The organism is Aeromonas encheleia (assembly GCF_900637545.1).
GTDB classification, from domain to species: domain Bacteria; phylum Pseudomonadota; class Gammaproteobacteria; order Enterobacterales; family Aeromonadaceae; genus Aeromonas; species Aeromonas encheleia.
In genome coordinates, this window is the sequence record NZ_LR134376.1 from 4,118,510 (window position 1) to 4,160,000 (window position 41,491).

The 41,491-nt window shown below is 60.6% G+C and carries 47 protein-coding genes, 2 rRNA genes and 1 other RNA gene (2 of these 50 cut by a window edge); 24 read left to right on the forward strand and 26 right to left on the reverse strand.

Going from position 1 to position 41,491, the window contains the following annotated elements; all coding sequences use genetic code 11:
* The 3 genes from lfiM to rsmI all read right to left on the reverse strand — a co-directional run.
* Positions 1-273 carry the 5' end (the start) of a lateral flagellar motor switch protein LfiM gene (gene lfiM, locus EL255_RS19115; RefSeq protein ID WP_170176019.1) on the reverse strand. Its footprint begins 606 nt before the window's first position, so only the first 273 of its 879 coding nucleotides appear in the window; its start codon is at positions 271-273; its stop codon lies beyond the left edge, outside the window.
* A 226-nt stretch (positions 274-499) separates the two neighbouring features.
* Positions 500-885: RNase P RNA component class A (gene rnpB / locus EL255_RS19120), an RNA gene on the reverse strand.
* Between the two features lie 161 nt (positions 886-1,046).
* Positions 1,047-1,880: a 16S rRNA (cytidine(1402)-2'-O)-methyltransferase gene (gene rsmI / locus EL255_RS19125; protein ID WP_042653266.1), complete on the reverse strand. Its 834-nt coding sequence runs from the start codon at positions 1,878-1,880 to the stop codon at positions 1,047-1,049.
* Between the two features lie 199 nt (positions 1,881-2,079).
* Here rsmI and EL255_RS19130 point away from each other — a divergent pair, with 199 nt between their 5' ends.
* From EL255_RS19130 to dolP, 4 genes are read left to right on the forward strand one after another with little or no spacing between them, the layout of a single operon-like run.
* Positions 2,080-3,870 (forward strand): penicillin-binding protein activator, encoded by a 1,791-nt coding sequence (locus tag EL255_RS19130; protein ID WP_042653267.1) that lies wholly within the window; start codon positions 2,080-2,082, stop codon positions 3,868-3,870.
* A complete protein-coding gene (locus EL255_RS19135; RefSeq protein WP_126623415.1) occupies positions 3,788-4,183 on the forward strand; it encodes a YraN family protein in 396 nt (131 codons plus the stop codon). Before EL255_RS19130 ends, EL255_RS19135 begins: the two co-directional genes overlap by 83 nt.
* Before the next feature lie 9 nt (positions 4,184-4,192).
* Entirely contained in the window at positions 4,193-4,783 is a 591-nt protein-coding gene (locus EL255_RS19140) for a D-sedoheptulose-7-phosphate isomerase (protein ID WP_042653268.1), read from the forward strand.
* Between the two features lie 4 nt (positions 4,784-4,787).
* Positions 4,788-5,366, forward strand: coding sequence for a division/outer membrane stress-associated lipid-binding lipoprotein (gene dolP / locus EL255_RS19145; RefSeq protein WP_042653269.1), 579 nt, complete (start codon positions 4,788-4,790; stop codon positions 5,364-5,366).
* 47 nt (positions 5,367-5,413) lie between these two features.
* On the opposite strand, the gene EL255_RS19150 is transcribed toward dolP, so the two are convergent.
* The 8 genes from EL255_RS19150 to zapE form a co-directional block, all read right to left on the reverse strand.
* A complete protein-coding gene (locus tag EL255_RS19150; RefSeq protein WP_042653270.1) occupies positions 5,414-5,839 on the reverse strand; it encodes a ClpXP protease specificity-enhancing factor in 426 nt (141 codons plus the stop codon).
* Positions 5,836-6,465 carry a stringent starvation protein SspA gene (sspA, locus tag EL255_RS19155; protein WP_042653271.1) on the reverse strand — a complete coding sequence of 210 codons (630 nt, stop codon included), beginning with the start codon at positions 6,463-6,465 and terminating at the stop codon, positions 5,836-5,838. Before sspA ends, EL255_RS19150 begins: the two co-directional genes overlap by 4 nt.
* 87 nt (positions 6,466-6,552) lie before the next feature.
* A complete protein-coding gene (locus EL255_RS19160) occupies positions 6,553-7,287 on the reverse strand; it encodes a cytochrome c1 (RefSeq protein ID WP_042653272.1) in 735 nt (244 codons plus the stop codon).
* A complete protein-coding gene (locus tag EL255_RS19165; protein ID WP_042653273.1) occupies positions 7,284-8,501 on the reverse strand; it encodes a cytochrome b in 1,218 nt (405 codons plus the stop codon). Before EL255_RS19165 ends, EL255_RS19160 begins: the two co-directional genes overlap by 4 nt.
* Before the next feature lie 2 nt (positions 8,502-8,503).
* Positions 8,504-9,094 (reverse strand): ubiquinol-cytochrome c reductase iron-sulfur subunit, encoded by a 591-nt coding sequence (gene petA, locus EL255_RS19170; protein ID WP_042653274.1) that lies wholly within the window; start codon positions 9,092-9,094, stop codon positions 8,504-8,506.
* Positions 9,095-9,389: 295 nt separating this feature from the next.
* A complete protein-coding gene (gene rpsI / locus EL255_RS19175; RefSeq protein WP_042653275.1) occupies positions 9,390-9,782 on the reverse strand; it encodes a 30S ribosomal protein S9 in 393 nt (130 codons plus the stop codon).
* Between the two features lie 15 nt (positions 9,783-9,797).
* Positions 9,798-10,226: a 50S ribosomal protein L13 gene (gene rplM / locus EL255_RS19180; RefSeq protein ID WP_042653276.1), complete on the reverse strand. Its 429-nt coding sequence runs from the start codon at positions 10,224-10,226 to the stop codon at positions 9,798-9,800.
* 266 nt (positions 10,227-10,492) lie between these two features.
* A complete protein-coding gene (gene zapE / locus EL255_RS19185; protein WP_042653277.1) occupies positions 10,493-11,587 on the reverse strand; it encodes a cell division protein ZapE in 1,095 nt (364 codons plus the stop codon).
* Positions 11,588-11,727: 140 nt separating this feature from the next.
* On the opposite strand from zapE, the gene EL255_RS19190 reads away from it, so the two are divergent.
* From EL255_RS19190 to EL255_RS19250, 12 genes are all read left to right on the forward strand, one after another.
* Positions 11,728-12,108: a Z-ring associated ZapG family protein gene (locus EL255_RS19190; protein ID WP_042653278.1), complete on the forward strand. Its 381-nt coding sequence runs from the start codon at positions 11,728-11,730 to the stop codon at positions 12,106-12,108.
* 81 nt (positions 12,109-12,189) lie between these two features.
* Complete coding sequence (locus EL255_RS19195; protein WP_042653279.1) at positions 12,190-13,548, forward strand: Do family serine endopeptidase; 1,359 nt, start codon at positions 12,190-12,192, stop codon at positions 13,546-13,548.
* An 89-nt stretch (positions 13,549-13,637) separates the two neighbouring features.
* Positions 13,638-14,759, forward strand: coding sequence for an outer membrane-stress sensor serine endopeptidase DegS (gene degS, locus EL255_RS19200; protein WP_042653280.1), 1,122 nt, complete (start codon positions 13,638-13,640; stop codon positions 14,757-14,759).
* A 331-nt stretch (positions 14,760-15,090) separates the two neighbouring features.
* The gene (locus EL255_RS19210) at positions 15,091-15,468 is read left to right on the forward strand and encodes a PRD domain-containing protein (RefSeq protein ID WP_042653281.1); all 378 of its coding nucleotides are present in this window, start codon (positions 15,091-15,093) and stop codon (positions 15,466-15,468) included.
* The gene (locus EL255_RS19215; protein ID WP_042653282.1) at positions 15,469-15,834 is read left to right on the forward strand and encodes an SFCGS family glycine-rich protein; all 366 of its coding nucleotides are present in this window, start codon (positions 15,469-15,471) and stop codon (positions 15,832-15,834) included.
* Complete coding sequence (locus EL255_RS19220; RefSeq protein WP_033132301.1) at positions 15,834-16,130, forward strand: DUF4312 family protein; 297 nt, start codon at positions 15,834-15,836, stop codon at positions 16,128-16,130. The genes EL255_RS19215 and EL255_RS19220 overlap by 1 nt, the downstream gene beginning before the upstream one ends.
* A gap of 39 nt (positions 16,131-16,169) precedes the next feature.
* A complete protein-coding gene (locus EL255_RS19225) occupies positions 16,170-16,946 on the forward strand; it encodes a DUF4311 domain-containing protein (RefSeq protein ID WP_042653283.1) in 777 nt (258 codons plus the stop codon).
* Positions 16,947-16,957: 11 nt separating this feature from the next.
* A complete protein-coding gene (locus EL255_RS19230; RefSeq protein WP_042653284.1) occupies positions 16,958-17,608 on the forward strand; it encodes a DUF4310 family protein in 651 nt (216 codons plus the stop codon).
* 42 nt (positions 17,609-17,650) lie between these two features.
* Positions 17,651-18,790, forward strand: coding sequence for an amidohydrolase/deacetylase family metallohydrolase (locus EL255_RS19235; RefSeq protein ID WP_042653285.1), 1,140 nt, complete (start codon positions 17,651-17,653; stop codon positions 18,788-18,790).
* Positions 18,774-19,889 carry a DgaE family pyridoxal phosphate-dependent ammonia lyase gene (locus EL255_RS19240; RefSeq protein ID WP_042653286.1) on the forward strand — a complete coding sequence of 372 codons (1,116 nt, stop codon included), beginning with the start codon at positions 18,774-18,776 and terminating at the stop codon, positions 19,887-19,889. Before EL255_RS19235 ends, EL255_RS19240 begins: the two co-directional genes overlap by 17 nt.
* Positions 19,889-20,629: a 2-dehydro-3-deoxy-phosphogluconate aldolase gene (gene dagF, locus EL255_RS19245; RefSeq protein WP_042653287.1), complete on the forward strand. Its 741-nt coding sequence runs from the start codon at positions 19,889-19,891 to the stop codon at positions 20,627-20,629. Before EL255_RS19240 ends, dagF begins: the two co-directional genes overlap by 1 nt.
* Before the next feature lie 99 nt (positions 20,630-20,728).
* On the forward strand, positions 20,729-22,633 hold the full coding sequence (locus EL255_RS19250) for a BglG family transcription antiterminator (protein WP_042653288.1): 1,905 nt from the start codon (positions 20,729-20,731) through the stop codon (positions 22,631-22,633).
* 18 nt (positions 22,634-22,651) lie between these two features.
* On the opposite strand, the gene npr is transcribed toward EL255_RS19250, so the two are convergent.
* The 10 genes from npr to EL255_RS19300 all read right to left on the reverse strand — a co-directional run bounded on the left by npr (position 22,652) and on the right by EL255_RS19300 (position 29,461).
* Entirely contained in the window at positions 22,652-22,924 is a 273-nt protein-coding gene (gene npr / locus EL255_RS19255; RefSeq protein WP_042653289.1) for a PTS phosphocarrier protein NPr, read from the reverse strand.
* A gap of 20 nt (positions 22,925-22,944) precedes the next feature.
* Positions 22,945-23,811 carry an RNase adapter RapZ gene (gene rapZ / locus EL255_RS19260; protein WP_042653290.1) on the reverse strand — a complete coding sequence of 289 codons (867 nt, stop codon included), beginning with the start codon at positions 23,809-23,811 and terminating at the stop codon, positions 22,945-22,947.
* A 40-nt stretch (positions 23,812-23,851) separates the two neighbouring features.
* Entirely contained in the window at positions 23,852-24,298 is a 447-nt protein-coding gene (gene ptsN / locus EL255_RS19265) for a PTS IIA-like nitrogen regulatory protein PtsN (RefSeq protein WP_042653291.1), read from the reverse strand.
* A 2-nt stretch (positions 24,299-24,300) separates the two neighbouring features.
* Entirely contained in the window at positions 24,301-24,588 is a 288-nt protein-coding gene (hpf, locus tag EL255_RS19270; RefSeq protein ID WP_042653292.1) for a ribosome hibernation promoting factor, read from the reverse strand.
* Positions 24,589-24,608: 20 nt separating this feature from the next.
* Complete coding sequence (locus EL255_RS19275; protein ID WP_042653293.1) at positions 24,609-26,048, reverse strand: RNA polymerase factor sigma-54; 1,440 nt, start codon at positions 26,046-26,048, stop codon at positions 24,609-24,611.
* Between the two features lie 65 nt (positions 26,049-26,113).
* Complete coding sequence (lptB, locus tag EL255_RS19280) at positions 26,114-26,839, reverse strand: LPS export ABC transporter ATP-binding protein (RefSeq protein ID WP_042653294.1); 726 nt, start codon at positions 26,837-26,839, stop codon at positions 26,114-26,116.
* Positions 26,840-26,849: 10 nt separating this feature from the next.
* Positions 26,850-27,368, reverse strand: coding sequence for a lipopolysaccharide transport periplasmic protein LptA (lptA, locus tag EL255_RS19285; protein WP_042653295.1), 519 nt, complete (start codon positions 27,366-27,368; stop codon positions 26,850-26,852).
* Positions 27,355-27,915 carry an LPS export ABC transporter periplasmic protein LptC gene (lptC, locus tag EL255_RS19290; RefSeq protein ID WP_042653296.1) on the reverse strand — a complete coding sequence of 187 codons (561 nt, stop codon included), beginning with the start codon at positions 27,913-27,915 and terminating at the stop codon, positions 27,355-27,357. The genes lptA and lptC overlap by 14 nt, the downstream gene beginning before the upstream one ends.
* The gene (gene kdsC / locus EL255_RS19295; protein ID WP_042653297.1) at positions 27,912-28,466 is read right to left on the reverse strand and encodes a 3-deoxy-manno-octulosonate-8-phosphatase KdsC; all 555 of its coding nucleotides are present in this window, start codon (positions 28,464-28,466) and stop codon (positions 27,912-27,914) included. The genes lptC and kdsC overlap by 4 nt, the downstream gene beginning before the upstream one ends.
* Positions 28,466-29,461 (reverse strand): KpsF/GutQ family sugar-phosphate isomerase, encoded by a 996-nt coding sequence (locus tag EL255_RS19300; RefSeq protein ID WP_042653298.1) that lies wholly within the window; start codon positions 29,459-29,461, stop codon positions 28,466-28,468. Before EL255_RS19300 ends, kdsC begins: the two co-directional genes overlap by 1 nt.
* Positions 29,462-29,667: 206 nt before the next feature.
* Between EL255_RS19300 and mlaF the strand changes: the two genes are divergently transcribed.
* From mlaF to murA, 7 genes are read left to right on the forward strand one after another with little or no spacing between them, the layout of a single operon-like run.
* Positions 29,668-30,468: a phospholipid ABC transporter ATP-binding protein MlaF gene (gene mlaF, locus EL255_RS19305; RefSeq protein WP_042653299.1), complete on the forward strand. Its 801-nt coding sequence runs from the start codon at positions 29,668-29,670 to the stop codon at positions 30,466-30,468.
* Complete coding sequence (gene mlaE / locus EL255_RS19310) at positions 30,468-31,247, forward strand: lipid asymmetry maintenance ABC transporter permease subunit MlaE (protein WP_042653300.1); 780 nt, start codon at positions 30,468-30,470, stop codon at positions 31,245-31,247. The genes mlaF and mlaE overlap by 1 nt, the downstream gene beginning before the upstream one ends.
* Before the next feature lie 7 nt (positions 31,248-31,254).
* Entirely contained in the window at positions 31,255-31,746 is a 492-nt protein-coding gene (gene mlaD / locus EL255_RS19315) for an outer membrane lipid asymmetry maintenance protein MlaD (protein WP_042653301.1), read from the forward strand.
* A gap of 9 nt (positions 31,747-31,755) precedes the next feature.
* Positions 31,756-32,391 carry a phospholipid-binding protein MlaC gene (gene mlaC, locus EL255_RS19320; protein WP_042653302.1) on the forward strand — a complete coding sequence of 212 codons (636 nt, stop codon included), beginning with the start codon at positions 31,756-31,758 and terminating at the stop codon, positions 32,389-32,391.
* Positions 32,388-32,660, forward strand: a complete 273-nt coding sequence (locus EL255_RS19325; RefSeq protein WP_042653303.1) for an STAS domain-containing protein — start codon at positions 32,388-32,390, stop codon at positions 32,658-32,660. Before mlaC ends, EL255_RS19325 begins: the two co-directional genes overlap by 4 nt.
* A complete protein-coding gene (ibaG, locus tag EL255_RS19330) occupies positions 32,660-32,917 on the forward strand; it encodes a BolA family iron metabolism protein IbaG (RefSeq protein WP_005306001.1) in 258 nt (85 codons plus the stop codon). Before EL255_RS19325 ends, ibaG begins: the two co-directional genes overlap by 1 nt.
* Positions 32,918-32,933: 16 nt before the next feature.
* A complete protein-coding gene (gene murA / locus EL255_RS19335) occupies positions 32,934-34,190 on the forward strand; it encodes a UDP-N-acetylglucosamine 1-carboxyvinyltransferase (RefSeq protein ID WP_042653304.1) in 1,257 nt (418 codons plus the stop codon).
* Positions 34,191-34,270: 80 nt separating this feature from the next.
* On the opposite strand, the gene pmbA is transcribed toward murA, so the two are convergent.
* Positions 34,271-35,614 carry a metalloprotease PmbA gene (gene pmbA / locus EL255_RS19340; protein ID WP_042653305.1) on the reverse strand — a complete coding sequence of 448 codons (1,344 nt, stop codon included), beginning with the start codon at positions 35,612-35,614 and terminating at the stop codon, positions 34,271-34,273.
* Between the two features lie 111 nt (positions 35,615-35,725).
* Here pmbA and yjgA point away from each other — a divergent pair, with 111 nt between their 5' ends.
* Complete coding sequence (yjgA, locus tag EL255_RS19345; RefSeq protein ID WP_042653306.1) at positions 35,726-36,250, forward strand: ribosome biogenesis factor YjgA; 525 nt, start codon at positions 35,726-35,728, stop codon at positions 36,248-36,250.
* An 89-nt stretch (positions 36,251-36,339) separates the two neighbouring features.
* Here the strand turns inward: yjgA and EL255_RS19350 are convergent, their stop codons facing one another.
* The 4 genes from EL255_RS19350 to EL255_RS19365 all read right to left on the reverse strand — a co-directional run.
* On the reverse strand, positions 36,340-39,423 hold the full coding sequence (locus EL255_RS19350; protein ID WP_042653307.1) for a transglycosylase domain-containing protein: 3,084 nt from the start codon (positions 39,421-39,423) through the stop codon (positions 36,340-36,342).
* A 217-nt stretch (positions 39,424-39,640) separates the two neighbouring features.
* Positions 39,641-39,958 (reverse strand): PTS system regulator TmaR, encoded by a 318-nt coding sequence (gene tmaR / locus EL255_RS19355; RefSeq protein WP_033132275.1) that lies wholly within the window; start codon positions 39,956-39,958, stop codon positions 39,641-39,643.
* Between the two features lie 275 nt (positions 39,959-40,233).
* Positions 40,234-40,348: ribosomal RNA gene (gene rrf, locus EL255_RS19360) — 5S ribosomal RNA — on the reverse strand.
* Between the two features lie 124 nt (positions 40,349-40,472).
* Positions 40,473-41,491: ribosomal RNA gene (locus EL255_RS19365) — 23S ribosomal RNA — on the reverse strand (it continues 1,871 nt past the right edge of the window).

A 41,491-nucleotide genomic window follows, 5' to 3' on the forward strand; every position in this document is an offset into this window, starting at 1 on the left:
AGTGCGGGCCTCGACCCAAATCAGGCGTTCATCCCGATCCTGTGGCTGGGCGGAGGAAAAATCCTGGTAGGTCAGATCGCAGTCCGCTGCATTGAAGAGCTGAGCCATGCAACCCGATGCCTGTAATGAGAAGGAACCCAATTGGGAGTTGAGCTGCTTGAGTCGCGCCACATTGGCTCGCTCGACGCCCAGTAGATCATAATGGGGAAGGTCTCTGCCCCGCTCAGCGGAGAGCAGCCGAGAAGGTGTGAGCATTACGCCGCTTGATGACATTACAAATCCACCTTAGCCATTTTTATCTCGCCCTAGTGCCATAGAGACACTCATCAGGCCAGCCGCGTGATCGATACAAATAGTCCAGCCGACATAGAGCGACCGAAAAGGGCGAGAACTTTATTACAAATCCCCAAAAGGTGCTATGCGGCGCTCCGCAACCCAGAAATAAAAATCCCGGCACCTGAAAGGTGCCGGGATTTTAAGGTATTCACATACCTGAATAGGCCGGAGTCGGCCTGTAAGCCGGGTTCTGTTCCGGGTTGCCCCGGTAGCAATCATTCCTCTAGGCCAGCAATCGCTCACTGGCTCAAGCAACCTACCCGCCCCCAACGCGGGCCGCGCCAATAGGGGCCTATTTGGTCTTGCTTCGGGTGGAGTTTACCGTGCCACGAACTGTTGCCAGTCGCGCGGTGCGCTCTTACCGCACCCTTTCACCCTTACCTGATCCCTTGCGGGCCATCGGCGGTTTGCTCTCTGTTGCACTGGTCGTAGGCTCGCGCCTCCCAGGCGTTACCTGGCACCCTGCCCTATGAAGCCCGGACTTTCCTCCCCTCCGCCCGTCTGTCCCGAGGGACACAACGACGAAGCAGCGATTGCCCAGCCGACTCCGGGCGCGGATTATAGCCTTGTCCGCCACCCCGGGTAAACCGGCAATTGAGTTTCACCGCGATTAATAGTGCTAGAGGTCATCTTGGAAGAACATATTCCTCTTCATCCCACAATCAGGTATCCGCTGAACGGGCGAATCAGCGATGGTCGTTTTCCCCAACCTAGTGGTGCTCGAGACCATATTTGTAGAGTGCATTCTTCTTCACACCGTGGATCTCGGCGGTGAGCGCCGCCGCCTTCTTCAACGGCAATTCGGCCACCAGCAGCCCCAGGGTACGGAGCGCCTCGGCAGGCAACTCTTCGTCTAGCTTGCTGGCACCGGCCACCACCAGCACGATTTCGCCGCGGCAGCGGTTATCGTCCTGGCCAAGCCAGGTGAGCATCTCGGAGGCGGGCAGACCATGGATGGATTCGAAAGTCTTGGTCAGCTCGCGGCACACCACCACCTGACGCTCCCCCAGGATGCGAGCGATCGCTTCCACCGTATCCTGCACCCGACGCGGCGATTCGTAGAACACCAGGGAGCGGGTATCTTCGATGACGGCCTGCAGCCGATCGTCGCGCCCCTTGGCCTTGGCCGGCAGGAACCCTTCGAAGGCGAAGCGGTCGGTGGGCAGTCCGGCGGCAGAGAGCGCCGTGATGGCGGCGCAGGGGCCCGGCAGCGGCACCACCTTGACCCCGGCCTCGCGACAGCGGGTGACCAAGTGATAACCGGGGTCGCTGATGAGCGGGGTGCCCGCATCCGACACCAGGGCCACACTCTTGCCTTCCTTGATCCGGCCGATCAGCACATCGGCCTTCTGCTGCTCGTTGTGATCGTGCAGGGCGAAGGTCGGAACCGAGATCTGGTAGTGGCTGAGCAGGATACCGGTATGACGCGTATCCTCGGCGGCCACCAGATCGACGCTGCGTAAAATGTTCAATGCACGCTGGGTGATATCCGCCAAATTACCGATGGGAGTGGGGACTATATACAGGGTTGGGATGTCACTCATGGGATCTCCGAGTGTCCCGACAATTGTGTCGCCATATTGGCCCGTTTACACTATGGAGAACTTCAACACTGGTCGGGGAATGAACTTGAACCGGGTTACAAAGCAGCTAAGTGTATCACGACTCTTCGGCATCCTACTCGCGGCAGTACTGCTGACCGCCTGTGCGTCGGAGCCCAACCCATCTTCCGGACAGCCAGGCATGCCGTCGGCTTTCTCGGATCTGACCAAAAATGCCCAGTGGTATCTGGAGCAGGTGGATCCCGCCAAACCGGCCGAGGCCTTCAGCTGGCAGGTGATGGCGGCCCGCAGCTACCTGGCGCTGGGCCAGGCCAAACCGGCTGCCGCCCTGTATCAGCAACTGCAGAAACAGGCCAAGAGCCCGGAGCAGCAGGCGCAACTGCAACTGTTGCAGGCACATCTGTTGCTGGCGCAGGGCAACGCCAACCAGGCCTTGATCCTGCTGGAAGGCAAGCCCGAGGTGGCGCTCGATGCCGATACCCAGAAGGATTGGTATCGCCAGCGCGTGGTGCTGCAGCTGGACATCAACAACAAGTTTGGTGCCGCCAAGTCGCTGATCCTGCTGGAGCCCTACCTGGCCCAGAATGAGCTGGCGACCAACCACCAGCAGATCTGGTCCATGCTCAAGAGCATGACCCCCTCCACCCTGCAGGCGCTGGAAGAGGCTCCGGCCCCCGACGTGACCGCCGGCTGGCTGCGGCTGGCAGCGCTGGTGAACGAGTTCGGGGCCCAGCCCAGTCAGCTCGCCCGCCAGCTGGCGGGCTGGAAGCAGGCATTCCCGAACCACCCGGCCCAGACCGACATGCCGGCAGGGCTTGGGGATCTGGCCACCGGCGACGTCGGCTCGCTGCAGCAGGTCGCCGTCTTCCTGCCCCTCTCCGGTAATCTGGAGGCTCAGGGGGCGGCCATCCGCAACGGCATGCTGATGTCCTACAAGGAGAACCAGGGTCAATTCACCCTGAACTTCTACGACACCCAGAGCAAGGCGATGGGTGAACTCTACAAGCAGGCGATCCAGGAGGGGGCCAACATGATCATAGGCCCGCTGCTCAAGGACAGGGTCGCGGAGCTGCTCAAGGCCAACCCGACAGTACCGGTGCTGGCCCTCAATGAGCTGGACAAGCCGATCGTCAACGACAACACCTACTACTTCTCCCTCTCCGCCGCCGCTGACGCGTCTCAGGCTGCCCAGTACCTCTATGGTCAGGGCTACCGCAAGCCGCTGCTGATCGCGGCGCAAGGCCGGATTGGCTACAGCAGCATCAAGGCGTTCGAGCAGGCCTGGGCCGGCGTGAGCCAGGAGAAGCCCGTGGTCGCCACCTTCGGGGCGCGCAACGAGGTGCAGGGCATGGTCAAGAATGCTCTGAGCGGTCGATCCAGCGCTCGGGCAGGGGAAATCGTCCAGCTCTCCGATGCGGCCCCCCGCAGCATCGATGCGGTCTATGTGGTGGCCAACAGCCTGGAGACCCGGATGATCAAGCCCTACGTGGACATCTCGGTCGAGCCCATGGGCAGCCTGCCGATCTACAGCAGCTCCAGGGGTTACGACAGCGCGGCGACCGAGGTAGCGTCCGAACTCAACGGCATGCACATCTCCGACATGCCGCTGCTGCTGGGCGGCTACGAGAAACAGCGGGAACAGATTGCCCTGCTCTGGCCACAGACCCAGGGTGACCTGCTACGACTGTTCGCCCTCGGCTACGATGCGGTCAGCCTGGCTGACAACCTGCAGCAGATGCGCAGGGTCAATGCCATGCAGCAGCCTGGCATGAGCGGGCAGCTGAGCGTGGATCCCCAGGGCAACATAGTGCGCATGCTGGATTGGGCCGTCTACCAGAACGGCAAGCTGGTCAGCGATAGCGCCGTGCCCCAGCTCGAGGAGAGCTCCCATGAAGAGGCTACTGGCACAACTGCACCAGCAGTGGTTGAACCTGTTGCCGTCGGCGGCGACGAGCAAGGGACAGCACTTTGAGCGAGTAGCGGAACGCTGGTTGCAGGCCCAGGGCCTGCAACCCGTGACCCGCAACTACCGCTGCCGGGGTGGTGAAATAGATCTGATCATGCGCCAGGGGGACACCCTGGTGTTTGTCGAGGTCAGATATCGTGCTCACGCCAGCCATGGCGGAGCCGCCGGCTCGGTCACCCGGCGCAAACAGCACAAGATCGTGCTGGCCGCGCGCCACTATTTCAAGCAACATGCCATCAACGAGGCCAGCCAGGCCTGCCGATTCGATGTGATCGCGTTCGAGGGCGACCAGCCAGACTGGATCCAGGACGCATTTTAAGAGGACCCCATGACTGATCCCATCAAAGAGAATTACACCGAAAGCATCCAGACCAAGATAGCCGCCGCCGAGGCCCTGCCGGATGCCATCCATACCGCAGCCCAGATGCTGACCATCTGCCTGCTCAATGGCCACAAGGTGATGGCATGCGGCAATGGTCCTTCCGCCGCGCTGGCGCAGCTGTTCATCTCCGAGCTGGTGAACTGCTACGAGACCGAGCGCCCCTCCCTGCCCGGGATGGCGCTGACCCCCGACATGGCCACCATCAGCGCCATCGCCACCGATCACGGCTTCGAAGAGGTCTATGCCAAGCAGATCCGCGCCCTGGGTCAGCCCGGCGATATCCTGGTGGTCATCACCACCACCGGCAACAGCCGTAGCCTGATCAAGGCAGCGGAGGCGGCCCTCTCCCGCGATATGACGATCATCGTGCTCGGCGGCGGTGACGGTGGCGAGATCGCCGGTCTGCTCGGTCCCAACGATGTGGAGATCCGGGTGCCATCCGCCCGTCGTCCTCGCATTCTGGAAGTGAACCTGTTGACCCTGCACTGCCTCTGTGATCTCATCGACCAGACTCTTTTCCCTCAACAGGAAGATTGAAACCATGAACAAGCATTTTCTCGTACTCGGCCTGCTGGCTGGCTCTCTGTTGCTGCAAGGCTGCGCCGCCCTCGTGGTGGGTGGCGCGGCAGGCACCGCCAAGGCGACGGGCGATCGTCGCACCCTGGGTGCCCAGTGGGACGATCAAGCCATAGAGCTGAAAGCCTCCAACCTGCTGGCCGACAACAAGCAGCTTAATAGCGCCAGCAAGATCAGTGTCTACAGCAACAACGGCCGCGTGCTGATAGTCGGTCAGACACCTTCTGACGCCTACAAGCAGGAGGCGGGCAAGATAGTGGGGCGGATCGAAGGGGTACGCCACGTCTACAACGAGCTGCGTCTCGGCAAGCCGGTTAGCATAGGGGTACGTAGCAACGACTCCTGGATCACCTCCAAGGTGCGGGCCGACATGCTGGCGGCCAAGGACTTTGACAGCACCAAGGTCAAGGTGGTGACCGAGAATAGCGAGGTGTTCCTGATTGGCCTGGTGACCCGCAAGGAAGGGGATCAGGCGGTCGAGATCGCCCGCCACGTCAGCGGCGTGAAGCAGGTCATCAAGGCGTTCGAGTTTGCCCAGAACTGAGTGGCTAACAACCAGCAATAAAAAACGCAGCCAACTGGCTGCGTTTTTTATTTAATGACTTTCAGGGTCGGGCGTCCGCTTGGGCGCGGCGGTTCCGGCTCAGGCTCTGCCTGTGCCTCGGCCTGCTCCAGCCAGAGATCATAGCCAGGCTCCGGCGGGAACAGGGTTCCCACCCCGTTCTCCCGGGCATGGATGGCCAAAATGGCCGCCATAGGGATGTAGACCTGCTGCGACACGCCACCGAAGCGGGCGCTGAAGCTGACGGCCTCATTATCCATGTGGAACTGCCCCACGGCCCGTGGCGCTATGTTCAGGACGATCTGGCCATCCTGTACAAACTGCATCGGCACCATCACGTGAGGGACGTTGACGTTGACCACCAGGTGCGGTGTCAGTTCGTTATCCAGCAGCCAGTCGAAGAACGCCCGCAACAGATACGGGCGACTGGGGGTCATGGTAGGTTCCATACTCATACGCCAGCACGGATCTCGCGCTCGGCCTCGGTCAGGGAAGCCTGGAAGGATTCACGCTCGAACAGACGTATCATGTAGGCCTTCAGTTCCTTGGCGCCACGACCGGCGAAGTCGATGCCAAGGCTCGGCAGACGCCACAGCAGGGGTGCCATGTAGCAGTCGACCAGACCGAACTCTTCGCTCATGAAGTAGGGCATCTCGCCGAAAATCGGGGCGATGGCCAGCAGGTTGTCACGCAGTTCCGCACGGGCGGCATCGGCATCGGTACCCGCCATGATCTTGTCGGCCAGCGAATACCAGTCCAGCTCGATGCGGTGCATCATCAGACGGCTGTTGCCACGGGCCACCGGATAGACCGGCATCAGCGGCGGGTGCGGGAAGCGCTCGTCCAGATACTCCATGATGATGCGCGAGGTATACAACGCCAGCTCACGATCCACCAGGGTTGGCACAGTGTTGTACGGGTTCAGCTCGGCCAGCTCGTCCGGCAGGTTGCTCGGATCAACCTGGCAGATATCCACGCTAACACCCTTCTCCGCCAGGACAATGCGCACCTGATGGCTGAACATATCGTTGGCACCGGAAAACAGCGTCATTACCGAACGCTTATTGGCAGCTACAGCCATTGAACCCTCCCGTCATTAAAAAGCAGAAACGGCAATGAAGCATTTCGAACCTCATTGCCGTGCGTCATATTACTCTGATCTGGTCGCTTAGTGAACGTCGCGCCAGAATTCCTTCTTCAACAGCACAGTGAAGATGAAGAAGATAACGATGAAACCGAGCACCCAGAAGCCCATGCGTTCGCGCTCCTGCTGTACCGGCTCAGCCGAGTAGACCAAGAAGTTTACCAGATCCAGTACCGTCTGATCATACTCTTCGTTATTCATTTCACCGTTGCCGTCAGATTTGATGCTGACGACTCGCTGCACCGACTGTCCGTCGACCTCGTGGGAGCCGAATTCGGCACGGGGGGTACCCTGCAGCGGCTCCAGCACATGGGGCATGCCCACGGACGGGAAGACCGCATTGTTCACCCCGAACGGCCGGGTCTCATCCACGTAGAAGGCGCGCAGATAGGTGTAGATCCAGTTCGCCCCACGCACCCGCGCCACCAGGGTCAGATCCGGCGGTGGCGCCCCGAACCAGCGCGCAGCATCCTTCTCGGACATGGCGCTCTTCATCAGATCACCGATCTTGGCGTCGGTGAAGACCAGGTTCTCCCGCATCAGCTCTTCCGGAATACCGATATCGGTGGCCACCCGGTTGTAGCGCTGATATTGAGTGGAGTGGCAACCCGCACAGTAGTTCATGAAGGTGGTGGCCCCACGCTGCAGGGACGCCTTGTCGCTCAGGTTGTACTCGGCCTTGTCGAGCGGGAAACCGCTGCCTGACGCCAGCACCAGGCTGGGCAGCAGGGCCAGCACTGCAAAAATGATTCTTTTCATTTGAATGTCACCCTCTCCGGCAGCGGCTTGGTGTTTTCATTCTTGCTGTAGAAGAACAACAGGACGAAGAACCCGAAATACCCCAGTGAACAGATCTGTGCGAGCAGGGTCAGCGTCGGAGTCGATGGCAAGACGCCAAGCACACCCAGGATGACGAAGCAGACCACGAACTGGGCGATGTTCAGCTTGTGCAGGGTGCTGCGATAGCGCACCGAGCGCACCTTGCAGCGATCCAGCCAGGGCAGCAGGAACAGCACTACGATGGAGAGTCCCATCATGATGACCCCCAGCAGCTTGTCAGGCACCGCCCGCAAGATGGCGTAGAAGGGGGTGAAGTACCAGACCGGGGCTATGTGCTCCGGGGTCTTCAGACCATTCGCCACTTCGAAGTTCGGCTTCTCGAGGAAGTAACCCCACATGTCCGGCTTGAAGAAGATGATGGCGCAGAACAGGAACAGGAAGCCCGCCACCCCGATCATGTCCTTGACGGTGAAGTAAGGATGGAACGCCACCGCATCCAGCGGCCAGCCTTTCTCGTCCTTGTGCTTCTTGATGTCGATGCCGTCCGGGTTGTTGGAGCCCACCTCGTGCAGCGCCAGGATATGCATGGCCACCAGCATCACCAGCACCAGCGGCAGCGCGATGACATGCAGCGCGAAGAAGCGGTTCAGGGTCGCGCCAGAGATGACATAGTCACCGCGGATCCACAGGGTCAGATCGTCACCTATGACCGGGATGGCACCAAACAGCGAGATGATGACCTGGGCTCCCCAGAATGACATCTGTCCCCAGGGCAGCAGGTAGCCCATGAAGGCTTCCGCCATCAGCACCAGGAAGATCAGCATGCCGAAGATCCACAGCAGCTCGCGCGGCTTCTGGTAGGAGCCGTAGATCATGCCGCGGAACATGTGCAGATAGACCACCACGAAGAAGGCCGAGGCGCCGGTGGAGTGCATGTAGCGCAGCAACCAGCCGTAATCCACATCCCGCATGATGTATTCCACGGAGGCAAAGGCGCCCTCCGCCGACGGGTTGTAGTTCATGGTCAGCCAGATGCCTGTGATGATCTGGTTGACCAGCACCAACATGGCAAGCGAGCCGAAGAAATACCAGAAGTTCAGGTTCTTGGGGGCCGGGTACTTGGCCATGTGGTCGTTGTACATGGCGGTGAGCGGGAAACGATCGTCGATCCAGCCCATGAGTTTGGCAAACATGGTCAGGCCTCCTTGCCATCGGCACCCACCAGAATGGTGGTGTCGCTAAGATATTGATATGGCGGAATGACCAGATTCAGTGGCGCAGGCACGCCCTGGAACACTCGACCAGCCATGTCGAACTTGGAACCATGGCACGGGCAGAAGAAGCCGGAGGCCACCCCCTGCACCTGCTCGCCGAAGCTGTCAGGCAGGTAGGAAGGCGAACAACCCAGGTGCGTACAGATACCGACGGCGACGAAGATCTCCGGCTTGATGGATCTGTAGCCGTTGTGGGCGTAGTCCGGTTGTTGCGGCTCATCGGAGGCAGGATCGCGCAGCTTGTCCTCGTGCACAGCCAGGGCATCCAGCGTCTGCTTGGTGCGTTTCACCACCCAGACCGGCTTGCCGCGCCACTCGACGCGAATGAGCTGACCCGGCTCCAACTTACTGATATCCACTTCGACCGGGGCCCCTGCCGCTTTGGCTTTGGCGCTCGGGTTCCATGACTTTATAAACGGCACTGCGGTAAAAGCAGCTCCTACTCCACCAACGGCAACCGTTGACCAGGTAAGAAATCTGCGGCGACCGGTATCAACTGGCGCATTGCTCATCCAAAAACTCTCCCATGTGGACTCTGCTCATTCTTATAGTGTCCCCGTTCCCCTCTCTCCCGATGACAACTGCAACGGAAGCCGTATGGCAATTGACACAGAAAGACCATGGAAATTTTAAAGAAAAGATAACAATTTGACAAGAAAGAGAAGCGATGGGTGAAAACAATAAATACACAAATATTTGTCTTTTGTGACCTGTGGTTAGCATTGGCGTAGGGAATATTACCAATAAAAAAAGCCTGGCAGTTGCCAGGCTTTTTTGACACTCGTGAGAGTGCGTACCAAAAGCGAATTAACGCTTGGAGTACTGCGGACGCTTACGAGCTTTGTGCAGACCGACTTTCTTACGCTCAACCTTACGGGCATCACGAGTAACAAAGCCTGCTTTACGCAGTTCGCCGCGCAGGGTCTCATCGTACTGCATCAGAGCACGAGTGATACCGTGGCGGATCGCACCAGCTTGACCGGAGATGCCGCCACCGTTAACGGTGATGTACAGATCCAGTTTCTCAGTCATTTCAACCAGTTCCAGCGGCTGACGAACTACCATGCGGGCAGTCGGACGACCGAAGTACTGCTCCAGGGAGCGCTGGTTGATGATGATTTTGCCGCTACCCGCTTTCATAAAGACGCGAGCAGTGGAGCTTTTGCGACGGCCGGTACCGTAGTATTGATTTTCTGCCATGTTGCCAGTTCCCGATTAGATATCCAGTACTTGAGGTTGCTGAGCAGCATGAGCGTGCTCGGCGCCTGCGTAAACTTTCAGTTTACGGAACATGGCACGGCCCAGCGGGCCCTTCGGCAGCATACCTTTGACGGCAGCTTCGATAACCATTTCCGGTTTACGCTGAATCAGCTTGTCGAAGCTGATTGACTTGATACCACCCGGGAAACCGGAGTGAGAATGGTAGATTTTATCGGTAAATTTCTTACCGGTAACGTGTACCTTCTCAGCGTTTACAACGATGATGTAATCACCGGTGTCAACGTGCGGAGTGTACTCAGCTTTGTGCTTACCACGCAGACGAGCAGCGATCTCGGTTGCGATACGACCCAGAGTTTTACCTTCTGCGTCCACAATGTACCAGTCACGTTTTACGGTTTCTGGCTTGGCAACGAAAGTTTTCATTAAGTTAAACCCAATTACCTGTTACAGACCCAATTGCTTATGGGGGCTCTCCCACAAACAACAAACGATGGCCTACCTGTACCCCTTCGAATACAAGTAAAGCTTAAAGTGTTGCTGTCTTATCGACAGCTGTAACGTGGGCCGGGCGATTATAAGTGAAGTTGCCTTAAATATCACCTGCTAATTTCACTGCCATGAAGCTAGCAAATGTCGCCCGGCCCTACCTGCCGCAGATGCCCATCCGACTGGCAGGCGCGGTATTGTGACTAAGGAAGGTGCACTCTTGCAAGGTATTCGTGCGATTGCATTTCCTGAAGCCGCGAAAGACAACGCTTGAATTCGAAATTCAGCAGGCCATCCCCGTAGAGTGCTGACATGGGCACCGCCGCCGACAGTATGAGTTTGACGTGCCGCTCATAGAACTCGTCCACCATGGCGATGAAGCGGCGGGCCGCGTCATCCGTGCCGGTGCCCATGGGTTGGACATTGGCCAGCAGCACGGTATGAAACTCCCTGGCCAGTTCGATGTAGTCCCCCTGTGAGCGGGGGGTACAGCAAAGTTGCTCGAACTCCATATAAAGCACCCCTTCCCCCATCCCCAGCGTGCTCAGCTGGCGATGATTGACCTCCAGCATGGCCGCACTGACCTGTGCCTGACCGCTCAACTGCCCAAAATAGCGATCGAGGTTACATTTGGCCTGCTGATCCAGCGGGAAGTGATAAATCTCCGCCTGCTCCAGCGTGCGCAGGCGATAGTCGACGCCACCGTCCACGTTAAGTACCTCGCAATGACGCTCGATGAGCGCGATGGCGGGTAAAAAACGGGCGCGTTGCAGGCCATTGCGATAAAGCTCCTGCGGCGGGATGTTGGAGGTTGCCACCAGCACCACCCCGTGGCCGAACAGCGCCTGGAACAGGGTGCCCAGCAGCATGGCGTCGGTGATGTCGGAGACAAAGAACTCGTCGAAGCAGATGACATCCGTCTCGCCGGCCAGCTTGCTGGCGATGAGCAGGAGGGGGTCGGCCTGGCCGGTCAAGCCCTTCAGTTCGGCGTGGATCCGGTGCATGAAACGGTGGAAGTGGATGCGCAGTTTACGCTCACCCGGCAGGCTCTCGAAGAAAGTATCCATCAGCCAGGTCTTGCCTCGGCCCACTCCGCCCCACATATAGAGTCCCAGGACGGGAGTCGGTGGCTTGGGTTTTTGCAGCCATCCCAACAGGCCGCGGGATCTGGTCGGAGTCGGGCTGGCGCACAAATCCTGATAGAGTCGCTCCAGGTGGCTCACGGCCATCGCCTGAGCCGGGTCGGCCAAAAAGCCGGGGCGCTGCAAATCCTGCTGATATTTTTGCTGCGGGGTCATCCTGTAAACCGCCTCCAAGTCCCTGAATGAAGGACAAAATGGTATCACGCTCTCGGGGGGCACGGTATAGTGCCAACGAGGCATAGCGGTCAATCTGGCCGTCTCAACACTCATCGATTTAGCTGTAACAAGGAGCTTCTATGACTCTGTTAAACGGGATCCTGCTGGCGGTAGCCGCTCTGATCATCGGCGTTCTGGTCGGTCGTTTCACGGTCCGCAGCCGGGATGCCGGGCGCCTGGAACAGGAGCTGAAAAAGGCCCATAAGGAACTGGAAAGCTATCAGGGCCAGATCACGACCCACTTTGCCGACAGCGCCGCCCTGATGGAGCAGCTGGCCGAGCAATACCAGACCCTCTATCGCCACATGGCCGAGCAGAGCAAGTTCCTGGCCAAGGTCCAGGAGCCGCTGTTCCGTGAGTCCCAGATCGAAGAGGGCAGCGATGCCTCCAGCAACGAGGAGCCGGGCCTGCCGCCGCGCGACTATGCCGGCGCCTCCGGTCTGCTCAAACAACCCAGCTAGTCCCTAGTGGAACTAATTACGCCTTATCGTGGTCAGACCTTGACGATTGCCATGCAACTTTTTCTGGGAGCTGTTTCTCATATGCGTAAATCTCTTTCTGTGTTCAGTGTCTTAGCCCTCAGTGTCGGTATCGCCCTGTCTGCGGCGCCAGCGCAGGCTGCCCTGCCCTTGCTGTCGAACACTCAGGAAATGCCGAGCCTGGCCCCCGTGCTCGAGCAGGTGACCCCTGCCGTGGTCAACATCTCCGTCTCTGGCAAGAAGATCACGCGCCAGCGTCTGCCGGAACAATTCCGTTTCTTCTTCGGCCCCAACATGCCTGACGAGCAGGTGAGCGAGCAGCCCTTCCAGGCGCTGGGCTCAGGCGTCATCATCGATGCCAAGAAGGGCTATGTGATCACCAACGCCCACGTGGTTCACGATGCGGACGAGATCAAGGTCAATCTGAAGGACGGCCGTGAATACGCCGCCAAGAAGATTGGCGAAGACAAGCAGTCCGATATCGCGCTGCTGCAAATCAAGGCCGAGGATCTGGTGCAGATCAAGTTCGCCGACTCCGACGAGCTGCGGGTCGGTGACTATGCGCTGGCCATCGGCAACCCGTTCGGCCTGGGCCAGACAGTCACCTCGGGCATCGTCAGTGCCCTGGGCCGCAGCGGCCTCAACATCGAGAACCTGGAGAACTTCATCCAGACCGATGCGGCCATCAACTCCGGCAACTCGGGCGGCGCCCTGCTCAACCTGCGCGGTGAGCTGATCGGCATCAACACCGCCATCCTGGGGCCGAACGGCGGCAACATCGGCATCGGCTTTGCCATTCCGTCCAACATGGTGCGCGATCTGTCCGATCAGATCGTCAAGTACGGCGAAGTGCGCCGTGGCCAGTTGGGGATCACCGGCACCGAGCTGACCAACGAAATCGCCAAGACCTTCGGTTACAACAAGAAGGACGGCGCCTTCGTCAACCAGGTCATGCCTGACTCCGCCGCCGACAAGGCCGGCATCAAGGCCGGGGACATCATCATCAGCATCGATGGCAAGCCTATCCGCTCGTTCGGTGAGCTGCGTGCCAAGATTGCGACCATGGGGGCCGACAAGCAGGTTGCCCTTGGCCTGATCCGTGATGGCAAGGAGCAGAGCGTCAAGGTCACCCTGAAGAAGGCCGATGACAGCGAGATCCTCGCCAGCGCCCTGCACCCGGCACTGGAAGGCGCCAAGCTCAGCACCACCACAGAGCCGGTCACCGGCGTGGCTGTCTCCGATATCGATCCGCGCTCCCCTGCCGCCGCCTCCGGTCTGCAGAAGGGCGACATCATCATCGGGGTCAACCGCCTGCGTATCAACTCGCTGGGCGAGCTGACCAAGGTGTTGAAGAACAAGCCGGACGTGCTGGCGCTGAACATTCAACGCGGCGACTCCTCGCTCTATTTGGTGATCCGTTAAGTCCCTCACACCCGCGGCAACCGCCGCGGGTGATTTTTATCCACCGATAGTGTTATTCTCTGCGCGCAGCATGTACGGACGAGAATGACATGAAAATCCCACCTTTGATCAGTTACTTGGGCAAGTCCGTCGGCTTCGGCCTCACCGTCGCGGCGCTCCTGTTGCTGCTGTTTCCCAATTTTCGAGGTGGTGCCCCCCTGCCGGGCCTCATCACCAATGCCCGCGAGCTGAGCTTCTCCTACGCCGCCCATCGCGCCGGCCCTGCCGTCGTCAACATCTACACCCGCAGCTTCGCCGGCAATCGTGGCGAGAAGGCCGAACTCAGGCCACAGGGGCTGGGCTCAGGCGTCATCATGAACCAGCGCGGCCACGTGCTGACCAACTACCACGTCATCGCCGATGCGGACCAGATCATAGTCGCGCTGCAAGATGGCCGGGTATTCAGCGCCGAGCTGATCGGCACCGACAAGCTGACCGATCTGGCGGTGCTCTACATCGAATCCGATAACCTGCCGGTCATCCCGCAGGATCCGGAGCGGCTGCCGGATGTGGGGGACGTGGTGCTCGCCATCGGCAATCCCTACAACGTCGGCCAAACCATCACTCAGGGCATCATCAGCGCCACCGGCCGGATCGGCCTCTCCAGCATGGGACCGGACAGCAATGGCCGGCAGGATCTGCTGCAGACCGATGCCGCCATCAACGAGGGCAACTCGGGCGGCGCCCTGGTCAACGGCCGTGGCGACCTGGTGGGCATCAACACCGCCGCCTACCACCTCAACGGCAATCAGGAGAGCTACGGCATCAGCTTCGCCATCCCCTACAAGCTGGCCAAGCGCATCATGGACGAGCTGATCGCCAACGGCCGGGTCATTCGTGGCTACCTCGGCGTCTCCAGCGTCGAGATCAACCCCATAGTCGCGCGCATGATGAACCTCGGCGATCTGCAGGGCCTGGTGGTGGAGAGCCTGGATCCCAACGGTCCCGCCACCAAGGCAGGGCTCAAGCGGGGTGACGTGCTGCTCAAGATCAACGGGGAAGCCATCAGCGGCGTGCGGGCCGTGATGGACAGGATCGTCGAGAGCCGCCCCGGCACCAAGCTCCGCATCTCGGTGATCCGCAACGGCAAGCCGCTGGACGTCGAGGTCGTCATCGAGGAAGACGTGCGCTACCAGAACCTGCCGAGTACCAGCGCCGCCTCCGCCAGCTGAGGCGAGACCCGACCACCACAAGGGGCGCCATTGGAGCCCCTTGTCATTCCTCCCTCCCTGGTTCCCCCGCATGAGTTCTCCCCCACTCCGTGAGATGACTCACAGTTTCCGCCAACGATCCCACCCTGGTCACCGCCGCGAAAGTGCGGGCCCGATCACATAGAGTCGGCTCCGATAGCCCCCCTTTGCTCCCCTGGCACACGGAAAGGGTCCCTTTCGAGGAGTTCCGGCCTGGGATTTCCATTTCGAATCGGAAAAACACTGCCTCCTCTGCATTTCCCCCCGGGCTTAGAGTAAGGCTATTCCTTCTGCCAGCCTTGGAGAGCAGACATTGACTACCGACACCCATGACACCGCCCTGACCCCGGACAGCCCGCCGCTGCTGCGCAAGACCGAGCTGGTCCTGGCCCGCATCCACAGCCTGCTCGGCGAGCAGGGCATCATCCCCAACGAGGTGCAGAAGCAGATGCTCGCCTCCCACGTCAAAGCCATGGTGTGGCGCTCTCATAGCGGTGAATCCCTGCCGGAGGTCGACCTCAGCCTGTTCGAGGAGATCTCCCCCCTTTCCCTGCGACTGGCCGAACAGGTTGTCGCCTGGCTGGACAGGCTGGCCCATGAAGAGGCGCACCTCTTGTCCGTCCATTTCGAAGTTGCCAAAGAAAATGAACTCAGCTCAGCTGCTCGACCAGTAACCACAGGAGATATCTAAATGTCAGCCATCAAACTCGTGATTGGAGATCGTCTCGGCAAGGGTCAGAAAGTGGGCGCAGGGGCGGAAGCCGCCGGCGCCAGCGTGACCGTCATCCCCGGCATGGCCGCGGACATGAAGCTCGGTGATGTGATGAACAAGGAGCAGGCGGATCTCGGCATCTCCTTCTGCGGCAGCGGCGGCGCCGGCGCCATCACCGCCCAGACCAAGTACGGCTACAAATGCCGCTACGGCATGCGCTCCGTCGAGGAGGGCGTCACCGCCATCAATGACGGCTGCGTGGTGCTCGGCTTCGGCTTCATGGACAAGGAAGAGCTGGGCCAGAAGCTGGTCGAAGCCTTCGCCAAGAAACACGGTCGCGCCTGATGAAAGAGGACTTCACCACCCAGGTCATCGTCAACGGCAAGGGGACGACCCGCCAGCAGGCGTTCGCTTCCGCCCTCAGCCAGGTGCAGCACAGCCTGCTCAAGGACAACCCGCGGGTGATGCTGCGGATCGAGCCGGTCGAGGTACGGGTGCTCAAGGCCGAGGAATCGGTCCGGGTGGAGAAGTTCCTGTTCTTCTTCCTGCCGCGCCAGCGCCGCGAGTTCCGCGTCCAGCTGGAGATCACGGTCAAGGTCAGCAGCCTGGACGCCGACAAGGTGACGTTCACCCTGGTGTGATGCCTCGACGGGCACAACCCCACAAAAAGGACATGTTGGATGTTTCTAATCATTCTTTTCAAATCATTGATCATCGGCGGCCTGGTGGGCGTCGGGGTGGGAGCCGGCGCGGCGCGGATGTTCCACGCCCCGACCGTGCAGGGTATGGGCGCCTTCCGCACCCTGGGTGAGCTCAACTCCTGCGAAGGGGATCCCGCCTCCCACTTCTCCTTCGGCCTCGGCTTCTTCTTCAACGCCTGGGCCTCTACTGTGGCGGCCGGCGCCTTCACTCAGGACGTGGATCACCGCATCATCCCGCACTGGGCCACGGCCGCGCTGCTGGTCAAGAACCGGGATCTCGCCACCACTCTGCACGATCCCAAGAAGATGGCCATCGCCAGCGGCATCATAGGTGCCATCGTGGTCGCCTTCCTCAACAGCACCGCCGCCGCGGTTCCCGAGGCCCTGCAGGTCACCGCCGTCAAGGTACTGGTGCCGGCCGCCAACCTGCTGGTCAACACCGTCATGCCGGTGATCTTCTGGCTGGCCGCCATCGAGGCGGGCAAGAAGTCCGGCTTCTGGGCCACCATCTTCGGCGGTCTGGCGCAGCTCATCATGGGCAACGCCGTGCCGGGTCTGGTGCTCGGCATCCTGATCGGCAAAGGGGTGGAAGAGAGCGGCTGGAACCATGTCACTCGCGTGATGATGGGCGCCATAGTGCTGCTGTTCGTGCTGAGCGGATTCTTCCGCGGCTTCGATATGAAACTGATTGAATCCTTCCACATGGGCATTCCCCTGTGGCTGGAGAACGTCCATAACCTGCTTAGCGGCAAATAAGGGGCCACCACATGGATGAGAAACTGAGAAACAACTTCTGGTATGCCGACTGGTCCTTCCCCATCTTCGTCGGCCTACTCTCGGCCGGCGTCTTCGCCGGGACCCACATGTTCTACCTGTATGGAGTCGGGGCCTTCAACGAGGTGGCCTTCGTCTCCATGCTGAAAGCCGGGATAGACACCGGTGCCTATGGCGCGGTCGCGGCCTTCGGCGCCAGCTTCCTGTTCGCCCGCATCATCGAGGGCTCCCTGGTGGGGATCCTGGATATCGGCGGCGCCATTCAGACCGGGGTCGGACTGGGCGTCCCCGCCCTGTTGCTGGGAGCCGGCATCGTCTACCCGATAGAGAACTTCGGTGCCTCGCTGGTGACCGGGATGGCCATCGGGGTCGCCATCGGCGGCATCATCATCCTGGCGCGCAAATTCACCATCAACCAGAGCAACTCCACCTACGGGGCGGATGTGATGATGGGTGCGGGCAACAGCTCGGGTCGCTTCCTCGGCCCCCTGATCATCCTCTCAGCCATGGGCGCCTCCATCCCCATCGGGCTGGGCTCCCTGCTGGGTGCGCTGCTGTTCTACGTGTGGGGCAAGCCCATCACCGGCGGCGCCATCCTGGGTGCCATGCTGCTCGGGACCTTCTTCCCGATCGCCCTGGTCTAAGCACAGGCCGTCCTTGGGGGCGGCATTTCAGAGGTCATCAGCATGTATGACATGATCATCAGAGCGGGGCGCCAGGGAAACGGCGAGCTCATCGACATCGCCATTCAGGATGGCAAGATTGCGGCCCTCGGCCAGCTGCCAGCGACGGCCGAGGCGAAGCAAACCCTCACTCTGGCCGGTGCGGTCGGGGTGAGCGCGGGCTGGATCGACGGCCACACCCACTGCTATCCCGCCTCCCCCATCTATCAGGATGAACCTGACAAGGTCGGCGTAGAGTCCGGCGTCACCACCGTCATCGATGCCGGCAGCACGGGCGCCGACGACGTGGACGCGTTCCAGCGACTGGCGGCCGGTTGCAAGACCCGGGTGCACGCCCTGCTCAACATCTCCCGCATCGGCCTGCTGCGCCAGAACGAGCTGGCCGACAGCCGGGATCTGGATGTCGGGCTGGCATCTGCCGCCATCGCCCGCCACCCGCGGTTCATCGTCGGCCTCAAGGCCCGCATGAGCGGCAGCGTAGTGGGCGAGAACGGTCTGCAGCCGCTGCGCATGGCCAAGGCGCTGCAACAGGCCCACGGCCAGTTGCCGCTGATGGTGCATGTGGGCAACACCCCGCCCGAGCTGGACGAGATCGTCGCCCTGCTCGGCCAGGGGGATCTGCTGACCCACTGCTTCAACGGCAAGCCGAACCGTATCCTGACCCCGGCCGGCGAGCTGCGGGTCGCGGTGCGCGAGGCGATGCAACGGGGTCTGCGGCTCGACATCGGCCACGGTGGCGCCAGCTTCAGCTTCGAGGTGGCGGAGGCCGCCATCCGTCAGGGGATCCTGCCCCACACCATCAGCTCGGATATCTACTGCAAGAACCGCATCAAGGGGCCCGTGTACAGCCTGGCCCACGTGATGTCCAAGTTTCTCGCCATCGGCATGACGCTGGAGCAGGTGCTCGCCTGCGTCACCAGTCAGGCCGCCGAGGCGCTGCGCCTCCCTGGCAAGGGTCGGCTCGAGCTGGGGGCCGATGCCGATCTGACCCTGTTCGAACTGGCCAGCGGCCCGGCCCTGTTTATGGATACCGAGGCGCAATCCCGCCACGGCGATCTGCAACTGCTTCCCCTCGCCGCCCTGGTGGGCGGTGACCTGGTTCTCACTCAATATGGAAAATCCCACCATGCCTTCTGTGTATGAGAAATATCAGCTCAAACCGGTGATCAACGCCTCCGGGCGCATGACCCTCCTCGGCGTCTCCACCCCGGAGCAGGAGGTGGTCGACGCGGTCAACTTCGGCCTAGGCCACTACTTCGAGGTGAAGGATCTGGTCAACAAGACCGGCGCCTACCTCGCCGGCCTGCTCGGCGTGGAGGATGCGGTGGTGGTCTCCTGCGCCAGTGCCGGCATCGCCCAGTCGGTGGCTGCCGTCATAGTGCGCGGCGATGCCTACCGGCTGGAGCAGCTGCACGCCCATGCCCACGGGGTGCCGAGCGAGATAGTGCTGCCCAAGGGCCACAACGTGAACTTCGGCGCCCCGGTGGGCACCATGGTCAACCTGGGGGGCGGCAAGGTGGTGGAGGCAGGCTATGCCAACGAATGCTCCCCCGCCCAGCTGGCCGCCGCCATCAACCCCAATACCGCCGCCATCCTCTACATCAAGTCTCACCACTGCGTGCAGAAGAGCATTCTGTCGGTGGCCCAGGCCGCCGAGGTGGCCAGGGCCCACCAGCTGCCGCTCATCGTCGATGCGGCCGCGGAAGAAGACTTGCAGCTCTACTACAACCAGGGGGCGGATCTGGTCATCTACAGCGGCGCCAAGGCCATCGAGGGGCCCACCAGCGGCCTGGTGCTCGGCAAACGCCAGTATGTGGAGTGGGTCAAGCAGCAGGCCAACGGCATAGGCCGCGCCATGAAGGTAGGCAAGGAGGGGATCCTCGGCCTGACCCACGCCATCGAGCGCTATCTGGTCAAGGAGAAGGAGAGTGGCGCCGCCATGGTGGCCAAGATGACCCCCTTCATCGAGCGCCTCAACCAGTTGCCCGGCGTCAGGGCCCAGGTGGTGTGGGACAGTGCCGGGCGCGACATCGCCCGCACCGACATCGCCTTCGACCATGCCCGGCTCGGCATCACCACCCTGCAGCTGGTGGATCGCCTGCAACAGGGCAATCCGGCCATCTACTGCCGCGGCTACAAGGCCAACGAGGGCCACATCGAGATCGACGTGCGCAGCGTCAGCCCGGCCCAGCTCGACCAGATCCATGCCGCCATCGCCCAGTTAACCCAGGAGACCCGCTGATGTCCCTTACTCCCAACTACTACCTTGACCGTGTCTGCCTCAACGTGCTGGCCGGCTCCAAGCAAAATGCCGTCGATATCTATGAGGCCGCCGAGGGCCACGTGCTGGTCGGCGTGCTCTCCAAGAACTACCCGGATGTGCCCTCCGCCGTCGCCGACATGGGTGAGTACGCGAAGCTTATCGACAACGCCCTCTCCATCGGCCTGGGCGCAGGCGATCCCCGCCAGTCCGCCATGGTGGCCGAGCTGGCCCGCCAGCTGCAGCCCCAGCACGTCAACCAGGTGTTCACCGGGGTCGGTGCCAGCCGGGCGCTGCTCGGTCAGCCTCACACCCTGGTCAATGGCCTCATCTCCCCCACCGGCACCCCCGGTATGGTGAAGATCTCCACCGGCCCGCTGAGCGCCGGCCAGGCCGATGGCATAGTCCCCATCGATACCGCCATCGCCCTGCTCAAGGACATGGGGGGCAGCTCGGTCAAGTTCTTCCCCATGGGCGGCCTCGCCTGCCGTGACGAGTACCAGGTGGTGGCCGAGGCCTGTGCCCGCCACGGTTTCTGGCTGGAGCCTACCGGCGGCATCGATCTCGACAACTTCGAGGAAATCGTCCGCATCGCGCTGGCGGCCGGGGTCGAGAAGGTGATCCCCCACGTCTACAGTTCCATCATCGACGGCGAGAGCGGCCAGACCCGCCCCGAGGATGTGCGCACCCTGCTCGCCATGATGAAGCGACTGCTGGCGTGATATGACTGGCACCGGCCCACTTCCCGGCCGGTGCCTGGCTTGTGCATGTCCCGCTTGTTAACATCGATCCTCATCCCGCGACAGGAGTCTCGCTTCCCCATGACCAAGCTGCCCCACCCCAGACTCCACCAGCTGCTGACCCTGCTCCATGCCGAACCGCTGCCACAGGAAGAGCTCGCCCATCGCCTCAATGTTTCCACCCGCACGGTACGCACCGACGTGGCGACCCTCAACGAGCTGATTGCCACCCACGGTGGCCATCTGATCCACCAGCGCGGCTGCGGCTACCAGCTCAAGATCTACAATCAGGGGCTGTTTGATGAGTTGCTGGCGGCGCAGGAGCAGGAGAGCAGCCTGCCCCGCACCAGCCGTGAGCGGGTGCTGCATCTGCAGCTGCTGCTGCTCACCGCCGAACAGGGGATCAAGCTCGATGAGCTGGCGGATACCTGGTATCTGAGCCGGGCCGCGCTGCAGGGGGACATGGCGGAAGTGCGGGAGCGGCTTGCCCATTTCGGGCTCAGCATCGACAGCAAGCCGCGACTCGGCATGCGCATCCAGGGGGAGGAGACGGCGATCCGGGCCTGCCTTACCCAGTTGCTCTATCGGGAACAGATCCGCAACCACCCGTTGCAAGGCTTGCTGCCGAACCTCTGCCCCAGCAAGACGCGGGAGGTCATCGGTAATCGCATTCATGCGCAGCTCGGACATCATCAGCTGCGGCTGGCGGACGAAAGCCTGCAACAGCTCACCATCTACTGCGCCGTCGCCCTGCTGCGGCAGGCGGCAGGCCACGAACTGCTGGCGTTCAGCAGCGAGGACCTCACCGCCCCCCTGGCGGCAGTGGCCCGCGACATCTATGCCGAGCTGCCGACCCTGACACCGCCGGGCGAGCAGGAGATCATCTGCCTCGCCATCCAGATCCAGGCCCGTCTCATCGCCGATACCCCGCAGCTCAGCCCGACCATGGCAGCCGAGAGCGCCCAGCTGGTCGCGCACCTGCTGGACTACATCCACCAGCACTATCCCTATGATCTGCGCCACGACAGCCAGCTGCACTCCGATCTGCTGACCCACATCAGCGCCATGCTGCTGCGGATCAAATACCAGATCGGCAGCCACAATCCGCTGGCGGAACACATCAGGCAATATTATCCCCTCGCCTACGACATCACCCTGGCCGCCATCTCGGAGTGGATCAAGCAGACCCCCTATCACCTGACCCATCACGAGATAGGCTATCTGGTGATCCACATCGGGGTCGGGCTGGAGCGTCACTACGACATCGGCTACAGCCGTCCACCCCAGGCGCTGCTGCTGTGCGACGCGGGCAATGCCACCTTCCGGGTGCTGGAGGCGCGCATCAAGCGGGAATACCCCCAGCTGCAGCTGAGCAGCCTGGAGTCGGTGCGGGACTACGAGAGCCTGCCACGGATAGCGCAGGACTTTGTCATCAGCACGGTCAAGGTGAGCGAGAAGAATGCCCCCGTGGTGCAGGTGGCGCCCTTCCCGACCCAGTACCAGCTGGAGCAGCTCGGCAAGCTGGTGCTGATCGATCGCACCCGCCCCTACCTGCTCGACAAGTACTTCGATGCCGAACACTTCATGGTGGTGGATGAACCGCTCAGCCAGGCCAGTCTGTTTGCCCGGATCTGCGATCGGCTGGAGCGGGAGGATCTGGTGGAGGAGGCGTTCAGGGGCTCCCTGCACGAGCGGGAGCGGATCGTCTCCACCATGCTGGGGGATGGCATAGCCCTGCCCCACTCCCTCGGCCTGCTGGCGCGCCGCACCCTGGTCTACACGGTACTGGCGCCTCAGGGCATCGAGTGGGGCAATGGCGAGACCGCCACCCTCATCTTCGCGCTGGCCATCGCCAAGGCCGACTATGAGGAAGCGATGGGACTCTACGATCTGTTCCTGGCGCTGATGAACGAAAAAGCCAGCAAGAATCTGCTGGCTTGTCGGGATTTCGCCAGCTTCAAGGCGCTGGCACGCACCGGATCATGACGGGAGAGGAGGCGAGCCTCACTCCTCGTTGAAGCCCGAGGTGAACAGCGCCACCACGGCGGCCAGGGCCTCTTCTTCTTCCGGCCCCTCCACCTGCACCTCAACCTGCTTGCCTTGGGCGGAGTCCAGCATCAGCAGGCCGATCACGCTGTCCGCATCGGCCTCGACGCCGTCCTCGTTGCGCAGCAGCACATGGGCATCGAAACCCTGCACCAGCTCGAACAGCATCATGGCAGGTCTGGCGTGCATTCCCAGCTTGTTTTTGACTTCTACCGAGGCGGAAACAGTCATCTGAGCGTCCTATTGATCTGTCAGGCTTGGGTTGAGCGCTTGTCGAGGGTGCGGTGGCGGATCTGCACGTTCTTGCCGAGCAGGCGGAACGCGCTGGCCAGCCGCTCGGCGATGAACACGGATCTGTGCTGACCGCCGGTACAGCCGATGCCGACCGTCACATAGCTGCGATTGTTGCGCTCAAGGTGCGGCAACCAGGTCCCCAGCATGTTCTCGATCTGCTGGATGAACAGCATCACGTCCGGCTGGCCGGACAGGTAGTTGGCCACGGGCTCATCCTGACCGGTGAAGGGCTTGAGCTCGGGGATCCAGTGCGGATTGGGCAGGAAGCGGGCATCAAACACGAAGTCGGCATCCTTGGGGATACCGTACTTGAAGCCGAACGACTCGAACACCAGCACCAGCTCGTTCTCTTTCTTGCCGAGCACCCGGGTCTTGATGAGCTCGCTGAGGTCATGGATGCTGAGACTTGTGGTGTCGATGCGCAGATCGGCGGTGGAGGAGAGCGGCGCCAGCAGGTGGGTCTCCTCACGGATCGCCTCATCCAGCGACAGCTTGTTGCGAGACAGGGGGTGCAGCCGGCGGCTCTCGCCGTAGCGCTTGAGCAGGGTATTGTTGTCGGCATCGAAGAAGAAGCTGGAAAACTCCACCCGCCCCTCGTTGCGCACCTGGGCCAGCAAGTTTTCCAGCCGGTCGGGCTGAGTGGGCAGGTTGCGCACGTCTATGCTGACCGCCAGCTTGTCATACTGGCTCTCGACCGAGACGATCAGCTGGGGCAGCAGATTGACCGGCAGGTTATCCACACAGTAATACCCCAGATCCTCCAGTACCCTCAGGGCCACCGTCTTACCGGAGCCCGAGCGACCGCTTACCACTATTAACTGCATCTTGTCCCCTCACGCCAACATGGCTGTATCATGCCCGGCATCAGGCCGAGGTCATGATCTGGTAGAGTTCTTCGTCGCTGGTCGCCTGGCGCAACTGGCGGCAGACGGCCTTGTCACCCAGCTTGGATGCCATCAGGGAAAGGGTCTTGAGGTGCTGCTTGCACTCGCTTTCCGGCACCAGCAAGGCAAAGAGCAGGTCAACCGGTTGGTTGTCGATAGAATCGAATGGGATGGGTTCGGAGAAGGTCATCAGCACGGCGGTCGGGACGAACGCATCGTCGATCCGGCCGTGAGGAATGGCAATACCGGCACCGATCCCGGTACTGCCCATTTTTTCCCGCGCCAGCAGACTCTCAAACAGCACCTGACGGGAGGCGCCCAGGCGCTCTGCGGCCAGTTCACTGATGATCTCGAGGGCGCGTTTCTTGCTGGTACAAGGGACCGCACTCTTGGTGCAGTCCCGACTCAGTATGTGTTCAAGTTGCATAGTTATTTTTGATTTAACTTATCTTTGTGCTTGATGATCTGCCGATCCAGTTTATCCAGCAGGGTATCAATCGCAGCATACATGTCGGCATGCTCCGAATTGGCGAACACCTCTCCCCCGCTGACGTGCAGCTTGGCTTCGGCAATCTGGTTCAGTTTTTCGACGCTCAACACCACATGCACGTTGTTGATATGTTCAAAGTGACGCTCGAGTTTGGCAAATTTGCTATTCACATAATCACGCAGAGCTTCGGTAATCTCGACATGGTGTCCGGTCAGGTTAATTTGCATAACGTCTTCCTTTTGTTTGCCTAAACCAGGCGCTTACGCTGATTGGATGGCGGGATCAACAAGGATTCACGGTACTTTGCGATCGTGCGTCTCGCCACCATAATACCCTGTTCGGCCAGCAAATCCGCGATCTTGCTATCACTAAGCGGTTTGGCAGGGTTCTCTGCCGTCACCAACTTTTTGATCAGGGCGCGAATTGCGGTCGATGAGCACTCTCCTCCTCCCTCCGTATTGACGTGACTGGAGAAAAAAAACTTCAGTTCAAAGATGCCACGGGGCGTGTGCATGTACTTCTGGGTCGTCACCCGTGAGATCGTCGACTCGTGCATCTCCACCGCCTCGGCGATGTCGTTGAGCACCATGGGCTTCATGGCCTCTTCACCGTACTCGAAGAAGCCCTGCTGCTGTTCGACGATGCAGCTGGCGACCTTGAGCAGGGTGTCGTTACGACTCTCCAGACTCTTGATGAACCACTTGGCTTCCTGCAGGTGAGAGCGGATGAACTGGGAGTCCTGACTGGTCTTGGCCTGTCTGGCCATGGCCGCGTAGGTCTCATTGACCCTAATGCGCGGCGCCGAATCCGGATTCAGTTCCACCACCCACTTGTAGCCCTTCTTGACCACGGACACATCCGGGATCACATATTGAGACTCGTTCTGGATGATGCCATTGCCTGGCCTTGGCTCCAGCTGCTGGATGAGATCCAGCACCTCCTTGAGGTCGCTCTCCTTGAGTTTGGTCTTGCGCGCCAGGGTCCGGTAATCGCGGTTGCCGAGCAAGTCCATGTGCTCATTGATCACCTCCCTCGCCTCATTGAGCCAGGGCAGATCGGGCGCATACTGGCCGAGCTGGATCAGCAGACACTCCTGTACCGAACGGGCGGCAATGCCGATCGGATCGAAATGCTGCACCCGCTTGAGCACGGCTTCGACTTCATCCAGTTCGACTTCTACCTCATCGCTGCTGACTGCAGCCTGAATATCCTCGAGAGAAACGGTCAAATAGCCGGATTCGTCGATGGCGTCGATGATGGCGAGGGCAATGGCGGCATCCAGATCGCTGAAGGGGGTCAGTCGCATCTGCCACAGCAGATAGTCCTGCAGGCTCTCGGTGGTTTCCCCCTGGTAGACGCTGTCCTCCCCATCGTGGATAGGGCCGGCGCTCTGGGCCGTTCCGGCCGAATAGACATCGTCCCAGGTGGTATCCACCGGCAGCTCATCTGGCATCTTGTCCTGAGCCATGGCATCGCTGGAATCGAGTTGACTGGCGTCGACCGCCTCTTCCGGGTTGGTCTCCTGCGTCTCGCTCTCCTCTTGCTCCAGCAAGGGGTTGTTGTCGAGCGCTTGCTGAATTTCCTGCTGGAGTTCCAGCGTGGAGAGCTGGAGCAGACGAATCGCTTGTTGTAATTGTGGCGTCATGGTCAGGGACTGACCGAGACGCAACTGTAATGTCGGCTTCATCTACGTCGGGATATCCTTATGTTCAGCGAGGCAGCCACCTAACAAAAATGAGGGATGCCCCCTTACTATAGACTGAATTGATCGCCCAAATAGACGCGCTTGACCTGCTCATCGGCGAGGATATCGGCCGGAGCGCCCTCGGCAATCATCTTGCCATGGCTGACGATATAGGCTTTTTCACACACATCCAGCGTCTCTCGGACGTTGTGATCGGTGATCAGCACACCGAGGCCCCGCTCTTTCAGGTGCTGGATGATCTTCTTGATGTCTATGACGGAAATAGGATCAACACCTGCAAAGGGTTCATCCAGCAGGATGAATCTCGGCTCTGCCGCCAGGGCGCGGGCGATCTCGACCCGGCGCCGCTCCCCCCCCGACAGGCTCTGCCCCAGGCTGTCGCGGATGTGGGTGATGTTGAACTCTTCCAGCAGCTGCTCGACCTTGTCTTCCCGCTCTTCGCGGCTCAAGCCCTTGCGAGTCTGCATGACCCCCATCAGGTTGTCGAACACCGACAGACGGCGGAAGATCGAGGCCTCCTGCGGCAGATAGCCGATGCCGTTACGGGCTCGGATATGCATGGGCTGCAGGCTGATGTCCTGATCGTCGATGGTGATGAGGCCGGCGTCCCGCTGCACCAGACCCACGATCATGTAGAAGGAGGTGGTCTTGCCGGCACCATTGGGGCCGAGCAGCCCCACGATCTGGCCGGTGCCCACTTCCAGACTCACGTCGCTGACCACCATGCGGCGCTTGTAGCTCTTCTGCAGGCCGACTGCTTTTAACACTGCCATGGCTCGTTTCCTACTTCTTCTGATCGGCGGGCTTGTCGAAGTTTTCTACCTGCTCTGGCAGGAACACCGTCTTGACGCGCTGAGTGGGGCCCTTGCTCTCGGCGATCATCTTCTGCTTGACGATGTCGTAGCGGATGAGGTCGCCGGTGACCTGACTGTCTTCCTGTTTGAGCTGGCCGTTGCCGGTGATGGTGACCAACCGGTTCTTCAGCTCGTAGCGGATGCTGTTGCCGTGGGCATTGACCGGCTTGCCGTTGTCCAGGATCTGGAAGAAGGTGGCCGGGTTGCCATAGGCGGTCATCACCTCGGCGCCTTTATCGCCGGAGCGGATCACCACCACCTTGTCGGCCTTAATCTTGATGGTGCCCTGAGTGATGATCACATCATCGCTGAAGGTGATGCGATTGTCCTGCATCTCGGCCACTTGCTTGACCGCGTCCACATAGACCTTCTCGGCAAAGTCAGACTCTTTGGCATTCGCCGCACCGCACAACAGCAGGGCGGCGAGGGCCAGATTAACGTTTTTCATTGAAATAAGTGGCATGGCCTTTATCCAGTAATTCGAAATATTTACGATCCAGGTGACCCCTCAGGCCAACCCCCTCGGTCTGGAATTCCTGACCCACTATGCGGATGTGCTGATTGCTTCTCACGTCCTGAGTCACCAGGTCCAGCTCCAGATAGGGGGTATCCAGGGTGGAGATGAAGGACGCAGGCAGCAGGCCGTCCAGATGCACCTTGTCGCGCAGGATCACGTTGTCGTCGGTGTTGAGCACCCCGGTCTCGGCCGTGACCTTCCACTCGGCCTCGCCCTGCTCATCGAACATGTAGACCACCGGCTTCTCGAAGGTCGCCTGCTCGAGGATCTGGAAATACTCGGCAAACTCCGACTCCAGCCGCTCGGTCCGCTTGCCCTGTTCGTTGAAGCGGGTCGTGATCAGATTCTTGGCGGTGAAGTCAGGTTGATAATTCTCCACCTTGGTGACCGGCTCGGGGGCCAGCTCGATCTCGCCAAACTGCCAGGCCCCCAGCGCCACCAGAAACAGCAGGGCAAACAGCAGCGTCTGTCTGTTCATCGTGAGGCCTCGGGCTGGTAGTCGCCCAGCCCTTGCGCCTGCAGGATGAGGTCGCACACCTCGCGTACCGCGCCGACGCCCCCTCCCAGCCGGGTCACCAGATCCGCCTTTGCCAGCACCAGCGGATGGGCATCCGCCACCGCGATGCCGAGGCCGCAGGCCTGCATCACCGGCAGATCTATGGTGTCATCCCCCATGTAGGCCGCCTGCGACGCCTCTAGACCGAGCTTGGTCAACAATGCCTCGAAGTGGGGCAGCTTCTGATCCGCCCCTTGCACCAGGTGCTGCACTCCCAGGCCGCGCATCCGATCGCTGACGATGCGGGAGTTGCGCCCGGTGATGATGGCGATCTCCAGCCCGGCATTGAGCAGGGCACGCATGCCTGCCCCGTCGCGGGTGCAGAATGTCTTCAGTTCTTCGCCGTTATTGCCCATGTAGATGAAGCCATTGGAAAGCACCCCATCCACATCGCACACCAGCAGGCGGATCTGCGCCGCCTTGTCGTACTGGCCGCGCGTCACCGGACCATAGAGGGTCGGTACGTCTTGCATCAAATCACCCCGGCTTTCAGCAGGTCGTGCATGTTGAAGGCACCCAGTGGCCGCCTTGCTTCATCCACCACCAGCAATCCGTTAATCTTCCTGGTTTCCATCAGTTTGACGGCCTCGGCCGCCATCATCTCAGGCCCTACGGTAACACAGTTGGCCGTCATTACCTTGGCGATCGGGGTGTGATGGATGTCCACCTGCAGATCCAGGATCCGGCGCAGGTCACCATCGGTGAACAGGCCGGCCAGCAGCCCCTGCGTGTCCACGACTGCCGTCATGCCCAGGCCTTTGCGGCTCACTTCCAACAGCGCCTGGCTGATGGTGGCATCTATCCCTACCTGGGGCAACAGCTCGCCGCGATGCATCAGATCGCCCACCCGCAGCAGCAGTCGCTTGCCGAGCGAACCGCCCGGGTGAGAGAGCGCGAAGTCATCGGCGGTGAAGCCACGGGCCTCCAGCAGGGCCACGGCCAGCGCATCCCCCATCACCAGGGTCGCAGTGGTGCTGGAGGTCGGTGCCAGACCGAGCGGGCAGGCCTCCTTGTCGACCTTGATGCACAGATGCACATTGGCCTCCTTGGCCATGGTCGAGGCAGGGTTGCCGGTCATGCAGATGAGCGGGATGCCCCGGCGCTTGAGCACCGGCAGCAGGGCCAGGATCTCGTCGCTCTCGCCGGAGTTGGAGATGGCGATGATGAGGTCGCCGGCGGAGATCATCCCCAGATCCCCGTGGCTGGCCTCGCCAGGGTGCAGGAAGAAGGCTGGCGTGCCGGTGCTGGCCAGGGTCGCGGCGATCTTGTTGCCGACATGGCCAGACTTGCCCATGCCGGTGACCACTATCTTGCCGGCGCAGCGCAGCACCATCTCGCAGGCCCGAACGAAGGTCTCGTCGAGGTACTGGTAGAGGCCATCAATCGCTTGCTTTTCAATGTCCAGCACCGCACGGGCACTGCGACGAAAATCGAACAGTTCAGACACTTTTTCAGGCTTTACAGACATAAAGACACAGCTCCGGGCCGAAATTTGCTGCGGGATTATAAAAAAGTCTGCCGAGATAAGCGAATCGGATGCGGGACCTCATCCTGCTGATGCAAGTTGTTACATAAAACTGTCGTGCATTTGGGGGGGAAGCACGCTCAATAGTTGTTCCTTGCTGTTGCTTAGACCTAGACTAGCCCATAAAATTCGCTCTTCTTTTATACCGGATGGACAATTGTTTGAACAATGACCTGATCACCATCTCCGAGCTGACCTTCAGTCACGGGGATCGGTTGCTGTACGACAGGATCAACCTGACCATTCCCCGTGGCAAGGTCACCGCAGTCATGGGGCCAAGCGGGATCGGCAAGACCACCTTGCTGCGCCTGATCGGTGGCCAGCTGAAACCTGAATCGGGTCATATCCTGTTTGATGGAGAAGACATTCCCACCCTCTCCCGCTCCCGCCTGTATGAAGTCCGCAAACGGATGAGCATGCTGTTCCAGAGCGGTGCCCTGTTCACCGGCATGACCGTCTTCGACAACGTGGCCTTCCCGCTGCGGGAGCACTCCGGCCTGCCGGAGGAGCTGATCCACACCATCGTCATGATGAAGCTGCAGGCCGTCGGGCTGCGTGGCGCGGCCAGACTGATGCCGTCCGAGCTCTCCGGCGGCATGGCCAGGCGCGCCGCGCTGGCCAGATCCATCGCGCTGGATCCGGATCTCATCATGTATGACGAGCCCTTCGTCGGTCAGGATCCCATCACCATGGCGGTGCTGGTGAAGCTCATCAAGGAACTCAACAGTGCCCTTGGTATTACCTCCGTCATCGTCACCCACGATGTGAAGGAGGTGCTGAGCATCGCCGATTACGCCTACATCATCGCCAACCGCAAGGTGGTGGCGCACGGCACCCCGGATCAGCTGCGCGAGGAGCACAATCCGGAAGTCGAACAATTCCTGCAAGGATTGCCAGACGGTCCTGTTCCGTTTCATTTTCCGGCAGGCGATCTGCTACAGGATCTGTGATGTTGATAAGCCAAGTAAGCAAGTTGGGTCGGGTTGGGGTGCGTTTCATCAACGCCATCGGCCGCGCCACCATCATGCTGTTTCACGCGCTGGCGGGCCGCCCCCAGCCACGCAAGCACTTCCCCCTGCTGATGCAGCAGCTCTATGTGGTAGGGGTACAATCGGTCGCCATCATCCTGGTGTCGGGTCTGTTCATCGGCATGGTGCTCTCCCTGCAGGGCTATAACGTGCTGAAGGATTTCGGTGCCGAGCAGAGCCTGGGGCCGCTGGTCTCCCTCTCCCTGCTGCGGGAGCTGGGACCGGTCGTCACCGCCCTGCTGTTTGCCGGCCGGGCGGGCTCCGCCCTGACCGCCGAAATCGGGCTGATGAAGGCCACCGAGCAGCTCTCCAGCCTGGAGATGATGGCGGTGGATCCGCTGCGCCGGGTGGTGGCCCCCCGTTTCTGGGCCGGGGTCATCAGCATGCCGCTGCTGGCCTTCATGTTCAGCCTGATCGGCATCTTCGGTGGCAAGCTGGTCGGCGTCGATTGGCTGGGGGTGGACGAGGGCAGCTTCTGGTCTGCCATGCAGGCCTCCGTCGATTGGCAGGATGACATCATGCAAGGGGCCATCAAGAGTCTGATCTTCGCCCTGGTGGTCACCTGGATTGCGCTCTTTAATGGCTATGATGCCAAGCCGACCTCGGCCGGGATCAGTCAGGCGACGACCCGGACCGTGGTCCACTCGTCCCTGGCCGTGCTCGGTCTGGATTTTATACTCACCGCAATCATGTTTGGATAAGGTAAAGATGAAGTTCAGCAAAGTAGAATTCCTGGTCGGCGCCTTCATGCTGGCCGGCATCGCGGCCATTCTGGTATTGGCATTGCAAGTTGCCGGTTTGAGCTTCAAACCGGAAGGAGAAACCTATACCCTGCGCGCCCATTTCGATAATATCGGCGGCCTGAAAGTCCGCTCACCGGTCAAGGTCGGTGGTGTGGTCGTCGGTCGGGTCAGTGACATCGCCCTGGATGCCAAGAGCCTGGTGCCAGTGGTCTCCTTGCAGATGCAAAAGAGCGCCGGCGAGTTTTCCGAGACCAGCACCCTCTCCATCCTGACCTCGGGTCTGCTCGGCGAGCAGTATGTCGGCCTGGCGCCCGGCTTCACCGACGAGGAGATGGGCACCAACATGCTCAAGGATGGTGACATGATCGAAGACACTAAATCGGCCATAGTACTGGAGGATCTGATTGGCAAGTTCCTCTACAGTCAGTCTGCCGACAACAAAGCTGCCAGCAAGTAAGGAGTAACCATGTTCAAGAAAATTGCCCTGCTGCTGGGTCTGATGACCAGCATGCTGTTTGCCGTGACTGCCCAGGCAGGAGCCAGCGCCGCGGATCCCTATGCCCTGGTGGATCAGGCTGCCCAGCAGACCTTCGCCCGCCTCAAGGCAGATCAGTCCCAGGTGAAGAGCAACCCGGACCACCTGCGGGTGATCATCCGCGAAGAGCTGTTGCCTTACGTGGACAACCGCTTCGCCGCCTACAAGGTGCTTGGCAACCAGATCAAGGAGACCACTCCCGCCCAGCGTGATGCCTTCGTCGAGGTGTTCACCGAGTACATGGTGAGCTCCTATGCCGATGCCCTTGCCCACTTCGACAAGCAGACCGTCCAGGTCCAGCCGGGCAAGACACCGACCGACAGCAACATCACCGCCGTCAACGTCAGCGTGAAAGAGACCGGCAAGCCGGACATCTTCCTCGAGTTCAAGCTGCGCAAGAACAACAAGACCGGCGAGTGGAAGGCCTTCGACATGGTCGCCGAAGGGATCAGCCTGCTCTCCGCCAAGCAGAGCGAGCTCGGTGGCCTCATTCGCCAGAATGGCATCGATGCGGTGATCGCCCAGTTGCGCGAACACAACGCCAAGCCGCTGGTCCTCAAGTCATGACCCTGACGGGTGAGCTGCAGGCACCACAGGTCAACGCCTTGTGGCAGCGCCGGGAGGAGTGGTGGCAAGATGATGCGCTCGAGCTGAGCGGCGTCACCACCCTGGACTCCGCCGGGCTGGCCCTGCTGGTCAAGTGGGCCAAGGCCACCCTCGCAAGAGGCGCCACACCACAACTGGTGGGCGCCTCCCGTGATTTCCATACCTTGGCCAACCTGTACGGGGTGGCCAATTTGTTTCAATCAACCCCGCCCAACACTGAGGACGCATAATGCAAGTCTCTGAAATTGAAGCGATACTCCTTGAGGCCTTGCCATTGTCCGAAGTCCATGTCAAAGGCGACGGCAGTCACTATCAGGTGATAGCCGTCGGCGACATGTTTGACGGTATGAGCCGGGTCAAGAAACAGCAGGCCATCTACGCTCCGCTGATGGACAAGATCGCCAGCAACGCCATCCACGCACTCTCCATCAAGGCGTTTACCGATGCCGAATGGAAGCGCGAACGTAAATTCCTATTGCCCTCCTGATTTGGTATCTAAGTAAATGGACAAATTCAAGATCGATGGTCGTTGCACGCTCAACGGCGAAGTGACCATCTCCGGCGCCAAGAACGCCGCCCTGCCAATCCTGTTCGCCACCCTGCTGTGTGATGAGGAGATCCAACTCTCCAACGTGCCGCGCCTCAAGGACGTGGGCACCACCCTCAAGCTGCTGGAGATGCTGGGTGCCAGCACCAAGGTCAACGGCAATGTGACCGTGTTGACCGGTGCGGTGAACAACCATGTAGCCCCCTACGACCTGGTGAAGACCATGCGCGCCTCCATCCTGGCGCTGGGCCCGCTGGCGGCCCGCTTCGGTGCGGCCGACGTCTCCCTGCCCGGCGGTTGCGCCATCGGGGCCCGTCCGGTCAACCTGCACGTGCACGGCCTGGAGCTGATGGGTGCCAAGATCGCCATCGAGGATGGTTACATCAAGGCCCGGGTCGATGGTCGTCTCAAGGGTGCCCACATCCTGATGGACATGATCTCCGTCACCGGTACCGAGAACCTGATGATGGCCGCCACCCTGGCGGACGGCCGCACCGTGATCGAGAACGCCGCCCGTGAGCCGGAAGTGGTCGATCTGGCCAACTTCCTCAACACCCTCGGCGCCGACATCAAAGGCGCGGGCACCGATACCCTGACCATCGACGGGGTCGAGCGTCTGCACGGCGGCAGCTACAGCGTGCAACCTGACCGTATCGAAACCGGTACCTTCCTGGTGGGTGCAGCTGTCACCGGCGGCAAGATCACCTGCCGCAAGACAGACCCCTCCCTGCTGGAAGCGGTACTGGTCAAGCTGGAAGAGGCCGGCGCCCTGATCGAGAAGGGTGCTGACTGGATCAGCCTGGACATGACGGGTCGTACCCTCAAGCCGGTCACCATCAAGACGGCCCCCTACCCGGCCTTCCCGACCGACATGCAGGCCCAGTTCACCGTGCTGAACGCGGTCGCTAAAGGCACCGGCATGGTCACCGAGACCATCTTCGAGAACCGCTTCATGCACGTGCCTGAACTGGTGCGGATGGGCGCGGACATCGAGCTGCAGGGCAACGTCGCCATCTGCCGTGACACCGAGCAACTCAAGGGTGCCCAGGTGATGGCGACCGATCTGCGCGCCTCCGCCAGCCTGGTTCTCGCCGGCTTCGTGGCCGAGGGCACCACCATAGTCGAGCGTATCTATCACATCGACCGTGGCTATGAAGACATCGAGCACAAGCTGCAGGGTCTGGGTGGTCGCATCGAACGCATCAAGGGCTGATTTATCAGTCCACTAAAAAGGCCCCCTCGCCAACGCGAGGGGGCCTTTTTCATGCCGCCAGTTCAGGAAAGCGAGGGGGATCAGTGACCCGCCAGCTTCATCTGCTCGACCAGTACCGAGCCGGTCTTGAGGCTGGAGCGTTCGTCCTCGTCCGTCCCGACCGCCACCAGGGTGCGGAACATGTCCGCGAGGTTGCCGGCGATGGTGATCTCCTCCACCGGGTAGGCGATCTCGCCGTTCTCCACCCAGAAGCCGGCGGCGCCACGGGAGTAGTCGCCGTTGACTATATTGACCCCCTGCCCCATCAGCTCGGTCACCAGCAAGCCGGTGCCCATCTCCCTGAGCATGCCCTGGAAGTCCTGGCCGGTGTTCGAGACCTGCCAGTTGTGGATGCCACCGGCATGGCCGGTGCTGGTCAGCCCCAGCTTGCGCGCCGAGTAGGAGGTGAGCAGCCAACTCATCAGGCGACCGTCACGGATGATATCCATGTCGCGGGTACGCACCCCCTCACCGTCGAACGGGCTGCTGGCCAGCCCGCCCCGCAGGTGGGGGAACTCCTGGATGCGGAGCCAGTCTGGCAGGATCTGCTCGCCCAGCTTGTCCAGCAGGAAGCTCGACTTGCGATAAAGGTTGCCGCCGCTGATGGCCATCACCAGATGGCCCCACAGGCCGGCGGCGGTGTCCGGGTGAAACAGCACCGGGGCGTGGCGGGTGGAGATCTTGCGGGCACCGAGACGGGATACGGTGCGCTCCACCGCCTCGTCGGCGATGCGCTGCGGGCTCCAGAGTCCGGCCAGATCCCGGCTGGAGGAATAGCCATAGTCCCGCTGCATGTCGCCATCCTGCTCACCGATCAGCACACAGCTCAGCGAGTTGCGTGACGCCGCATAGCCTTTGACGAAGCCGTGGCTGTTGCCGTAGACCTTGACCCCCAGATGACTGGAGAAGCTGCCGCCGTCGGAATGCTTGATGCGGGCATCGCGACCCAGCGCCAGCCGTTCGCACTCGATGGCCAGCTCGATGCCACGCTGGGGATCCAGCTCTATGGGATGGCACAGCTGCAGATCGGGGGCATCCCAGGCCAGCAGCTCGGCATCCGCCAGGCCGGCACAGTCATCCGGTGAGGTGTGGCGGGCGATCTCCATGGCCGCCTCGACGGCGGCACGGATGGCTGACTTGCTCAGATCCGTGGTCGAAGACGACCCCTTGCAGCCATCGCGGTAGACGGCGATGCCGAGCGCCCCATCCTTGTTGAACTCGATGCTTTCCAGCTCACAGCCCCGGGTGTTCACCGACAGCCCGGTCTGCTTGCTGATGGAAACTTCGGCCAGCGAGGCGCCCAGTCCCTTGGCTATCTCCAGTGCCTCGGCGACGACGGCCTCGAGATGGGCTTGATCCTGGCGGATTTGGTCTTGCTGGTCCATAACTCACATCTGTATGAAGGAAGGAAAGGGGCTAAGCATATCAGACCCCTGCGCCCAGCGGGAGAAGCTGGTAACATATCCCCTAACGTGAATGACAGGAATCAGAGACCGATGAGTCAGTATCAAGACGACAACGAATTGGACGATTGGGGTCCCAGCAAGAGCCAGCTCAAGCGCGACGCCGAAGCACTGCAAAAGCTGGGGGCAGAGATCGTCTCCCTGAGCCACAGCGAGCTGGAAAAAATCCCGTTGGATGAAGAGCTGGCCGATGCCATCGAACTGGGCCGCAAACTCAAGCCCAAGAAGGACGAATCCTTCCGCCGCCACCTGCAGTTTATCGGCCGCCTGATGCGCAGCCGGGATATTGAGCCGATCGAACAGGCTCTCTCCATCTTCAAGAACCGCCACTCGACCGTGAATGCCCGTCTGCATCGTCTGGAGCAGTGGCGCGAGCGGCTGATCAACGAAGGGGACAGCGCCCTCAACGAGCTGATGGCCCAGTTCCACGAGCTGGATCGCCAGAAGCTGCGCCAGTTGATCCGCAGTGCCAACAAGGAGCGGGAGCTGAACAAGCCGCCGGTGGCCTTTCGCGAGATGTACCAGTATCTGCGCGGTGAGATCGAAGACCAGCTGTAAGTCATGGCGCACGTCCGGGGCAGAATGCCGCCGAGCGAAAACGAAACGGGGCCAATCTGGCCCCGTTTTTTATGCCATGTGTTCACGCATCAACTACCCGACATGCACTGGGTATGAGTCCCCGGCTGCAGATAGGGCATCAGCAAGGGGGCCATCCCCTTGAGCACCTGTACCGGTAGCGCCGAGGTGAAGCGGAACTTGTCGGATTGGCTGCCCGGCACATAGGCGGTCAGGGTGCCGAAGTGATCGGCGCCGATGTAGAAGACGAAGGTCGCTGTCCGGTTGCGGGCCAGCGAGCTGGTCACGTTGCCATAACGGCCGACCGTCTCCAGCCGGTTGTCCCCGGTCCCCGTCTTGCCCCCCATCGGCAAGATGGTGCCATCCGGCAGGGCGAAGGCCCCGGCGATGCGCCGCGCCGTGCCCCCCTCCACCACCTTGGACAGGGCATTGCGCAAGGCATCCGTCACCTCGACCGGCAGCACCCGAGTGCCCTGGACGTTGGCCGGTTCGAACACGGTGGCAAAGGGCGTGTCCTTGGCAAACGAGAGATACTCGATGCGCTGGGTCGGGGCACGTATACCCCCGTTCTGGATGATCCCCATCAACTCGGCCAGTGCCGCCGGTCTGTCCCCCGAGCTGCCGAGTGCCGTCGCCAACGACGGCACCAGGTGATCGAACGGATAACCCAGCCGCGCCCAGCGCTGATGGATGTCGAGGAAGGCTTCGACCTCCAGCATGGTACGGATGCGGCTATCCCGGGCGCTGCGATGGCGGGTCTTGAACAGCCAGCTGTACACTTCCTGGCGCTCATCACGGCTGGCAGCGACCGCATCGGCGAAGGTCGCCTTGTCGAACTCCTTGAGGTAGGAGAGCAACCACAGCTCCAGCGGGTGCACCCGCGCTATATAGCCCTGATCCGGTAGCGAATACTTACCAGGTCCATAGCTGGTGTAGAGCTGCTCGATCCGCTTGTCACTCAGTTTGTCCCGTGGTAAACGCTTGGCCAGGAAGGCGGCGAAGTCCAGCTGCGACGCCTCCGGCATCAGGTAGCGATGCACGGCCGCGAGCCGGACCGCACTGGGCTTGAGGCCATCGAGGAAGGTATCAAGCCGCTCATCCGGGGTCTTGCCCTGGTACTTGCGCCAGAAGCGCAGCAGGTAGGTCTGGCCCTCCTTGTCGGCAAACTTGGCGAGGTACTCGGTACGGCGCGGATCCTTGTCATCCTTGAGCAACTGGGCCCGGTTCCCCTCCTTGTAGAGGCTGTAGCGCACTATGTCCCGCATCAGCCGCACGAAGGGCAGGTTGATGGACTCGCGCAGCGCGTCACGGATCGGCGGGATGCGACCGTTGTCTTCCTTGCGGAAGTTGTTGAAGGTGTGCATGCCGCCACCGGTGAAGAAGCCCTCATAGGGGCTGGCGGAGTATTTGCGATCCAGCGCCGCCTCCAGCATCACCGGCAGGCTCTTGTCCTTGGCGACCATCAGGTAGGAAATAGCCCAGCGGCTGATGTTATCCTGGTTGGACACCTCTATCTTACGCAGGCTGTCGGCCGGCATGCCCGCATAGCTGTCGTGCAGCTCGGTGACGATCTCCAGGTAGGTGGTCAGCACCCGCAGCTTGGCGGTGGAGCCCAGCTCCAGCTTGCTGCCTTCGTTGATGTCGAACGGCTGATCCGTGTTGTCGGTCTGCACCCGCACCTTCACCCCTTCCGGAGTTTTCTCGAACAGGGTGAAGCTGTACTTCACGTCTCCCGTCTTTTCCGGCGAGAGCAGGCGCTCACCAAACAGGCCGACCTGAGCGGCAACGGCGGGGTCAGCCAGCTGCTGCAGGTAACGAGAAATGTCATTTTGCAGCGGCATGTTGAGCGTGGTGTCTGCCGTCAGATCCATGCGATCCAGATCATACAGCTGGACCCCGAGCTGGCGGCTGAGGCGAGTACGCGCCACCTGCAAGCCTTTGTTGTTATTGACCCGGGTGATCGCCGGTGACTGCAGGAAGTCGCGGAAGCCGAGCTTGGCCTTGAGCGCAGACTCCATCAGCGGAGGCGCAATCATCCCCTCCTGGACGAACAGACGCAGATAGCTGTCGGTCAGGGTCGACAGCGCCTCCCGCCCCTGAGCCAGATAGTAAGAGGGGCGGCGGTGAGCGATCATCAGGGAGACGACCTGCCGCAGGGCCAGGCCCTGCTCCGCCAGCGTGGCGTCCTGGTTGCGGGCGGGATCCAGCAGACGATTCACCTCATCCACATTGGCTCCGAACCAGACCCAGAGACCGTCACCCAGGCCATGCACCTCGCCATAGCCGGGGGCCGCAGAGAGTGGCACCGAGTTGAGGTAGGCCCAGGCGACCAGCTTGCGTGCCTCCAGGGTCTCAGGCCCCAGTCGATAGGCCCGTACACTGGCCGAGGCCATCTGGCGGATCTTCTCAGTCGGCGACAGGGTCAGGCCATCGGGGGAGTGGCGATACTTCTCGACCTGGGTGGCCAGCGTGCTGCCACCGGCGGATTGATCCTGCATGTCCAGCGCCTTGCCCACCTGAGACAGCGCCGCCTTGGCGAAACGCGGCCAGTCTACCGCCGGGTTGGCCAGCGGCTGTTCGTTGCTCAGCAGATCCCGGTTCTCGATGAACAGCAGCGACTGTATGACCAGAGGAGGGATGGAGTTGAAATCCGGGTAGTAGTGGGTCGGATACTTGTACTGATAGAAAGGCTCGGCGCGGCAGTCATGCAGGGTTAGCCCGGCTTGTACCTTCTCGGTGTATGGCACGAAGAAGCCATGGCTGGCGTAGTTATACAGTGCATCGGAAAAATGCACCTGCTCACTCACCTGATAGCCGCGCTGGATCAGCCGCTCCTGGATCATCGGCAACATTACATAGCCGAGCCGCTTGTCGAAGGGACCGTCATCGGGAAAGCGGATCTGCTTGCTGAGGCCGGGCTCGAGCTGATAGGTCAGCTTGGCCGCATAGTTGGAAATTTCCTGCGACTGCAGACGAGAGGTCTTCATCTCATAGCCAAGCAGGGCGATCGCGGCAGCCAGGCAAAGCAAAAAGATAAAGCAGAACAACCACCGCCACCAGGGACGACGCTTGTGCTTGTGTTGCCCGTCCGCATGCGGTACGGATGAATCCTTAGATGCCACTTTGTTCAAATCCGTCTGTTTTGATGCGCCCATATCAGCCCCACCATGGTTGCGCAATTTATTGTGTTTCACTCAAGCTTAGTCGTTTCAAGTCAATGGCTTGAAAACTATTGACCGCTTTGGTGCGATGTTAACAGGGCGATTATGAAAATGGGAGCCGATTGTTGCAGGGCGGAGAGTGATCCGAGCTGATGGACAGAAGTGAAACACCGGCCAGAGGCCGGTGTTTCAAAATCGCGAGGCGGCAATCTTACTTGCTGGAGCTCATGCCTTTCAGCTTGGTGCTCAGTTCCTTGCGTTCCTTGGAAAGCTCGGCGTTCTTGATGATGTGATCATCAACCCGCTCCTCGTAATCGGCGCGCATGTTGGCGATGATGGCCTGGACTTCATCGATGCTCATACCCGGCTTGATGTAGTCGCTCAGGTTGTCGAGCAGCAGCACCCGCTTCTGGTTGTCACGGATCTTCTTCTCGTTGTCGACGATCTCGCGCTTGAGCTTGTTCTGGCGACGGGACATGCGCACATATTCCAATACGTCGCTGAAGGTAGACTTGTTTACTTGTTCCATATCGATACCACTGATTGAAGGTTAATGAAAACAGGTCGGATTACCCCGTACCAGAGAGGAGCTGAAGGCATGGTACAGGCAAACCCTAGAGTGCCCTTTACTCTACCGAGTTATGATGCAGATACAACCCCAATCGCAAGCTGGCGTGGGTTCTGACAGCCGGGAAGGGGCAGCAATATGGCTAGGAATGAGAATGCGATGGGTAACGCTGGAGGCGACAGGAATTTCAGGCAATAAAAAAGCCCGCTCGATTGAGCGGGCTTCTTCAATTGGGAGCCTGGCAGTGTCCTACTCTCGCATGGCGAATGCCACACTACCATCGGCGCTACCGCGTTTCACTTCTGAGTTCGGCATGGGATCAGGTGGTTCCACGGCGCTATGGCCGCCAGGCAAAAACTTCAATCTCGGAAAGCTGACGTGAATAACGACTAAGCGCTTAGCTTGGTCACTATCACTGAATTAAGTAAGTAGTTCTTCATCTGCTACAAGGCCCAGAACACTTCTTGGGTGTTGTATGGTTAAGCCTCACGGGTAATTAGTATGGGTTAGCTCAACACGTCGCCGCGCTTACACACCCCACCTATCAACGTTGTGGTCTCCAACGGCCCTTTAGGACCCTCAAGGGGTCAGGGATGACTCATCTCAGGGCTCGCTTCCCGCTTAGATGCTTTCAGCGGTTATCGATTCCGAACTTAGCTACCGGGCAGTGCCACTGGCGTGACAACCCGAACACCAGAGGTTCGTTCACTCCGGTCCTCTCGTACTAGGAGCAACTCCCTTCAATCATCCAACGCCCACGGCAGATAGGGACCGAACTGTCTCACGACGTTCTGAACCCAGCTCGCGTACCACTTTAAATGGCGAACAGCCATACCCTTGGGACCGACTTCAGCCCCAGGATGTGATGAGCCGACATCGAGGTGCCAAACACCGCCGTCGATATGAACTCTTGGGCGGTATCAGCCTGTTATCCCCGGAGTACCTTTTATCCGTTGAGCGATGGCCCTTCCATTCAGAACCACCGGATCACTATGACCTACTTTCGTACCTGCTCGACCTGTCCGTCTCGCAGTTAAGCTGGCTTATGCCATTGCACTAACCTCCTGATGTCCGACCAGGATTAGCCAACCTTCGTGCTCCTCCGTTACTCTTTGGGAGGAGACCGCCCCAGTCAAACTACCCACCAGGCACTGTCCGCGAGCCCGATTCAGGGCCCTGCGTTAGAACATCAAACATACAAGGGTGGTATTTCAAGGACGGCTCCAGCGCAACTGGCGTCACGCCTTCAAAGCCTCCCACCTATCCTACACATGTAGGTTCAATGTTCAGTGCCAAGCTGTAGTAAAGGTTCACGGGGTCTTTCCGTCTAGCCGCGGGTACACCGCATCTTCACGGCGAATTCGATTTCACTGAGTCTCGGGTGGAGACAGCATGGCCATGGTTACACCATTCGTGCAGGTCGGAACTTACCCGACAAGGAATTTCGCTACCTTAGGACCGTTATAGTTACGGCCGCCGTTTACCGGGGCTTCG

Bases quoted from the DNA above. Each gene is read 5' to 3' on its own strand.
- mlaF (WP_042653299.1), top strand. From the start codon at position 29,668: ATGGACAATTGTTTGAACAATGACCTGATCACCATCTCCGAGCTGACC.
- lptA (WP_042653295.1), bottom strand. From the start codon at position 27,368: ATGAAAAACGTTAATCTGGCCCTCGCCGCCCTGCTGTTGTGCGGTGCG.
- murA (WP_042653304.1), top strand. From the start codon at position 32,934: ATGGACAAATTCAAGATCGATGGTCGTTGCACGCTCAACGGCGAAGTG.
- mlaC (WP_042653302.1), top strand. From the start codon at position 31,756: ATGTTCAAGAAAATTGCCCTGCTGCTGGGTCTGATGACCAGCATGCTG.
- EL255_RS19150 (WP_042653270.1), bottom strand. From the start codon at position 5,839: ATGAGTATGGAACCTACCATGACCCCCAGTCGCCCGTATCTGTTGCGG.
- EL255_RS19135 (WP_126623415.1), top strand. From the start codon at position 3,788: ATGAAGAGGCTACTGGCACAACTGCACCAGCAGTGGTTGAACCTGTTG.
- EL255_RS19140 (WP_042653268.1), top strand. From the start codon at position 4,193: ATGACTGATCCCATCAAAGAGAATTACACCGAAAGCATCCAGACCAAG.
- EL255_RS19215 (WP_042653282.1), top strand. From the start codon at position 15,469: ATGTCAGCCATCAAACTCGTGATTGGAGATCGTCTCGGCAAGGGTCAG.
- EL255_RS19250 (WP_042653288.1), top strand. From the start codon at position 20,729: ATGACCAAGCTGCCCCACCCCAGACTCCACCAGCTGCTGACCCTGCTC.
- pmbA (WP_042653305.1), bottom strand. From the start codon at position 35,614: ATGGACCAGCAAGACCAAATCCGCCAGGATCAAGCCCATCTCGAGGCC.
- tmaR (WP_033132275.1), bottom strand. From the start codon at position 39,958: ATGGAACAAGTAAACAAGTCTACCTTCAGCGACGTATTGGAATATGTG.
- EL255_RS19165 (WP_042653273.1), bottom strand. From the start codon at position 8,501: ATGTTTGCCAAACTCATGGGCTGGATCGACGATCGTTTCCCGCTCACC.
- EL255_RS19300 (WP_042653298.1), bottom strand. From the start codon at position 29,461: ATGTCTGTAAAGCCTGAAAAAGTGTCTGAACTGTTCGATTTTCGTCGC.
- zapE (WP_042653277.1), bottom strand. From the start codon at position 11,587: ATGACCCCGCAGCAAAAATATCAGCAGGATTTGCAGCGCCCCGGCTTT.
- lptC (WP_042653296.1), bottom strand. From the start codon at position 27,915: ATGAACAGACAGACGCTGCTGTTTGCCCTGCTGTTTCTGGTGGCGCTG.
- mlaE (WP_042653300.1), top strand. From the start codon at position 30,468: ATGTTGATAAGCCAAGTAAGCAAGTTGGGTCGGGTTGGGGTGCGTTTC.
- mlaD (WP_042653301.1), top strand. From the start codon at position 31,255: ATGAAGTTCAGCAAAGTAGAATTCCTGGTCGGCGCCTTCATGCTGGCC.
- EL255_RS19350 (WP_042653307.1), bottom strand. From the start codon at position 39,423: ATGGGCGCATCAAAACAGACGGATTTGAACAAAGTGGCATCTAAGGAT.
- EL255_RS19275 (WP_042653293.1), bottom strand. From the start codon at position 26,048: ATGAAGCCGACATTACAGTTGCGTCTCGGTCAGTCCCTGACCATGACG.
- EL255_RS19240 (WP_042653286.1), top strand. From the start codon at position 18,774: ATGCCTTCTGTGTATGAGAAATATCAGCTCAAACCGGTGATCAACGCC.
- ptsN (WP_042653291.1), bottom strand. From the start codon at position 24,298: ATGCAACTTGAACACATACTGAGTCGGGACTGCACCAAGAGTGCGGTC.
- petA (WP_042653274.1), bottom strand. From the start codon at position 9,094: ATGAGCAATGCGCCAGTTGATACCGGTCGCCGCAGATTTCTTACCTGG.
- rpsI (WP_042653275.1), bottom strand. From the start codon at position 9,782: ATGGCAGAAAATCAATACTACGGTACCGGCCGTCGCAAAAGCTCCACT.
- yjgA (WP_042653306.1), top strand. From the start codon at position 35,726: ATGAGTCAGTATCAAGACGACAACGAATTGGACGATTGGGGTCCCAGC.
- EL255_RS19235 (WP_042653285.1), top strand. From the start codon at position 17,651: ATGTATGACATGATCATCAGAGCGGGGCGCCAGGGAAACGGCGAGCTC.
- EL255_RS19190 (WP_042653278.1), top strand. From the start codon at position 11,728: ATGACTCTGTTAAACGGGATCCTGCTGGCGGTAGCCGCTCTGATCATC.
- EL255_RS19130 (WP_042653267.1), top strand. From the start codon at position 2,080: ATGCCGTCGGCTTTCTCGGATCTGACCAAAAATGCCCAGTGGTATCTG.
- EL255_RS19195 (WP_042653279.1), top strand. From the start codon at position 12,190: ATGCGTAAATCTCTTTCTGTGTTCAGTGTCTTAGCCCTCAGTGTCGGT.
- kdsC (WP_042653297.1), bottom strand. From the start codon at position 28,466: ATGCAAGACGTACCGACCCTCTATGGTCCGGTGACGCGCGGCCAGTAC.
- rplM (WP_042653276.1), bottom strand. From the start codon at position 10,226: ATGAAAACTTTCGTTGCCAAGCCAGAAACCGTAAAACGTGACTGGTAC.
- ibaG (WP_005306001.1), top strand. From the start codon at position 32,660: ATGCAAGTCTCTGAAATTGAAGCGATACTCCTTGAGGCCTTGCCATTG.
- EL255_RS19220 (WP_033132301.1), top strand. From the start codon at position 15,834: ATGAAAGAGGACTTCACCACCCAGGTCATCGTCAACGGCAAGGGGACG.
- dolP (WP_042653269.1), top strand. From the start codon at position 4,788: ATGAACAAGCATTTTCTCGTACTCGGCCTGCTGGCTGGCTCTCTGTTG.
- lptB (WP_042653294.1), bottom strand. From the start codon at position 26,839: ATGGCAGTGTTAAAAGCAGTCGGCCTGCAGAAGAGCTACAAGCGCCGC.
- degS (WP_042653280.1), top strand. From the start codon at position 13,638: ATGAAAATCCCACCTTTGATCAGTTACTTGGGCAAGTCCGTCGGCTTC.
- rsmI (WP_042653266.1), bottom strand. From the start codon at position 1,880: ATGAGTGACATCCCAACCCTGTATATAGTCCCCACTCCCATCGGTAAT.
- rapZ (WP_042653290.1), bottom strand. From the start codon at position 23,811: ATGCAGTTAATAGTGGTAAGCGGTCGCTCGGGCTCCGGTAAGACGGTG.
- sspA (WP_042653271.1), bottom strand. From the start codon at position 6,465: ATGGCTGTAGCTGCCAATAAGCGTTCGGTAATGACGCTGTTTTCCGGT.
- dagF (WP_042653287.1), top strand. From the start codon at position 19,889: ATGTCCCTTACTCCCAACTACTACCTTGACCGTGTCTGCCTCAACGTG.
- EL255_RS19325 (WP_042653303.1), top strand. From the start codon at position 32,388: ATGACCCTGACGGGTGAGCTGCAGGCACCACAGGTCAACGCCTTGTGG.
- npr (WP_042653289.1), bottom strand. From the start codon at position 22,924: ATGACTGTTTCCGCCTCGGTAGAAGTCAAAAACAAGCTGGGAATGCAC.
- hpf (WP_042653292.1), bottom strand. From the start codon at position 24,588: ATGCAAATTAACCTGACCGGACACCATGTCGAGATTACCGAAGCTCTG.
- EL255_RS19230 (WP_042653284.1), top strand. From the start codon at position 16,958: ATGGATGAGAAACTGAGAAACAACTTCTGGTATGCCGACTGGTCCTTC.
- EL255_RS19160 (WP_042653272.1), bottom strand. From the start codon at position 7,287: ATGAAAAGAATCATTTTTGCAGTGCTGGCCCTGCTGCCCAGCCTGGTG.
- EL255_RS19225 (WP_042653283.1), top strand. From the start codon at position 16,170: ATGTTTCTAATCATTCTTTTCAAATCATTGATCATCGGCGGCCTGGTG.